This window comes from Flavobacterium oncorhynchi, assembly GCF_002217355.1.
Classification (GTDB): domain Bacteria; phylum Bacteroidota; class Bacteroidia; order Flavobacteriales; family Flavobacteriaceae; genus Flavobacterium; species Flavobacterium oncorhynchi.
The window spans coordinates 57672-115342 of record NZ_MUHA01000027.1 but is presented as its reverse complement, the minus strand read 5'-3'; the positions used below and the strand labels follow the sequence as shown (position 1 = coordinate 115342).

Here is a 57671-nt window from a genome sequence, read left to right as displayed (position 1 = left end):
CGTTAAAGTTATATTTATTGTAAACACCAGTTCTGTTCAGCAAACTAAACCAATCTGTGTTTACCCCGTTATAAGGCGTTAAAGCACTTCCAGGTGAAGTGTTTTTTATAAACTCATTGCGCAGTTCATTATACTGTTCGCCATTTAAATATTTAATTTGATTAATGGCTGACGAAATACCAAGCTGATTTGAGAATCCAAATTGTGTTTTTCCCTTTTTTCCTTTTTTAGTTGTAATTAAAATTACACCATTTGCACCATCAGCACCATAAATACCAACTGCTGCAGCATCTTTTAAAACCGAAATGCTTTCTATATTTTCTGGAGCAATCTTCATTAATGGGTTAGAAAAGGTTTCTGTCGCATCTCCATTTCCACTAAAAAAAGTACTATCTAAACCAAACTCTTCGCTCATAACAACACCATCAACAATAAAAAGAGGCTGTGTAGAAGTTCCAGTTCTGGCATTTGTAAAAGAAGGCAGAGTACCTTGTCCGCGGATATTAATTTTTACTGGACCTCCAACTCCTGTTGTATTTTCAACCAAAACTCCTGCAATTTGTCCTGTAATCATTTTATCAACAGATTCAGAAGCTTGTTCAACCGCAATATCTTTTGCATTCAACGTAGAAATACTTCCCACGATTTCCTCTTTTAACTTTGTTGTACCGTATGATGAGGTAATAATAACCGGATTCAGCTCATCAGTAGTTTCTTGAAGGTGAAAAACAAATTGCTTTTTGTTGTCCGCTTTTTGCGATTGCGTTTCCATACCCAAAAAGCCAACTTCAAGAACAAGATCATTGATATTATTTCCTTTTAACAGATAAACAAACTTTCCGTTAAAGTCAGTAATAGCTCCCATTCCCGTTCCTTTAATGCGTATAGTTGCACCCGGAAGCGGCAGTTTGTCTTTTGCATTATAAACCGTACCGCTTATAAATCTTTCTGTTTCCTGCGTATTTACAGTAACGTCAGGAACAGCATTCGTTAATAAAACCTGTTTTTTCTGAATGTAGAAAGAAATATTTTTATCCTTCAATAACAGTTTCAAAGTGGTTTCAAGAGACGCATTATTGACATCTAAATCGGCCAGCTGATCAGCATCTATTTTTCTGGCATTATAAATTATTCTAAAATCAGTCTGTTCTTCAATCGATTTGATAATTAGGCTTATAGGTTTGTTTTTTACATGTAACGTTATTAATTTATTTTGAGAAAATCCTTTAAATCCAGATATAAGTATGGCTAAGAAAAATAGAATTTTTCTTAAAACGGGTTGTATCGTAAATGTCATGTTTATTTATTTATCGAGGATTGGTAATGGTAATGGTTTTTTGTTCAATTGAATAATTAAAAGGCGTGTCACGTTTTAGAAGATCTAAAATGTTCTCGACACTCGATTCGCTGATTTTTATAGTACCAGTAAAATTCTGTCTGGCCAAATCAGAATTTTCATTGATAATTTCAACGTCATACGTACGTTGAATAATCTTTGCGATTGTAGAAAATGGGGTGTCTTTAAACGCTAATTCTCCTTTTGTCCAGGCTGAGTAAAAGGCAGGATCAACATTTTTTAAAGTAATTTTTTTTGCATTATGCTGCCAAGTAGCCATTTGGTTTGGCTTAAGTAAAACAACATTTGCAGGATTTGCAGTTTCAAACATTTCAATGCTCCCTTCTATCAAAGTACTGTTAACAGTTGGGTTTTCTGGATAAGCGCTGATATTAAATTTTGTACCAAGAACCTTAATATCAACCTGATTGGCGTTTACAATAAATGGATGCTCCTTATCTTTGGCAACATCAAAAAAAGCTTCACCAGTTAAATAAACATTTCTATTGCCGTTGATGCCAAACTGCTGTGGATAACGAAAAGTACTTCCCGCATTTAAATTCACAATTGTACCATCTGAAAGTTTAAGTTTGAATTGTTTTCCGTACGGAATCGTAAGTGTGTTGTAAACCACTTTTTCATCAGAAGTTTTACCAAAATAAATGATTTCGTTAGGAAATTTTCTGGCCACTAAATCTCCTTTATCATTTAAAAGTGTAGTTTGATTTTTCTCAGAAAAATATTCTAAACGGCCGTCGCCAAGTTCTAGAACAATCTCTTTTGAAGTTTTAGAAGTATTAGTTAATAATAAAAATGTAGTTCCTAATCCTAAAAGAACTAAAAATACTGCTGCATAATTTAAGTATTGCCTCAGTCTGTTTTTTGGTTTCATTTGAATTACAGAAACAGTATCAGCGAGGGTAACATTTGATAAGCCGGAAAGAACCCAAGCTTTTTTTGCTGCAATAAATTGTTTTTTGTTTTCGGCAGAAGCTTCAATCCATTCAAAAAGTGCCTGAACTTCTTGCTCTGAAGCTTCGTTAGAAAGGTATTTATTTATTATTTCTGATGTCATATTTAAATATTAAACTTCTGGTTATAGTAAGTACACCTCAGAAATAAAAAACCCTACCTTTTATTCTTAATTATTATAAATAAGGATAAAAATAAGGAATAAATAATCGGATAGTTTTGTTTTTAAAATCTTCAAAGCCTTTGTCATGTGGGCTTCAACAGCTTTTAAGGTAACTTGCATTTCTTCGGCTATTTCTGCATTTTTTTTATTCTCAAAGCGTTTTTTTATAAAAACTTCTCTGGTTTTAGGAGGAAGATCGTTGATCGATTCTTGAATTATATGTTCAAGTTCAGTCAATTCTAAAGTATCAAACTGAAGCGAATTTAAAACCTCAATATCCAGTTCTCTCTCTTTATAGTTCAACAAATCATTTTTAAACTTATCCTTTACCTTGTTATGACGAATTAAATTCAAACATTTAGATTTGGCGTAAGTAAACAAAAAAGCCTGAATCCCGTTGATAGAATCTACGCTTTCTCTATTTTGCCACAAATGAAGTAAAGCTTCTTGCGCAAGGTTTTCAGCTTCGTCTGAGTCGTAAATAAATTGAACACTAAAAGATTGAATTCGTCTGAAATATTTGTCGTAGAAAAATTTAAACGCAGTTTCATCACCTTCCTTAAAGGACAGGAATAGATTTAATTCGAAACTGGTATTATTGTTCATTAAGCGAAATTTACTTTGAAAAAGCAATATTAAGTAAATTTTGAAAAGTACTTCGATTTGCTAAGAAAGCGGCAAATATAAAAGTTTATTTATATTAATTCTAAATAAAATTCAAATAAAGGTTAATTCGAATGATTTTATTCAGAATAGGTTTATTGTTGTTTTTTAACCACAGGATTATTTAACCGCAAAGCACGCAAAGTTTTTTTAACTTAGGATGCTTAGTAAAAACGCAAAGTTCGCAAAGCTTTGTGTAAAACTTTGCGAACTTTGCGTAATTGTTTGCGCTCTTTGCGGTTAAATAACCTTACGTTTAAAATTTCGCCATCCAAAACCAATCAGCAATAAATTAAAAAGCAGTAAGGGTAAAAACGCTTTTACAAAACTAGTTTCAGAGTTATCATTAAAAGTTTCAACTTTAAAATTCTCCCATTTTTCCTGATTAACCGGAGCATTGTCGAATATTTTTGGATAGAAATACAAGCGCAGTTTTTCATGAAATTGTGTTGTTTCTTTTAAAAATAAAAGTTGATTTCGTAAATCTGATTTTGCAATTTCATTTAACTGAATTTGAGTATGAAGCGTTGGAATAAACTGTGCAATAAATTCGCCGGCATTATTGCGCTGCTGCAGTTTAGTTTGTAATTCTTTTGAATGAACAGCAGATTCATCGTCACCCATTTGCTGCATCGCATAATACCAAAGCCAGCTGAATTCCTTATCAGGCAAAGGATAATTTTTAAACTGCGGATAATGTTTGTAGAATTTATCCAATGTTTCCTGCTTGTCCATATCCCATTTTTCGTGGTAAGCGTTTCTCTGCGTAAGCGTTAATTCTAAAGCCTCAGGAACTTTGTATGTATTGATGATGTATGTATTAATTCCTGCAGGAAGAACTATAATCAAGAATAACCAAATCGTCAATAGAATGACCGCATTGAAGTTTGAGTTTTTTTGCAGCGAAACAATAAAAAAACAAACGGCAAACCAAAATAATAAGTATAAAACAGAAAGCCCATAAAATACAATAAGCGATTTGTCAATTGGGATTTGTAAAAAGATAACCGCTGCCAAAAGAATCAAAGTCAAAAGTCCGATTAAAATTAAAATTCGGACGTAGAATAGTTTCAAGATGTATAAAAAGGTATTTGGACTTTGTGTTGCCACAATTTTCCAAGTTCCAGATTCTTTTTCTTCAGAAATAATATTATATGAAAAAGCGATTATCAAAAGCGGAAATAAATACAAAAGCACAAAACTAAAATCGATATTTCCGGCTAAAAGATTGCTCGGATTATTAAGTTCTGAATCGTATTTCTGAGCTTCCAAACCACGAATGGTAACGCTTTGAATAGACGGATTTACATCGCGCTGTCCAATCGATAAACTGTTTATAGGCAGTGTTTTATTAACCAATGAAAACTTGATGTAGTAGAGCAGAAGTCCAATTTCGTCTTTATGAAAAGCGGCATTTCTCGCTATATGTTCCTTTTGGTAAATTGCCGCTTCAGTAATATTATTCTGTTGTTTTTCCTGAAACTGATGTCCAATTAAAAGACTAATAAAGCCAATTGCGAGTAAAAAAAGCAATCCAATTTTGGTGCCTTTCGAACGGATAAAATTTTTAAATAAGAGTACTAACATATTAAATGGCTTTTAGGTTTTTAGCAGCAATTCGGATCAAAACAAATAACAGAATTACCCATAAAAGAATAGAAATAACAGAGGCAATTTCGGTTTTTAAAACCTCCCAGATACTTTTAGGTTCATAATGAAATTCTTCAACATCAGCCCAATGTTCTTTGCCAATTGTTAAAGGTTTATCGTTAGGCTGCGGTTTTTTATTGCTGATGTATTTTATTTGTAAAGCATTCATTTTCTGCGCCATTTCGTAACGATATTTCTCGGCTTGTTTCTGAAAATCGATGTATGAATCATAATCTGTATTTGATAATCCCATCGATAAATTTTTCATTGCGATATAAGGATTTAGGAACGAAACAGCTTTAGAAAAACTATTTTGCTCAGCATAAATTTGTAGAAGATTTTCTAAATGTTTATCGTAAATATTTGAGCTGATTTTTTCGCCCTCAGTCATAATAAACCCAGAATAATTAAACGGAAGTTTTTGTACGGAATCGACTTTGTAAACTCTCAATAAAGAATCTTTTATAGCCTTGTAATGCACATCGTTTGGATTATGACTGTCGCCTTGTTTTAAAATATCTTTTTCGATATTGCTGTTAAACTGAATTTTTGAAGGTGCTTCATACAAATACGCTCCAATTGCCTGAGTTGTTCTTGGCAGAATAATGGTAAAAATTAACCAGATTCCAATTAAAGAAACCAACGCTTTTTTTGATGTTTGGCTTGAAGCCGAAATTAAAACAGCAGCAACACAAAAGAACATCAGGTAAATAAAATGGAATGCAATAAACAACAGCATTTTAATCGATTCATCTGTCGAAATGGAGAAGTTTTGAAGCAGTAACCAAATCAAAACCAAAACAATAATAGTTGGAACAAAAAGCAGCATAACGACGCTTGCAATGCCTAGGATTTTACCAAACAAAAGTTGTTTCCAACTGATTCCTTGACTTAAAAGGATTTTTAAAGTTCCGTTTTCCCTTTCGTACGCCACAGAATTAAAACCAATAAAAAAGATTAATAACGGAAGTAAAACCTGTAAAATCATCGCAATACTGATTTCGCCAAAACGAAGCATACTGTTTGAGAATCCCGCTTCAGAGAAATTAGCCGTATTTTGTTTGTGCGCTTCGAGGAAAATCGCATTTCCAAAAAACGGTTCCATTCCAAATTCGAAAACACTTAAAGACGTACTTTTTCGAAACGCAAAATTTCCGTAATGCGCCATTCTATGCGGATTTTTATCTGGATTTTTCAACCAGTCTTCACGGGATTCATGCTGATATTTTTCGCTGGTTTCGTTTTGACTTTTGTAATTGTCCCAGCCAGAAAATGCTGCAAAGAGGAGCAGAGCGCCGATAAAAAGTGTAATCACGTATATCGCTGAGTTTTTAAAAACAGAGTTCTTAAAATGTTTAGCAATAAGTATTTCGGTTTGTAATAATTTCATATTAATTAAAATTTACCTGTTGAGTGTAATGTTTAAACACATAGAACATGAAGTTTAGGTCTCAAAAGAATCGTTTTGCTTACACAATCTTGCCATTCCTCGTTCCTCGGAATGACAAACTTTGAGAACTATGTGTTAGAAACTAGTTTCTTTCAATTATCTTCTTTAGAAAGAAAATCTATGTTTCTATGTGTTTAAATGTTTTTCACTTCAACGAATTAAAATTTATAAGTTACAGTAAGGCTAGCATTTCTAGGACTTCCCGGAAACAAACGCAAATAATTCTGCGCACCAAGCCAATAGGTTTTGTTTAATAAATTGCCTGCATTTACAGCAATCTGTACATTACTTTTACTTGGTTTGTAAAACAAAGCAGCATCAAAAATGGTAAAATCAGGAAGTGTAAAGTCTCTTGTGAACCAAGGCACTTTGCTGCTTTGATATTGAACTCCAAAACCAATTCCGAGATCTTTTAAAACAGAGTCAGAAGCAAAGTTGTAACGTGTCCATAAATTGGCGCTGTTTTTTGGAGTATTTTGTTTTCTGGCACCAATTAATGCAGGATTATTGTCTTGAATAATTTCGGCATCGATATAACTATACGAAACATTAATCTGCCAGTCGGTCGTAATATATCCGGCAAGATCACACTCAAAACCACGGCTTCGTTCAGCACCTCTCGTTACCAATAAATCGGGGTTTGCAGGATCATTGGCATTCATTAAAATATTGCGCTGATTGATTTCGTAAATCGCAGCGTTGAAACTCATCGAATTATTTAAAAAAGTAGTTTTTATTCCCACTTCTTTCAAATCACTTTCAAGTGGATCAAATAAACTTCCGGCAGGCAAAGTCCCTGTTTGCGGCATTAAAGTGACCGTGTTCGACTGCGGCTGATAACCTTCAAGATAAGTTGTATAAACATTAATAGCATCGTTTACAGCATACGTGATTCCAACTCTTGGCAATAAAGCCGATTTTTTTACTTTTAATTCCTTGTTAGTGTCATAATTGGTAATATCTTCAAACCATTCATTTCGCAATCCCAATAAAAAAGTAAATTTTTCCCATTGTATTTGATCTTGAATATAAACCGCATTTGTAGTTGTTAAGGCTGATGGGAGAGCGGTTCTGACATTTAAAGTATAATCGTTAGGACTTGTGATTTTATAAGCAGGATTGCCCAAATTAAAATATTCAACATTTGGTTTAGGCATTACTACACCGTCAATGGTAACCGTTTGGTAATTTGCTGCATTTGCTGCGACAAAAGAACCTGCAATCGTTCCGTCTTTCAACAAATAACCTCTTGCCGCATTTTGTCCGCCGCCTTTGTTTTTATTCCAGCTGCTTAGATCGTAGCCTGCTAGTAGTTTATGATTTAATTTTCCGGTTTTTAAATTAAAATTAAAATAAGCACTTAAATTGTCAATATCCCAATTTTGCTGACGCTGCACAAACTGCATCATGGCGAGATTGGTAACAGGTTTATTGTTCATATCAACCGCAAAAGCATTTGTGGTTCTATGTTCCTGAAGATCTTCTGTCCAGGTTTGTTTCATGTAAACAGCATTAAAACCAATTTTCGAACTGAATTTATGAGCAAAATTGGTTGTCACGATCATTTCTTTCGATTTAAAAAAATCACTCGGTGCGCCAAGATTTAAGCTTATCGGAGTTTTATTCAGACTTGTTTTTCCTGCAACAGCGCCAAAAATAGGCTGACCTCTGTCTAAAATTCCTGTCATATTACTTAAAATCAATTCTGTATTAATAGCCGTTTTTTCGTTCGGGATATAACTGAAAGAAGGAGAGAATAAAAACGATTTGTTGTTAACTAAATCACGAAATGATTTTGCCTGCTGATAGGCGCCGTTTACACGATATAAAAGTGTTTTGGATTCGTTTAAAGGACCTGTAAAATCCAAAGTTCCTCTTAAAGTACTGAAACTTCCAACGCTCAAACTGACTTCTTTTCTGTCTATTGCCAATGGCTTTTTTGTTACTAAATTGATGCTTCCGCCTGGATCTACAGATGAAAATGTTGCACTCGAAGGCCCTTTTATAACTTCAACACGTTCGATATTACTCGTTAAAGGCTGTAAAAAGTAGTATTGACGTGTTCGCATTCCGTTAATAATCTGACCTTCTTCGTTCTGACTTATTCCTCGAATAGTATATTGATTGTAATAACTGGCAGGAATAACGCCGCTTGACATTTTTACTGCATCGGCTAGATAAAATGCAGCTTTATCCGCAATTAATTCTTTAGTTATTGTCGAAATAGACTGCGGAATATCTTTGTTTAAAGCAGCAATTTTTGTTGCAGCAAACGAGTAATCGCTGTTGTATTTTTTGGTCGAGCGGCCTACAATTTCCACCGTTTGCAACTCATTTCGTTTGATAGAATCCTTAGCGATTGTGTCTTTTGATCTCCTGTTAACCGTTTGAGATTGTATATAATGTGTGCCAATTATTAAAAATAAAAGGCTGAATAAATGTTTCATTTTTTTGCTTTAATGGAAATTCGATTTCCTTTTATACCGTTTGTAAATACAGATTTTCAAGTTCATTTGCAGAGATTTTGTCAGCTTCGATTACCGTAACTAGATTTCCCTGTTTCATGATTCCAATGTGCGAAGCCACTTCTCTGGCTCTGAAAATGTCGTGCGTTGCCATTAAGATAGCGGTTCCATCTGCAGAAAGTTCTTTTAAAATCTGTGAAAATTCATTAGAAGCCTTTGGGTCCAAACCGCTCGTAGGCTCATCTAACAAAAGCACTTTGGCTTTTTTTGCAATGGCAATAGCAATTCCAACTTTCTGGCGCATTCCTTTAGAATAACCTCCTAAATCTTTGTTGTGCGCCGTGGTTTGCAAACCCGCTTTTGTTAAAAAATAGGTCAGTTCTCCCGCAGAATATTTGAATCCAGCCAGAGACGAAAAGAATTTTAGATTTTCTAAACCGCTTAGATTAGGATATAACATAACCGTTTCAGGAATATAGGCTACGTGTTTTTTTGTTTCCTGCGTATTTTCTGTAACCGAAATATTATTGATTAGCAGTTCGCCGTCTGTAGGTTCAATAAACCCAAGAAAAAGATTGATTGTTGTCGTTTTTCCTGCACCGTTTTGACCTAAAAGGGCAAAAATTTCACCTTCTTTTATCGTTAGATTCAATTTGTTCAAAGCAATATTATCACCATATTTTTTGGTTAGATTCTCGGCTGTCAGCATAATTTTTTTATGTATTTGGATGGATTATTTTGATTTTTGATATAGAAACTTCGAGCTGATACAGTTTTGTAAAAGCTTGATTTTTACTTCTTAAAAAGAAATGTGAAGATTTGTTTACGAAAATTGATTATTCAGGCGTTTGAACTGATTTTAGAACAAAACAGCTCAAATAATGACATAATAATAAAACGCGATTTTGCTTATTTACAGTGAAATAGGCATGAGGCAATTTTAAAATTGTGACGAATAAAATTTTGTAAACTAAAGTAATGCGGGCGGTGCACGAAGGGCAAAAAGACTGCCTTTGAAAAATGTAGAAACAGTTTGAGAATAAACAAACTGATAAGATATTTCAGAAATTACTTTATGAAAAGATAAGGTCTGAAAAGTATTTGGAATAAATGTGCTAAACGCAAAATGACAAATAGAACAACTTGAGTCTACAGAATGACTGTGTGTTATCTCATTTTGACCAGCAGTATATTTGTGATCGCAGTGTTTCTCAGATAATTGTTTAAAAACGTGTTCGTAGGAGTGAATAGTCTGAAACAGCATTGTAAACAATACAGTTAAAGATATTATGAAATTGACAACTACTACTTTCTTTTTCATTTAGTGGTATTTCTGTACGCTATTTGTTAGTATCATTAGTAAAAACAAGTAACGCAACAGTGTTGCAAATATAGTATCTTATTTGTTTTAATAAAAGATTATGAGAATTATTTCAACTATTCTGCTTTATTTGGCAGGTTTGATTTAGTTGTTTTGGTTTGAAATTTATTGTTTTTGGTGTTTTTTTGAATTAGTATTACCATTTTTTGTTTCAAAAATATACGCTTATTATTCCTGTTAAAAGCATTAAGAAATGTTATATAATGCAGTTTTTGTTAGTCAGCCTGTTATATAATCCCTATTTTTACCTTACTAGGACATTTTTTAAGATTCATAAAATGCATTTTTTATGATTTACTTTTCATCTTAAATAGGTCAATTTCTGTTAACGAGTTTCATACTCAATAAAAAAAAACATATGAAAATAGGATTAATCGGATTCGGAAAAACTGGAAAATCAGTAGCTTCAATACTATTAGAAAATAAAGGATTCTCTTTGGAATGGGTTTTAAGACAAAGCAAAGTTTTAGAACACAGATCAGTTCCGGAGTTTTTAGGAATTGAATCAGAAGAACCTGGATTAATCTATTCTAGTTCTAATACTGGTGTTGAAGAACTGTTAGAAAAACATCCGGTAGATGTTATTATTGATTTTTCGTCAAGCGAAGGAATTTATACTTACGGAGAGTTTGCTGCCAATAAAAAAGTAAAAATCATTTCGGCAATCTCACATTATAAAGAGAAAGAATTAAAACTGCTAAAAAAACTAGCCATTAAAACCACTGTTTTTTGGTCGCCAAATATCACTTTAGGGGTAAATTATTTATTGTTTGCTGCCAAATTTTTAAAGAAAATTGCACCTTGGGTTGATATTGAAGTTAATGAAGAGCATTTTAAGAAAAAAGAAGGAACTTCAGGAACTGCGGTAAAAATCGCAGAAGCCTTGGATATTGAAAAAGAAAATATAAATTCAGTTAGAGCAGGAGGAATAGTGGGAAAACACGAAGTTATTTTTGGATTCCCTTTCCAAACCGTGCGGTTAATTCATGAATCTATTTCAAGGGAAGCCTTTGGAAATGGAGTTGTTTTTGTAGCCGAGAACTTAAAAGACAAGAAAAAAGGGCTTTATAATTTTGAAGATATTTTGACACCTTATTTCGCGGTTTAAAAGTTTTATTACTGCAAAGGAACTAAGACGCTAAGTTTTGTATTAAAATATTGATTAAGCAGATTATTTGTCATTTCGACTGAAAGGAGAAATCGCACACGTGAGTTAACAAAGATTGGCGATCGTTGTTACGGAATTCCTAGTGTGATTTCTCCTTTCAGTCGAAATGACATACTTTTTTTATCTATAATCGGGAGTTTGAAAAAGATTATACCAAAACTATTTCCTCAAAAGTACAGCCTTGCTGTATTCATAATTCATTTTTGCGATAGAAAGTACCGAGATTCCTTGCGGGCATTCGATTTCGCAAGCTCTTGTATCCGAGCAGTTTCCAAAACCTTCAGCATCCATTTCTTTCACCATATTTAATACTCTTTTTGAAGCTTCTATTTTTCCTTGAGGAAGCAAAGCCAAATGAGTTATTTTGGCTCCGACAAATAAAGCAGCACTTGCATTTACACAAGTAGCAACACAGGCACCGCAGCCAATACAGGCGGCGGCATCAAACGAAGCTTCGGCAGTTTCATAGGATATTGGTATACTGTTGGCTTCTGGGGCTTGGCCAGTTGAGGCTCCAATAAATCCGCCGGAAGTTATAATAGCATCAAAAGCACTTCGGTCGATTTTTAAATCTCGGAGCACCGGAAAAGCTTTTGCTCTAAAAGGTTCAATATAAATAGTTTCACCATCTTTAAAGCTTCGCATATGAAGCTGGCAGGTTGTTGTGTTTTTTAAAGGGCCGTGCGCACGCCCGTTAATCATGACACCGCACTGTCCGCATATACCTTCTCTGCAGTCGTGATCAAATTCGATAACACGTTCTTTTTTCTGAATAAGCGATTCGTTCAAAAGATCAAGCATTTCTAGAAAAGACATATGCTCAGAAACGCCGTCTATTTCATAATCTACGATTTCTCCTTTTGAGGAAGTATCAAACTGACGCCATATTTTTAAAAATAGTTTCATATGCTTTTAGTTTGTGGTTTATGGTTTGTGGTTTTTGCATGCAACATTCTGTTTTCAGTTGCATTTCCCATTTTACAATTCATCATTTATTTATAACTTCTTACTGCAAGCTCTACAGATTCAAACACAAGAGGTTCTTTATGCAATTTTTGCGGATGATCTTTTCCTTGATATTCCCAAGCCGAAACATAACAAAAATCATTGTCATTACGAACAGCTTCACCTTCGGAAGTTTGATACTCTTCTCTAAAATGAGCTCCGCAGGATTCTTCTCTCTGTAAAGCATCGTAACACATTAATTCGGCCAATTCTAAATAATCAGCTATACGTCCTGCCTTTTCTAATTCGCTGTTAAGTGTATCGTCGCCTGTAATTAACAGGTCTTTTTCGAAGGAAGTTTTTAATTTTTTGATTTCTCTAATCGCTTCTTCAAGGTTTTCTTTGGTTCTAGAAAGTCCGCATTTTTCATAAAGAAGCTTTCCGATAGTTTTATGAAAATAATCTGCACTGAGAGTGCCTTTACTATTTAAAAAATGATCTAACTGTGTTCTCACTGCTTTTTCAGCCTCTTCAAAAGCGGGATGATTGGTATCAAATTTAGGAGCATTAAGTTCTCCTGATAAATAATTCGGAATAGTATATGGCGCTATAAAATAACCATCGACGCAGGCTTGCAGCAATGAATTGGCACCCAATCTATTGGCGCCGTGATCAGAGAAATTAGCTTCACCTAAAGCAAATAATCCCGGAATCGTGGTCATTAATTCATAATCAACCCAAAGTCCGCCCATCGTAAAATGTGCTGCGGGAGAAATCAGCATTGGTTCTTTATAAGCATTGATTCCAGTGATTTTTTCGTACATCGCAAAAAGATTACTGTATTTTGCTTCTATACTTTTTTTCCCCTGCGCTTTTATGGCATCAGAAAAATCAAGATAAATAGCATTTTTCATTGGACCAACGCCATGTCCGGCATCAATTCTTTCTTTTGCTGCACGTGACGAAATATCTCTTGGAGCTAAATTTCCAAAAGAGGGATAGCGGCGTTCTAAATAATAATCTCTTTCTTCTTCGGGAATTGTATTTGGATTTCGATCATCTTTAGCCGTTTTAGGAACCCAGATGCGCCCGTCGTTACGCAACGATTCTGACATTAACGTAAGTTTGGATTGATTGGCGCCATGCTGGGGCAGAGAAGTAGGGTGAAACTGAATCCAGCTTACACCTGCCATATAAGCGCCTTTTTTATGCGCTCTCCAAATGGCAGAACTGTTGCAGCCCATTGCCAATGTTGAAAGATAATATACTTTTCCGTAACCTCCCGAAGCTAAAACTACAGCATCTGCATTGTGACGTTCTAATGCTCCTGTTTCAAGATTTCTAGCGATAATTCCTTTTGCTTTTCCGTCAATAATAACCAAGTCCAGCATTTCATGACGTGTGTATGTGGTTACTTTTCCTGTAGAAACTTGTCTCATTAAGGCTTGATAGGCACCCAATAAAAGCTGCTGCCCCGTTTGCCCGCGGGCATAAAAGGTTCTTGAAACTTGAACACCTCCAAAAGATCTGTTGTTTAAATAGCCGGCATATTCTCTCGCAAATGGTACGCCTTGTGCAACTGCATGATCTATTAATGCTGCAGAACATTCGGCTAAGCGATAAACATTTGCTTCGCGAGATCTAAAATCTCCGCCTTTGATAGTATCGTAGAACATTCTAAAAACGCTGTCGCCATCATTTTTGTAGTTTTTGGCAGCATTTACACCGCCTTGAGCAGCTACAGAATGTGCTCTTCTAGCGGAATCCTGAAAACAAAATGATTTAATATTATAGCCTTGTTCTGCTAATGAGGCAGCGCAGGAAGCGCCCGCAAGTCCAGTACCTACGACAATAATATTTAGTTTTTTTCGATTTGCAGGATTTACAAGCTTGGCTTTGGCTTTATAAGTACTCCATTTTTCGGGAAGAGGCCCGTGTGGTATTTTTGATTCCATCATTCTTTTACGGTTTAAAATAAATTCATGCAAAAGCTTAAACAAGAAACTCAATTATAAGAAAGTCTAATTTACTATAAAAATTTGATTTTTTGTAAATAAAAAACTATTTAAATTCAGTAAAAATGTTCGGTAAAATTTCACTTTATTTTATCTTACCAATTGATATTCAGATGTGAAATATTATAAAAACAAAACACAGCTCTTTAATTAAGCTGTGTTTTTGTTTGAAGTGGAATAGATAAGATTATTATTTGATAAGGTTTTCTACGTTTGGAATCTTCTCCAATGCTTTTGTATTTTCTTCTAGAAGCTTTGTGGCGGCTTCATTTATTTTGGCTGCCGGAATTGCTTTCCATTTCTCCAGGTCTTTTTCGTAGTCGTTTTGAAATAATAGTCTGGATAAATCTCTTATAACACAAAAAGCTGCGATAGAATGACCATTTTCACTGTCATAATTGCCATTATTGATAAAAAATTGCAATCTTTTATACAATCCATCGGGAGAATAAAGAGATAATTCAGTCAATTTTGCTCTGTATTCTAAATCAGCAGAACCAACTCCTTTTAATTTTGGAAACAATTTATAATCAGCAAAATGTCTTCCTTCGTGTCCAATGTAGCTAATTTTAAAGGTTTCAGATTTTAAATCATAAGCTTTCTTTACACAAAACAAAGCTTCCTTTGTTGCCCATCCTGCAGGATAATAACGACCTAAAGTAGCATATTCGCTCCAGCCCAAAGTAACAAAATCATCCATAAAATAGATTTTGACATCCGTTTCTTTTCCGTCATAATTGAGGTTGTAAACAGTATCTTTTTCCGTTTTCCAAACTAATAAATCGTACAAACCTCCCGTTTTACCAAATCCTGTGGTGTGATAACCTAAACTTGAAATGTATTTTTTTTGATACACATTGATACTGTCTTCATTAAAGGTTAGTTTTTCTGACGAAGGAAATTTTGTTTTAAGAAAATTGAAAACATTTTTCATAATCAGCGTGTCATTTTTCTTTTCCTTGTCTAAAAAAGACATTCTCCAGTAATCTCTGTATATTTTTAGTAATTGATCGATTTTTGATTTTCGGGTTTCAAGGAAATCGCTTTTGTCATTTTTAAATTTAAATCGGTTTTCAAAATCGGTTTTAAACTTTAAGTCTTTTTTTGATATTTTTTTGTTGGGACCGATTTCTAATAAAGATAAAGCCTGCTTAGGATTTCCATCTAATGCGAGTGAATAAATCTTAGTATAATCGAGCTTTAAACTATCGTTTTGTACAGTCTGAGAGTTTATATTGGAAAAAGAAACAAAAGTAAAGACGAGTAAGGTAACAAGTTTTAATGTTTTCATAATAAAAAGGTTAAGTAATATTAGTTTTGATTTAATAATAGCTTTTTATCTATAGAGACCTTTTTTTTAATTATGTTACAGTTTTAATTGTTTTTATAGGTAAACCGATTAGATTTTTTATGTAATGATTTGATTGTCATCTTGTAATGTGTTATTTTTCAATTATCATCGTAACGCCTTGTCCTCCTGCAGCGCAAATTGAAATTAATCCGCGTCCAGAGCCTTTTTCATTTAATAATTTTGCCATAACACCAATTATTCTTCCACCCGTTGCAGCAAAAGGATGCGCTGCTGCCAAACTGCTTCCTTTTATATTTAATTTTTCGCGATCGATTGCCCCGAGTGTTTTCTTTAAACCAATTTCGGCACTTAATTCAGGGCTTTCCCAAATTTTTAAGGTTGCTAAAACTTGAGCAGCAAAGGCTTCGTGAATTTCATAATAATCAAAATCTTGTAAGTTCAAATTTGCCTTTTCGAGCATTCTGCTTACTGCAAAAAGAGGTGCCAATAAAAGGTTTTGCTGATTTTTTGCATATTCAATTGCGGCAACTTCGGCAAATGTAATATAGGCTAGAATAGGTAGACCTTGCTCTTTTGCCCATTCTTCACTGGCAAGAAGAATACAGGAAGCACCGTCGGTAAGAGGAGTTGAGTTTCCAGCGGTTAGCGTTCCGTTTATTTTATCGAATGCCGGTTTTAATTTTGCAAGTTTTTCAAGGGAACTGTCTTTTCTCAGATTATTATCTTTTTCAAGTCCGTTAAAAGGCGTAATCATATCATCAAAAAAACCTTCGTCATAAGCTTTTGCCATATTTAAATGACTTTTAAGAGCAAATTGATCTTGTTCTTCTCTAGATATTTTATAGTATTTTGCTGTGATTTCAGTATGTCCGCCCATCGAAAGTCCCGTTTGGGATTCTTCATTTTTAGGTACTAATGGTGATAAATCCTTTGGACGAATTTTTAGAAATGCTTTTAATTTTCCTCCTAATGATTTTGCATTTCGGGCTTCTAATAAAATCTTTCGCAAATTTTCGCTTATTGCCATTGGTATATCACTTATAGAATCGACTCCGCCGGCAATTCCTGATTCTATTTGACCAAGTGCAATTTTATTAGCAATATAAATTGCGCTTTCAATTCCGGTATCACAGGCTTGTTGTAAATCGCAGGCAGGAGTTGCTGGATCTAAAGAAGTTTTCATTACACATTCCCGAATCAGATTATTATCATAAGTATGTTTTATTACTGCTCCGCCAGCGACTTCTCCAAGTAATTTTCCGTTTAGATGGTATTTATCAATAAGTCCGTTTAAGGAAGCAACCATCATATTTTGGTTTCCAACATTAGAATAAGCAGTATTTGCTCTTGCAAACGGAATTCGATTATAACCTACAATGGCAACTTTTCTGGGTGTTGTGGTATTGTTCATATCTAGAATTTTATTTCAATGAGATAAATTTTAAGAATAAAGATAGGCAGAGTTAATTGATATTTTGATTGCAGCGAAAAAAAAATGCCATTTAGACGTTGATAATCTAAGAGTTTTTTTTTAACTAATTTTATTTAGAATAATTAAAAATAACTTGCATAGAAAAATATTAGCAATTACTTTTGCCAAATAAAACTTAAAATTTTACTAAAATGATTATAAATACGATTAAGAAAGTTTGCTTTTTGATGCTTTTCTTGAGTTCATTAAACATGATAAGTCAGAACTTGGGAAAGGTAAGCGGTAAAGTTTCGCTAAGCGGAAAACAGCCTGCAGAAGGTATTTCTGTGGTTCTAAAAGGAACAAAATACACTTCGGTTACAAATGATAAGGGATTGTACGAGATTAAAAATGTTAAGCCGGGTTCCTATATTTTAAGTGTTCGAGCAGTTGGGATTCATGCAGTAGAAAATGAAATTGAGATTTATGCAAATCAGATAACAACTAAGAATTTTTCACTTTCAGAAAGCCAAGAAGATCTTGAGGAAGTTGTAATTACAAAAAACAAATACAAGCAGGACAAACCGTCTTTGTCATTACGTCTTCAAACACCGGTTTTAGAGATTCCGCAGAACATTCAAATTGTAAGTGCACAAACCTTAAAAGATCAGCAGATTGTGAGCATGAGCGACGGAGTAATTCGTAATGTGAGTGGTGCTGTTCGTATAGAGCATTGGGGCGATATGTATACTAATATTTCGATGCGCGGTTCGCAAATTCAGGCTTTTCGTAATGGCTTTAATGTAGTTTCTTCTTTTTGGGGACCATTAACAGAAGATATGAGTTTTGTAGATCATATAGAGTTTGTAAAAGGACCTGCAGGATTTATGCTTTCAAGCGGTGATCCAAGCGGACTTTATAATGTGGTGACTAAAAAGCCAACGGGAATTACAAAAGGTGAAGCGACTGTAATGGGAGGAAGCTACGATTTTTACAGAGCAAGTATTGACCTTGACGGGAAATTGGACAAAAAAGGGAAACTATTGTACCGTTTTAATGGTGCTGCACAGAAAAAGGGGTCACATCGTCCTTTCGAACATAATGATCGTTACGTAATTGCACCAGTTATTTCATACCAAATTGATGATAAAACAAAAATTACTGCTGAGTATAATTTTCAATATGCAAATATGACTGAAGTTGGTTCTTTTTATGTATTTGGACCTGAATCTGATGGATATGCGACATTGCCTGTAGGATTTACAATGACACAGCCTGGTTTACCAGATACTAATATTCAAGATCACAGCGGTTATTTGATGTTTGAGCATAAATTTGATGATAAATGGAAACTTACGGCGCAAACTTCTTATTTTAAGTATATTCAGCAAGGATATAGTTCTTGGCCGGGAGTTGTAGGACCGGGTAATGTAGATAGAAATTTTGATGGTGTTTCTGAAGGAACTCTTGCAAAAGGAGAGATTATTAGAAATGTTGGTATTTGGGATGCTGAAAGTAATATGTATTTAGGGCAGATATTTGTTAACGGAAAATTCAATACGGGTTCTGTATCGCATAAAGTATTAGGAGGAGTTGATTTGGGAAATAAAGATTATATGGCAGATTGGGGACAATCGCATGATCTTGATACTGTTGACAAGCCTTTTAATGTTTATAATCCAGATTACGGAACGCCTTCTAATGGTTTTCCAGAGTTTGATCATAAAACACCTTTAAGTCAAAGAGCAGGCGGACTTATGAGTTCTAAATATGCTGCTGGTTATATTCAAGATGAACTTGGTTTTTTTGAAAATAAATTAAGATTAACGCTTGCAGCAAGATATACTTGGCTGAGTCAATCAAGCTGGGGATCAACGCAAGAAGACAGTCATATAACACCTCGTGTAGGACTTAGTTATTCTATTACTGAGAATTTAGCAGTTTATGGTTTATATGATCAGGCTTTTACGCCGCAATCGGGTGTTATTAAAAGCGGAGAAAGTGTGAAACCGCTTACAGGAAATAATGTTGAATTTGGTATTAAAAAAGACTGGTTTGATGGTTCTTGGAGTACAACATTGGCAGCATACAGCATTTTAAAGAAAAACGAATTAACATCAGATCCTGCAAATACGCCAGGGCAGCAGTTTAGTCTTGTTTTAGGCGAAAAAAGAGCACAAGGTGTTGAGTTAGATTTGAGAGGAAAAATCTTTGACGGCCTTAACTTAATTGCAAATTATGCTTTCACAGAATCTGTTGTATTAGAGTCTAATGTTTCAACTATTAAAGAAGGTTCTATTGTTCCGGGTTATGCAAAACATACGGCAAATGCTTGGTTAAACTACAGCATTCAAAACGGAACATTTAAAGGTCTTGGAGCGTCTATAGGCGGAACTTACCTTGCGGGACGTTTAACTGATACTTGGAGTGTAGGACTTGAAAAACTTCCTAACTATTTTAAACTTGATGGAGGTTTATCTTATGATACTAGAAAGTTTAAAGTTACGGCAAACGTATTTAATATCTTAAACAAATACCTTTACAGTGGTTCGTACTATTCTTATCTATCAGCTTATTACTGGCAGACAGAACAGCCAATTAATGTGAGAGTTGGTGTAACGTATAAATTCTAAGTAAAACCTTAGAATTGTTATAAATGAAAAAAGCATCCGTCAGTTTTGGCGGATGCTTTTTTTGGGTTTATGGTTTATGGTTGTTTATTGTTACGGAAGTTAAACGGTTTTGATAATGCGAGATATAAAATAAAAAATCCTTTTAAGCTGTGATTCAGAGGACGCTGCGATAAAATAACTTTAGCCACGGATTAAGAGGTTTTTTAAATCTATATCAAAATAGCTTTCACGCAGATTTAAAGAGATTTAAGCAGATCTCCTCAGACTTCACTATTTTTAGGATCAAAAATAAATCTGCTTAATCTGCCAAATCTGCGTGAAAACAATCCTTTTACTCTTTTTATCCCGATAACTATTGGGATCGCAAAAAAAAACTATCCTTTATGTATTAAAGGAATTAGTTTTGTACCAATAAGTTCTATCGCATTCATTAACTGAGAATGTGTTAATCCAGCATTATCCATTTGAAAAGTAAATCTCGAAATTCCACCAAGTGCTTCGCTGTGGCGCAGGATTTTTTCGGCAGCTCTTTCAGGACTTCCTACAATTAAAACGCCGAGATCATCTATTAATCCATCGAATTTGTCTTTTGTTACGGGAGGCCAGCCGCGTTCACGACCTAACTTTGTCCAAAGTTCTGAATAGCCGGGATAATATTCGTCAATTGCTTTTTGCGTTGTATTCGAAACATAACCAGGAGAATGTAAACCTACTTTTAGTTCATGTGGTTTAAAACCTGCCGCTTTTCCAGCTTCGCGATACAAGTCTATTAATGGACGAAAACGATGTGTTTGTCCGCCAATTACAGCCGCCATCAAAGGCAATCCTAAACTACCCGCTCTCACAAATGATTCTGGAGTTCCGCCAACGCCCAGCCAAACTGGAAGTTTTTCCTGTAATGCTCTAGGATAAATTGGCAGATTATTTATTGCTGGACGAAATTTTCCGCTCCAGTTTATAAATTCATTATCTCTAATTTGTAAAAGCAAGTCAAGTTTTTCCTGAAAAAGAGCATCATAATCGTTAAGATTGTATCCAAAAAGCGGATAAGCTTCAATCGAAGATCCGCGGCCAACAACAATTTCAGCCCTTCCTTTAGAGATCAAATCAAGTGTCGCAAAACTTTGATACACACGCACAGGATCAGCAGCACTCAAAACAGAAACTGCACTTGCCAATCTGATGTTTTTTGTTCTCGCTGCAGCTGCACTTAAAATAACAACTGTAGCCGAGTCAAGAAACTCTTTTTTATGATGTTCTCCAATTCCGAAAACGTCCAATCCAACCTGATCTGCAAATTCAATTCTTTGCAGCAGTTGTTCCATTGCATCAACACTGCTTAAAGTGTTGTTGTCGCCATACATTGCCGAAGCAAAACTGTCAATTCCTATTTCTATCATAATAGTAAAGATATTAAATTTATTTTTTTCTCTTCTCAAAAAAAGAGATTTTAAGATTGTTGATATTAGTCAACTGTACCTGTAAAATAATTGTTTTTTGTATCTGTATCTAATCTGTTCAGCCCGCTAATTTTGCTTTGAAACTAAATAACTAGAGAAATGAAAACCACTAATACAGCCAAAATTCAGTTTAATGAAGTTAATGTATCATCATTGAAAGCTGTTGTTAATATGTACCAAAATAAAAGTGCTTTGAATAGTAATTCTAAAGATAAATCATTGTGTTTAATAAATAATTTGGGGCTTCCTTTAAGTGTTGCTTCTTTTGAAAATCGAGTTATTGGTTATGCTTTTGTTACTATTAATAATGCAGAAGAGCCTGAAATTAATTCGTATTGGGAGAAAGAATTTTACAGCATTGAAGCAGAACAAAATTTGAAGCTTCATGCAGAAACAATTTTTAATTTAACATTTAAAGATGCTGAAAAGCGTTCGGCTAAAATTCAAAATGCAGCCGATAAATTATCCAATTGGTTAAGCGTTTGTAATTAATTTTAAACGGTTACAGATTTAATTTTTATATTTTTACAGGATACAGATTAAGAGGTAAAAGATGGCAAAAGAAGTTTTATATCTAAAAATTGCAAATATAATTGAAGAGCAGATATTCTCTGAAACTTTAAAAATTGGAGATAAACTTCCATCAATTCGTGCTTTACAAAAGTTATACGATGTAAGTTTAAATACGATAAAACAGGCATTTTTAGAATTAGAAAGTAAATCGCTGATAGAATCTCGGCCAAAATCTGGATTTTACATTAGTAAGACATCAAATAGAAAGCTGGCAATACCTTCAATGAATAAGCTTAAGCTGTCTGAAAAGCAAGTTGCTCCAGAAGATTTGATTACAAAGGTTTTTGATACGCTGAAGGATAAAAGTATCAGCCGATTTTCGTTAGGAGTTCCAGATGAAAGTCTGCTTCCCATTGCAAAGCTGAACAAAGGACTTTTGAAAGCAGCACGTAATTGGGCTGAAAGCGGTACAAGTTATGAGCCCGTTCAGGGAAATGCAAACTTGAGACGAAATGTAGCAAAATGGTCATTTATATTAGATGGAAAATTAGCTGAAGATGATTTTGTAATTACTTCCGGCGCCATGAATGCTATCTATAATTGTTTAATGGCTGTTGCCAAAAGAGGAGATACTATTGCGATTGAAAGTCCTGTTTATTTTGGAATTATTCAAGTTGCCCAAACATTGGGACTTAATATTATTGAATTGCCGACTCATCCTGTTACTGGGATCGATTTAGAAGCGTTGAAAAAAGTAATTCATAAAATCGATGTGTGTTGTTTTGTGACCAATTTCAGTAATCCGCTTGGAAGTTTGATGCCGGATGAAAGTAAAATCGAATTGGTAAAAATGCTCACTCATCATAATATTCCTCTTATAGAAGACGATTTGTATGGGAATCTTTTCTTTGGAAGATCAAGACCAAAACCGTGTAAATATTATGATGAAGCTGGTATAGTAATGTGGTGCGGTTCTGTTTCTAAAACTTTGGCTCCAGGATATAGAGTAGGATGGGTTGTTCCAGGTAAATTTAAGGATCAGATAATCAGAGAAAAATTAGTACAGACTATTTGTCAGCCTTCATTGTATCAAGAAGTAGTTGCTGATTTTTTAGAGCATGGAAGATACGATCATCATTTAAGAAATTTTAGAAACACATTATATACTAATTCGCTTCATTTTCAGCGAACTATTGAGGATCATTTTCCAGAAAATACAAAGATTTCACAACCGCAAGGAGGTTCATTTCTTTGGCTAGAATTAGACAAAAGCATTGATACAGCAGTACTTTTTGATACCGCTGTAAAACAAAAAATAGGTTTTGCACCGGGTAGAATTTTTACACAGCACGATCAATACAACAATTGCATGAGGCTTAATTTTGCTGTAGAATGGAATGAAAAAACCGAATTTGACTTAAAACGATTAGGTCAGTTAATAAAAAATACGATTTAAGTTTTTGATTCCAAGTGTACGTTTAAAGGATTTCAAATTAATGCGAAAATCCAAAAGAAATACTGGTTATAATGATCAGAATAACGATTAGCGTAATCACGACATATAAATAATCTTTTTCAAGGAAGAATGAAAATAAAGAGAATATAACCCTTAGAACTGGTGTTAAGAAGAGCAAAATGATTCCAAAATAGATTAAATATTCCCCATTACCTTGAAGTACTCCGTGATAAACAGTCGAAATTACTTCAAAGATATTGCGGTCATTTTCTTTAAAAACGGAATAATTTTCAATGTCACTTCCGTGATGCATTAAATAAACAATACCTCCAATAAAAGCTACTGATAGAGAAATCCAAACGCCGTAACGCAGTAAATTACCAATAATGGTTTGAAAATCTTTTTCTCCAAATTTTTCGTGCTGCATAACTTTAGATTTTTCCATTAAGTCCATTATATATCATATTAATTGCGAGAACAAAGATCAAGCACGCAAAAAAGATTCGTAGTTTTTTAGGGTTTGTTCTAACCAAAATTTTAGCACCCGCCATAGCACCAAACAATACACCAATTACAACCGGCATACATATTCCGGGTTCGATATATCCTTTTTGAATATAAATTACGGAACTCGCCATTGCTGTAACGCCCATCATAAAATTGCTTGTTGTAGTCGAAACCTTAAACGGAATACGCATAATATTATCCATTGCAATTACTTTGAAAGCGCCAGAACCTATTCCGAGTAAACCAGACATCATTCCGGCAAGTCCCATCATGCTGAAACCTCCAATAACATTTTTTGTTCCGTAATGAACAACTTCTCCGTTATGAGTAGGATAAGTTCCTTCTAGTTTTAGTTTTTTAGCCAAAGGACTTGATTCTAAAACAATATGCTCTTCTTTTTTTCTAAGAGAATTTATTGCCGAAAAAATCAATGTAAGTCCAAATAAAACAGCAATGAAAGAAGTAGGAGCAATTGCCGAAAGTAAAGCACCGCCAACGGCACCAATAGTGGTTGCAATTTCAAGAAAAATCCCAAGACGCATATTTGTAATTCCTTCTTTTACATAAGCCGCCGCAGAGCCGGAAGAAGTTGCAATTACCGAAACTAAAGCTGCTCCAATTGCATAATGTATATCAACACCAAGTATAATAGTCAATAAAGGAATAATAATTATACCACCGCCCAATCCTGACAACGAACCAATGAAACCAGCCATAAAAGCGCCAAGAAGCATAATCAGGGTAAATGTAAGTACTGTCATTAAGATATGTTTTGTTTGTGGCTAATTTACGAATACATATCAGTTCCTGAAAAAATAAGGGGCTTAAAAATGGCTTAAAAAGGTTTTTAGTTTATGGTTGGTGGTTTATAGTTTGTAGTTCATGAGCATAAAAAAAGAGTTTGCATAGCAAACTCTTTTTTATTCATAACCATTAGCAATCAAATCCTATTATCAACCGCAAAAGTGGTCTTAGCAATTGTAGAAAGCAGTAAAGCCGCTGCCGCACTGGTAAAAACAGAATAATCAAATGGCGCTTTTATTGAAACAGAACCAGCCATTGCGAGCGCAAAAAGAAGCATTAAAACAGCGGTGCCAAAAGCTGCAATTCTAGTTTTAAACCCACTGAGTAATAATACGGCAAGCAGAATTTCAAAAAATGTGGCTGCTGCGCCTAATATTTCTGCAGTAGATTTACTGGCCCACGTGTTAAGAGACTGTGTATAGATGACAAAATTTTCCCAGTTTCCCCACGCAACTGCGTTAGATCCTGGTGCGCCCCAAAGTCCAAATCGATCTGCTACTGCCGAAAGCATTGTAATTCCTAAAACTATTCTTAATACTAATCCTGCATCTGCTGTCGATACGTTTCTCATCTATTTTTATTTTAGTTAATTTGAAGATGTTCCAAATTCTTTTTTACCAAAGTTTTATGTCCAACGGGTTTAAAACCAAGTTTTAAATATAACTTTTTGGCATTTGGATTATCTTCTTCTACAAGTAAACCTAAAGTCTCTTTATTTTTATGAACGTATTTATCAATCAAAAATTGCAGAATTGCAGAACCAATTCCTTTTCCCTGATGTTTCGGATTTATGCCTAAAGAGTCAATATAATATTCACCAGCCTGCGTTTCATCTTCGGGATCAAAATCGGGATTATAATTGTTTCTCACATATTCGATTATCGGATTGCGCAATTTTTGCAAATCGGCACCATCATAAAGATTAACTGCACCAATAATTTCATTATCAGCTTCGGCTACATAACAATTTTGATACGAATATTGATTGTTTTCTGTTTCGACAAAATGCTGCAGAAATTCAAGTGCGCTGTTATAGTCGTCTTTGCAGATAAATTTATAAATAATGTCTTCCATTGCAAGTAACAAAATTGGCGCAATGTATTTAGAATCGGAGATAACAGCTTTTCTGATAATCATAATAGAGTATTTTACTTTTTACAAATTTACAATTATAATATTCAGAGCGTATGATGATTTTATATTTACAATGCTGAATTTGTACCGTTATAGTATTAAAATATACCATATTTAAACTTTAATCTCCTCGTATCTTTGTTAGAGTAAACCAGTTGAGGTAAATGTTAAAACAGAAATAACGAAATAAAAAAGTATAAAAATGAAAGCAATAGGATTTAAAACATCATTGGCTATCGCGGAAAAAGACAGTTTTATCGAATTTGAAACGTCAAAACCAGTTCCTGCTCCCCATGATTTATTAGTAAAAATAGATGCCATTTCAGTAAATCCGGTAGATTTTAAAGTTCGCCAGAGCAGTGCTAAAGATACCGTTTTAGAAAATCCGAAGATTATTGGCTGGGATGCTGTGGGAATTGTAGAAGCTGTCGGCGAAAATGTTACGCTGTTTAAAAAAGGAGACGAAGTTTATTATGCGGGTGATATTACAAAACAAGGAAGCAATGCGGAATATCAAATTATTGATGAACGAATTACCGGCAGAAAGCCAAAATCGTTAAGTATCGAAGAAGCTGCCGTAATACCGTTGACAGGTTTAACAGCTTGGGAAATTTTATTCGATCGAATCCGAATAAATCCGGAGAAAGATAAAGGAAAATCAATTTTAATAATCGGAGGTGCCGGAGGAGTTGGGTCGATTGCAATTCAACTTGCTAAAAAAATCGCTGGTTTAACTGTAATTGCAACAGCTTCACGTTCAGAAACGATAGATTGGTGCAAAAAACAAGGAGCTGATTTTGTAGTTGATCATAAAAATTTAATTGCATCTGTTAAAGAAGCTGGTTTTGAAAATGTAGATTTTATTTTAGACTTTGTCGATACAAACTTGTACTGGGATTTAATGGTTGAATTGATAAAACCTCAAGGACATATTGCTTCAATTACAGGAAGCAGTGATCCTGTGGCGTTGAATAAATTAAAAAATAAAAGTGTATCGTTTTCTTGGGAGTTAATGTATACACGTTCGATGTTTCAAACAGAAGATATGATCGAACAGCATAATATTTTGAATAAAATAGCCGATTTGTTAGATGAAGGTGTTTTGAAAACTACTTTAAATGAAACATTAATAGGTCTTACAGCAGATAATCTAAAAAAGGCGCACCAGCTTTTAGAGTCAGGAAAAGCGATTGGAAAAATCGCAATAAAACTCTAAGTTTTTCTTTAAAAGAATTCAAAAGTCCAATTCAACTCGATTGGACTTTTTTTTGTAAATTGGTGAAATTCTATAAGTTAAAATGTAAATCCTATAAAATTTAATATTCTTAATTTTAGATATTTGTTCGTATTAACCCAAATTAACTAATAACTGCTATGAAAAAATTTAAAGACATTTTTGTTCTTTCAACTGCTTTTTTGATGTTTAGCTGTTCAAGTAATGATAAAGCAAAGAATGATGGAGGAACAAAAACGGATCCTGTAGAAAAAGAAAAGCCAAATTCTAATTATAAACCTGCATTTGTAGGGCAAACCCGAGTAAATGGCGTGACTACCAATACTGCGTTTCAGGCTAGTGTTCTTACATCAGAATTAACAAATCCGTGGGGAGTAAAAAGTCTGCCAGACGGACGTCTTTTGGTTACTCAAAAAACAGGAACAATGCGTATTGTTACTCCTGCAGGAGTTGTAAGCGCTCCTATTACTGGTCTGCCAGCAGTAAATGCTTCAGGACAAGGCGGTTTATTAGGGTTGTGTTTGGATCCTGATTTTGCTTCAAACCAAATGATTTACTGGGTTTTCTCTGAAGCGGTTTCGGGCGGAAATATATCTTCGGTGGCAAAGGGAAAATTATCCAATGATGAGAAAACGATCGAAAATGCGACAATAATTTATCGTTCAAGTCCAGCAAACGCTAGTAATTTGCATTATGGAGGACGAATTCTTTTTGATCAAACAGGAAATCTTATTGTGAGTACAGGAGAACGCTCGGTTTTAGAAACCAGACCTTTGGCACAATCTCTAACAGCGAGTTTAGGAAAAGTAATCAGAATCACCAAAGACGGGAAAGCAGCAACTGGAAATTCAACTTTTGCGGGAGCAGGAGCATTGCCTGAATTGTTTACTTACGGACATAGAAATCCACAGGGACTGGCTGTACATCCAATTACAAAAGAAATTTGGTTGAGCGAACACGGACCGCGAGGCGGTGATGAAATCAATCGACTTCAGGCCGGGTTAAATTATGGCTGGCCGATAATTACGTACGGAATAGAATATAGTGGAGAACCAATTGGTACAGGAATTCAACAAAAAGAAGGAATGGAACAGCCTGTTTACTATTGGGATCCTGTAGTATCGCCAAGTGGAATTACTTTTTACGCGGGAAATCGTATACCAGAATGGGAAAACAATTTGTTTGTTGGCTGTTTAAGCGGTATGCATATCGTTCGCCTTGTTATTAAAGACAATAAAGTTGCAGGAGAAGAGAGACTTCTTGCCAGCGAAAATCAGCGTTTTAGAGATATTACGCAAGGCAGTGATGGTGCTTTGTATGCTGTGACAGATCAAGGAAGGCTTTATAAAATTGATAAAAAGTAACACTTACAGATTTGGATAAATAAGTTATAATGGCGCGATAAGGCGCCATTATTTATTTTGAGAATGATTGTTTGTGCTTTGGTTAGTTTTTTTTGCGTTTACACAGTAAAAAAGGCCTTTGTAACAATCAGCATAATTAGAGTAAGAAAGTAAAGAGCTGTTGCAGCGGCAGCAAAAATGATATGGGCAAAAAACAGCTGAATATAGTACTCTCTAAATCCGATGGAGGGATGATAATGAGTGATTTTAAAAATAAGCATCCAGCTGATTATACCAATTATACCACTGATAACTCCAAGTATAAGAGCACTTAGTGCTGAAACTGCTAAAATATCTTCTGCCCAAATGATATGATAAGCGCCTACAAATAGAAAGCCAATTACAAAATGAAGAAACCATCCCAAATTATTTTTAGACTCAGTTGTAATGTCAATATTCATTTTGACTAGTACCGAGCTTAGAAGTACAGGGTCTCGGTATAATTTTCTGTAATTTTTGGACATAAAGTAACTGAACCACGTCATTGCTGATGTCGCAGCTCCCGAAATTAAAACCAGTTGTATGAAAATGTATAAATCCATAATCTTCGGTTTATAGTTCAAAAAATGCTCTTTTCAAAGTTAAATCGATAATTGCTGGAAAGCTTATATTATTGAACTTTGTAATTATATAATTATCAGCATAAAATCGATGCTAGCTGATGTTTTTGTTTTTAAAGTATTGATTTTTAGTGGTTAAGTTGTTTTTGGGTTATGAAAAAACAATCCAATTAGTTATCTTTATAAAGTTTAGAATTGTTTGAATTTCATAAGTAAATGTTTCTTTTCTGTTATTTTTAAAGAGAGAGGGTTTTTAATTTTACACTATAATTTAATATATAAAGTATGAACACAATTAACGCAAAAGCATTTGGAACCATTGCAGCCGATGCATCATTAGAAGAAATGACAATCGCGCGCAGAGAAGTTTTGGCAAAAGACATCGAAATAGAAATTTTGTATTGTGGTGTCTGTCATTCAGATTTACATACTGCAAGAAACGATTGGGGAGGAACACAATATCCAGCTGTTCCTGGTCATGAAATTGTGGGAAGAGTAACTAAGGTAGGAAGCGAAGTAACAAAACTTAAAGTCGGCGATTTAGCAGGAGTAGGGTGTTTGGTCGATTCATGTCATACTTGTGATAGTTGTAAAAATGACCTTGAGCAGTATTGCTTAAATGGTTTTACAGGAACTTACAATGGACGAGATATTCATTTAGGCGGACATACTTATGGAGGTTATTCTCAAAAAGTAGTTGTTGATGAACATTTTGTTTTAAAAGTGCCTGCAAACTTAAATTTAGCGGCAGTTGCACCATTACTTTGTGCAGGAATTACAACTTGGTCACCATTAAAACACTGGAATGTTGGCAAAGGAAGCAAAGTCGCGGTAGTTGGTTTGGGCGGACTTGGACATATGGCTATTAAACTGGCGAAAGGTCTTGGTGCCGAAGTTACCTTGTTTTCAAGAACTCCGGATAAAGAAAAGGACGCTTTAGAACTGGGTGCAGATGCTGTAGTAATTTCAACAGATAATAATCAGATGAATGCAGTAAGCGGAAAGTTTGATTTAATTATTGATACTGTTCCTTATGTTCATGATGTAAATCCTTATGTTGCTACGTTAAGTATCAGCGGAACTTTAGTTTTAGTGGGGTATTTAGGAGGTTTAGAACCTATTTTAAATACTGTGCCAATGATTTTAGGCAGAAAATCTGTTGCAGGTTCTGTAATTGGCGGAATTGCCGAAACACAAGAGATGTTAGATTTTTGTGGAAAACACAATATCGTTTCGGAAATTGAAATTATTAAAATGCAGGAAATTAACGAAGCTTACGAAAGAATGCTGAAAAGCGATGTAAGATACCGTTTTGTAATTGATATGGCTTCTTTGAAGTAATAGATTAAGATTTTGGAAAAAAGAAAATCCCAAGTATCAATAAGATGATACTTGGGATTTTTTATTTTCAGTTAAAAAAGCAGTTTTTTAATTATCGAAAAAATATACGATTAGCATCTTTACAGGCTTTTTACTTTTATTGATTGGCACGTGTTTCAATCTTCCATCAAAAAATAACGAATCGCCTTCTTTTAAAGTGTAGGTTTCATTTGCTATCAAATAATCAACTTCGCCGGATATAATGTATTTATATTCAAAAGCATCAGTACTTACCTGATCTCTGTAACTATTAGGTTCAAGAGTCAAGAAAACAATATCAATAGTAGAATTTTTTATGGTGCGGGTTAAAAAACGCTCGTACGAAAAACCATTTGATCCTTCCTTTTGAAACAGGTCGTATTCGTCTTTTCTTTTTATAAGCACCATTTCATCTTCCTGAGTCATATCCTTAAAGAATTCGCTCAAGTTAATCTGCAGAGCAGAAACGACGCTGAGTAAAACTGTTAATGAAGGAATGCTTCTTCCGTTCTCAATCTGAGAAATCATGCCTTTGCTTACGTCACTTAAATCTGCAAGTTCCTGTACAGTAAAGCCTTTTTCGATTCGGTATTGTTTTATTCTCTTACTGATTTCAAGTAAAATAGCTCCTTCCATGTTTAGTATTTGTATACAAAAGTTTATTTATAATAAACATTACTTCATAATTTGTTTACATATAGTAAACATTTGTATAGTAATATTGCACTGTAAAAATAGACAAAAATATGGAATTAATTGTATTTGATATGGCTGGCACAACAGTCCATGATGAAAATAAAGTTGGCTTAACATTGCAAACCGTTTTAAAGGAATTTGGTTATGATTTTTCTCTTGATCAGATTAATGTAGTAATGGGTTATGAAAAACCAGCAGCGATTTCGATTTTATTAGAAGAGAAAAGACCTGAGTTAATAAATAAAATCCATCAAGTTTTTGCAGCAAAAATGATTGCTTTTTATGAGCAGAGCAACGATGTAAAAGCAACTTCAAATGCTCATGAAACGATTCAGTATTTAAGAAAAAATGGGATAAAAGTAGCTTTCGATACAGGATTTTCTCGTCCGATTGCCGATGCTATTTTCGAAAAACTAAACTGGAAACAAGGCATTGATTTCGATTTCAGTATTACTTCTGATGAGGTTGAGCATGGACGTCCTTATCCAGATATGATTTTTAGGGCTATGGAACACTTTAATATCGCAGACGCTTCATTAGTTGGAAAAGTCGGCGATACAATGTCGGATTTGCAGCAAGGCGAAAATGCAAAATGCGGATTAGTAGTCGGCGTGACTACTGGAGCATACAGCCGAGAAGAATTAGAGCATCACTTCTACCATTATATTATTGACGATTTATCAGAATTAAAAAACAAACTTTAATTAATAAACTCATGAAGGCTTTACTGTACATTGCAGCTGCATTATTCTTAACAACTTCGTATGCACAAGAAGTTAAAGGTAAAATCAGCAGTGAATCCGGACCTTTACATCCGGCTTCGATTTTAGTTATAGAGCAATCTAGAACTATAGACACAGACCAAAATGGTAATTTCTCTTTTAAACTTAAAGCAGGGCAATATCATTTAGAAATTTCAAGTGAAAACTATACTTCAAAAAAAATTGCAGTAAACGTTTCAACAAAAAATATTGATTTAGGAACTATTGTTCTCGCTGGTAGAGAAGAAAAACTGGATGAAGTAGTTTTAGAATATTATAGCAGCGGAGAAAGAAAAGCGATGGATATGCGCCAAAGTTCAAATGCTATTATGGATGTTGTTAGTGCAGATGCAATGGGTAAAATGCCAGATATTAGTGCAGCTGAGGCTGTACAAAGAATTCCGGGCGTGAGTATAGACAGAGATCAGGGAGAAGGAAGATACGTAACCGTAAGAGGAACGCCGTCGCAATGGAGTTCGGCAACAATTAATGGGGATCGAATGCCATCTGCAAAAACCTCAGGAGATTTGCTTGGTAATCGTACGGTGCCAATGGATTTATTGCCAACAGAATTTCTGGAATATATTCAGGTTGTAAAAGCAATTACACCAGAATATGAAGGAGATGCTATTGGAGGAACGATTAATTACATCCCGAAGTTTTCTCCTAAAAAAGAAACTTTTCGTGCGACTGTTGCCATTCCTGTTAATCTTCGTGCAGACGATAAAGTGGGGTATAATAGCACGGTATTATACGGTAATCGATTTTTTAAAAAGAAATTCGGCTTTCTAGCCATGACCAATTATAATCGACGTACTTATTCTACAGATGATTATGAGGTTGTTTATGGTAATGCATTACACAATGTAAATACGCTGGATGTTAGAAATTATCAGGGAGTGAGAACTAATACCGGATTTAATGTTGCAACAGATTTTCGTTTTAACAGCCGAAACAAAATTTACGCTCGTGGTTACTACAGTCAATTTCTAGACGAAGAGCAAAACAGAAAAACAATGCACTACTTTAATAAAACGACAAGTAATGCTGTATTGCGTTGGAGTACTGTAGATTATTTGTTTAAAAATTACGGAGGTGAATTTGGATACGAAAGTAAAATATCAGACAAGTTGAAGATGAATGCCAAAGTTGCTGCTTATACTTCATGGGCAGGTTATAATGGCCCTTCATCGGCAACAAAAAATGACAGAGGTTATTATTATGGAAACTGGATACAAACTGTAAAATATGATAATTTGGTAAAAGTCGACGGTACAAATTATAAGTTTTTGCAAGGCGACGGACCAGCGGGTTACGTGGGTGATCCATCCAACAATATTCAGCCGCACTTTTCGGCGCCATATGATCCAGAAAAATATTATTTAGACAGATATGTAACTTCAATTCGTAATGTTGAAGAGAAAGATCAAGTAGCTGCCGCCGATTTTAATTATACTGCGAAAGAAAATTTGAAAATTAAGTTTGGAGGAAAATTTAGAAACAAAACCAGTACATACGACTACCGTTACATTACTTGGATTTATGATACAAAAGCGCCAAAAGCCTATTTAAATCAATGGGAAAGAGAAGCATTTCCAAGTAATAATTGGTTTCCTGAATTGAATAATAATTATGATAATTTAAAATTCAATTATCCAACAGAAAATTCTTTTATTGACCCAATGGGAAATCCTGCGATTGCCAAGAACTTAAAGTATAACTATCAGGATGTAACTAACTCAAGTTATGCAACAGGTAATTATGATGCTACCGAAAAAGTTTGGGCAGGTTACGGATCTGCAGAATGGAATATTAACGACGATTTTCGTTTTGTGGGTGGAATTCGATATGAAAACACAGCTGTAGATGCAAAAAGCTACGAGTTTAATGATAAAACCAAAGTAGTTACACCAATATACGGAAGTAAAAATTACGGTGCATTTTTACCAATGGTACATCTGATTTACAAACCATCAAAGAAATTGGATTTAAGAGCGGCAGTTACCAGAACTTTTGCCCGTCCGGCTTTTAACGAATTGAGCCCGAGTAATAGAGTGAATCCCGATAATCATACGGTTGTAGAAGGAAACATCGATTTAAAACCAACATTTTCATGGAATTATGATGTAGTAGGTTCTTATTATTTAAACAAAAACGATTACATAACAGGAAGTGTTTTTTATAAAGATCTTAAAGATTTAATTTATACATCGACAACTGATGAAATAAGAACTGTTGGCGGAGCCGAAGATTTGTATAAAGTTTCAAGACCTTTAAATTCTGACAATGCATTCTTGTACGGAATAGAAGTAGGTTTCAATAAGAAATTTAAAGAATTACCTGGATTTCTAAGCAATTTTAGTCTAAAAGCCAATTATACTTTTACAAAATCCGAAACCACATTATCAGATCGAGGCGACGAAAAAATAGGTTTAATGAATCAATCGCCAAACATTTTTAATGCATCGCTTATATACGAATACAAAGGTTTTGCAGCACGATTGGCAGCCAATTATCGTGAAGCCTTTTTAGTAGAAATCCGCGATAACAAAGGAGCTGACAGATATCAGGACAAAGATTTTCATTTAGATATGAACCTTTCTTATACAACACCTAAGAATATTACATTCTTCATCGATCTTAACAACCTTAACAATCAAGAGTTACGTTATTATCATGGTGTAGTTTCAAGACCGGAGCAGGTGGAGTATTACGGCATTCGCGGTAAAATTGGAGCAAGCTATAGATTTTAATAATTTCTAAACATAAAGGTAACATTCAAGTAGTACTATTGTGTTTTTTATAAAGATAAGATGAACAGAAGAGGTTTTGTAAAAAGGTCAATGCTCGGAATGATTCCGCTGTTGTTTCCTGTAAAAGTATTTTCATTATTTGCCCAAAATAACAATGCGCATTTTATGCATGGAGTGGCTTCTGGAGATCCTACAGACGATGCGGTAATACTATGGACACGTATTACAACAGAATTTTCAGGAATTTGCAATGTCGAATGGCAGATTGCAAATGATGAAGCTTTTAAAAACATAGTAAATAAAGGTTTCGTAACAACATCACAAGACCGCGATTATACGGTTAAGATTGATGCAACTAATCTAGAAAGTAATCAGGTTTACTTTTACAGGTTTATTTACAACGAAACGACTTCTGATATTGGAGTTTGTAAAACATTGCCTGATTCGCTTTTAAAACCGCTTCAAATAGCAGTTGTAAGCTGCAACAATTACGAAGACGGTTATTTTACCTCATTCCGCCATATTGCAGATAATAAAGCCATTGATTATGTATTTCATTTAGGCGATTATATCTATGAATACGGAACAGGACAATATGCGAATAAAGCTTTTCTTGAAGAAAGCAATCGTTTAAACGACCCGCTTCATGAACTTATTTCATTAGCAGATTATAGAAAAAGATATGCTCTTTATCGTAAAGATAAAGAGCTTCAAAAAGCGCATCGCACAAAATCCTTTATCTGTATTTGGGACGATCACGAATTGGCTAATAATGCGTACTTCGGCGGAGCAAAAAATCACCAGAGCAACGAAGGAAATTGGACTGACAGAAGCGCCGCTGCTGTACAGGCTTATTTTGAATGGATGCCTGTAAGAGCTAAATCGACAAGCGAAATGATTCGTTCGATTAAAATAGGAAAAGAGGCTAATTTCTTTTTCTTGGAAGAACGATTAGACGGCAGAGACAAACAGTTATTAAGCAGCGACCCAGAAAAATTTAATTCGCAGCGAAAAATGATTTCCAAAAAACAGTTTGATCATTTGTCAGATGAATTGAAAAATAGTGATGCAAGATGGAATTTCCTCGTAAATCAGGTCATGTTTACAGGTTATAAAAGCAAAAAAATAGAAACGGTAAAAGAGGAGGATTGGTGGACTGGTTATCCTTATCAAAGAGAACAGCTGATTGAAGTTTTTGAGAGCTTGAAAAACCCGCCGATTATTTTAACAGGAGATCATCATCAAAGTCATGTTTTAGAATTAAACGCGCCAGATTCGGCTAATAATAAACGTATTGCTTGGGAGTTTTTAACGCCGTCGATAACTTCTAAAAATGATGACCGCTTAACCAGCGAGCAAATTGCCAAAAAAAGCAAACTCTTATACAAGCTTAATCCGCATATGATTTACAATGATATTGCAGCTCACGGCTATTTTATTTTGAAAGTGAGTAAAAAGCAAATCAACATCAGTTATAAATTCAATTCCGATATACTGCTGCGAGATGGTGGTGAAAGGCAAGGTCCTGATTTTACAATTGATAACTTAAACAACTTAAAGAAAAATGTGTAGTTCATGTATTATGCTGTTTAATGAAAAAAACGGCAGTATTCTTCCCGAATATACGGCTTTGCCAGCATTGCAGGCAGGCGAGATTTTAGTAAAAAACAAATACACGACTTTGTGCGGCAGCGACCTGCATACTTTTACAGGAAGACGAAAAGAACCGTCGCCAATAGTTTTAGGACATGAGATCGTAGGAGAAATTTTGGAACTATCGCAAAGCGAGCCTTTTTATGATTTAAATGGAAATATCTTAAAAGAGGGCGATCTTATTACCTGGACCATTTTTGCTGCAACAGATTCAGATGAGTTTGTAAGAGATAAAATGCCTCAAAAATCTGCTGGTTTATTTAAATACGGACACGTTCAGTTTAAGGAAAACGAGAAGTTTAACGGTGGATTGGGTACGCATTGTGTATTGAAAAAGGGAACAGGGATTTTGAAACTGCCTTCGTCTATAGATGAAAAATTTGCACCAATTATTAATTGCGCCGGAGCTACAGCAATGGCAGCTTATCGATTAATTAGTCAAATTGAGAGCAAAAATGTTCTAATTCTAGGTGCAGGAGTTTTAGGTTTAATTGCTGCAGCTATTGCAAAACAGAAAAAAGCATCGTCGGTTACGGTCATTGATATTGATGACAGGCGATTAGAGAAAAGTAAATCTTTTGGTGCCGATTATATTTATAACAGCACAAATCCAATTGAAGAACTTACTCAAATAACGTCAGGATTTTATAAAAAAGGCTTTGATGTTATTATCGATATGAGCGGTTCTATTGAAGCTATAAAAACAGGTTTGCAGTTTAGCGCAGTAGGAGCAGAACACATTTGGATAGGCGCCGTAACTCCAACAGAAAGTATTGAAGTTAATGCTGAGGTAGTGATTCGTAAATTGTTAAGCATAAAAGGAATGCATAATTATAATTATGAAGATTTTATTAATGCCGTTTCATTTTTTGAAGATCATTTTTCAGATTATCCTTTTGTTACTTTCATCGAAAAAGAATTTCCATTACAAGAAACCCTAGAAGCATTTCAATATGCAATTAAACATAAACCATACAGGGTTTTAATAACAATTTAATGATTAGTAGAATTTCAAAAAAATACCAAATGCTTTTTATCACCATGTTTTGTTACCTGTTTTTTTATACAGGTAGACATAACTTTGGCTGGGCAACAAAAGCAATGCGTGAAGATTTAGGAATTTCATATACTTTTATTGGCTGGATAAGTTTTGCTATGCTGATTGGTTATTCGCTAGGACAGTTTATCAACGGGAATCTTGCCGATCGTTTTAATCCAAAATACTTAGTACCAATAGGAGCTTACTTGTCTATTGCCTGCAACTTAGGAATTAGTTTTACCCATTCGCCTTATATCATTTTAGTTTTATGGTTCTTAAACGGCTATTTTCAATCGATGGCTTGGGCTCCTGGGGGAAAAATAATTGCCAATTGGTTTAAAACTGAAGAGCAGAACAAAGCCTTTGGTTTATATACCATGGCGGCGGGATTTTCATCGGCAGTGACTTTTGGTATTTCAATTTACATTACCTCGCTTCATTTAGACTGGAGAATGTTGTTTAGATTGCCGGTTTTATTACTATTTGTATCGGCTACCGTATTTTTAGTTTTTATAAAAGCATCGCCGGTTCCTGTAGAAAGAAAATCAAAAGGTTTCGATTTTGCAGCAATAAAAAAGAGCTACAGTGAAGTTTTGGGACATAAAAAGTTTAGATTAGTCTGCCTGTCATTTGGGTTGGAAAGTATGGCGCGCTACGGATTAATATTTTGGGTTCCTGTGCATTTTTTAGGTGATAACTGGAAAGAAGATCCTTCGTTAATCTGGGTTACCTTTTTGCTTCCGTTAGGTATGGCTTTTGGTGCTTTTAGTTTTGGACAGCTGTCAACAACGCTTTTTAAAAGCAATTACAAATCTATATTTATGGGAATGCTGGTTTGCTGCGGGCTTTCATTTCTATTGTTCTTTATGCATAATGCAAATCTAGTTGTGATAGGATTTCTTTTGATTGCCTGCGGTTTTTTTGTTTACGGACCTCAAGCTAACTTTTGGGCTTTATGTCCGCAGATAATGGGGCGGGAGCGAACAGGAACTGCAATTGGAACCATGAATATGTGCGGTTATCTTTTTGCAGCTTTAGGAGAGCCATTACTTGGGTATATTATTGAAAAAACAGGAAATACGAAGTTTTTATTCTTAGTCATTTCTATAATATGTTTATTGTCAGCCTCAATAATGTATTTGATTAAAGAAGAGCGATAAAAGCTATTTTTCATAAAATAAAAACACCTCTAAAGCCTAAAGTTTTAGAGGTGTTTTTGATTGTAATTGAATTGTTTAAAATGCTTTGCGCATAATTTTTAAACACATAGAAATATAGTTTTATACTTCAATAAAAGGCGTTTCACTTAATTTAAATGCACATAGCGCGCCTATGTGAGAGAAACGTGTGTTTTTTTGTCTCCTTGTTATAGATAAAAATAGAGTCTATGTTTCTATGTGTTTAATACGTATTCAACAAGGGCAGAGGAGAATTTTACTTTTGCTCCGCAATTGTTGATTTATTAAGCTTAACAACTCGAATTGTTTTATTTGTATTATCAGATAAAAAGATGCGATCATTAAGCAGTACAGTACTTACAATAGTGCCAAAAGGATTTTGTCCCATAATATCAGAAGCATTTACTCTTGGTTTGTATTCTCTATTGTTAAACTCATCTTTTGGATAAAGACGTAAATAAGAGGTGTTTCCTGCGTTTTCTGATGTTATCGCCCAATCTTTACTAAATACTACCGCAATTGGTTTTGCGTCTTCAAAAGGAGCTTTTACGGGTTCTAATGGAGTGGTTATTGAAGCTGCAGCATTGGCACGAATTCCGGCAATGTTATAATATAAATAGCTTTTAGCATCTCTTCCTGCAACTACCAAATTTCCATCGGTTACATCCATAGAATACACTTGATCGAAACCGCTTAAAGTATTAAGTTTAGCAAAAGGTTTTAAATTCCAGTCACTGGTTTCGGTAATTTGTGAAGCTTCAAAAACTTTAATAGATTTTTCTTTTTCCTTTACAAATACCAATCCGTCCTTTGCAACAACGCCAAAAACGTGTACAAAAGTCTGCCACCATTGTCCGTTTCCAACCGTGTTAATTCCAAGAGTAGTGCTTTCGTCAAGAACAAAAAGTCTCGATTCTACACTTCCAACATAAATTCGTCCATTATCAATAGAAACAGATGTTAAATTAACAAACGGAATTGTTGTGCTTCCTTTTGTGTAGTTTGCAATTGTTTTAATATGTGCTAAAGTCACGGCATTAAAAACCTCTAAAACATTGCCATTGCAAACATATAATTTCTCTTTTGAAATCGTAATTCCTTTAGGATCAAGTGTTCCGGCTCCGTCGCCAATTTGTTTAGCTGTAATAGAAGCTTCGTTTGTAGGGTAGTAATAGTCGTAATTTGTTGGTTCAGGACCATCAGAATCTTTGCTGCAACTGGTAATAAAACAAAGCAGCAGTATTAAAAAAGGTAGTTTATTCATGTTGATTTTGCGGGTTAGTTCCATTTTCCTTCTCCTTTATATTTTAGTAAAAATGGGTTTTTAGGATTGATCTTAAATTCTGGTTTTTTATATTTACCCGTTAGGTAGCTTGTTTTGCTGTATCCTTTTAGGACTTCAGGATCTGTAAAAGGAAGATCGTTTAAGTAAATCAAGTATTTGTAAAAATCAGTAAGCATTTCCTGTTGACCGCCGCCTTCACCGCTGTTTGCTAAGTTACTGCTGTGTCCCCAGCCAATATGATGCGAGTATTCGTGTGACCAAACCGACATTTCACCTAACCAGTGTCCTGTAACATAACCAGATTCCCATTGAGAAGCCAATGCACCGCCGCCTAAAGCTGCTGCACCGCCAACCATTGCCATATTAACCGTTCTGCCATCAAGGTAATTCCAGTACGTTTTTTCTATTTCCTCTTTAGTTAAATAGTCGTAAGTCCCGTCCTTATCTTCAGCATTACCATGCCAATTAAGTGCGCCATTTATTGCGGTTCCTGCTGTAGCTGCCTGTTCTTGTTTGTATTTGTTGAAATTTGTAAAAGTGCTGTAATACAAAGGATGACTTAAAGCATAAGAATAATTGATGATCATAGTTATGGCTTCTTTTGCTAAAACTGGATTCATTGGTAAAAACTTACCAAGTTCATTGGTATGATATGCAGCGCTAAATTGTACTAAGTGTGTAGACTTGATTTTTTTAAATTTCTGAAATAAAGGATCGGTAGATTCTACAGAAAACTCGATTGCTCCCGAAGAAAATCCTTCGATTTTATCGATCGTTACTGTTTTGCCGTTTTCAAGTTCGTAGTCGTGTTTTCCTGCAGTTAACGGAATTTGATGGAAAGATCTGTGAAAAGCGGGTACTTTTGAAAAATTGTAAAGAACAAAGCGTTTTTCGTAGTTAGGTAATTTAGCATATATTTTCACATCAGTCAATCCAACTGGTGAATACAGTGATACCTGAACAGAATCTTTGCCTTTTTGAATTACTTGCAAAGGCTCATTTACTCTAAACCAGCGGTCTTTATTGTCGTACATTTTTGAAGAGTTTTCAGCGTCTTCAAACATTGTAAAGGCACGATTTCCTGCTGGTAATGTTGCAGCGTCAATACTAGGTAGATAATTTGGCTTGTAATTTTCGCCGTCTTCCTTGTCACTGCACGCAAAAGTGATACTTGCCAGAACGGCAAGTACTGGAAAAAAATAATACGTTTTTTTCATTAGTAGGGTTTTGATTAAACTTGGGGTTTGTTTTTAATTTTTTAATATTAAAGCGCAAATTTCGTTTAAAAAACGATATTTTTAGTAAGAAATTTTTAATTTTTTAAGATTTATCTGTAAAATACTCAGAAACAGTAAAAAAAGCAAAGCCTAATGCTGTAAACAAAAGGCTTTGCTGAAGAAAGCTCCAGAGGAGCTGAATATTTATAGCATAATTTAGTTCCGTGCATAAAAAGCTCCAGAGGAGCGGCATATTTTTTTTAAAAATATATATTCCGCTCCGCTGGAGCATTTTTTATAAAATAGTGTAAGTTCAACGAACGAATGTTAATTTTATGATGTTAATTACGATCTAATTTTCGTTAGATGGTTTTCCAATTGTTGCTAGTATACCGCCGTCTACATAAACAATATGACCGTTTACAAAATCACTTGCTTTTGAGCTTAAAAAGATTGCTGCACCTTGTAAATCGTCTGGATCTCCCCAACGTCCTGCTGGAGTTCTTCCCATAATAAACTCATTAAAAGGATGTCCGTTTACTCGAATTGGAGCCGTTTGGCTTGTTGCAAAATAACCAGGACCAATTCCGTTTGTTTGAATGTTGAATTTAGCCCATTCCGTAGCCATGTTTTTAGTCAGCATTTTTAATCCGCCTTTTGCCGATGCGTAAGCACTTACAGAATCTCGGCCAAGTTCACTCATCATTGAACACATATTAATGATTTTTCCGCCTCCGCGTGTAATCATTCCTTTAGCAACATTTTTAGAAACAATAAAAGGACCTGTTAAATCAACCTTTACCACAGCTTCAAAATCTGCAACTTCCATTTCGATAATTGGCGTTCTTTTGATAATTCCGGCATTGTTTATTAAAATATCGATAGGACCTACTTCAGACTCTATTTTATTAATTGCTTCGATTACTGCATTTTCATCAGTAACATCAAATAAGTAACCGTAAGCCTCAATTCCTTCCGATTTGTATTCGGCAATTGCATTGTTTACAGCTTCTTGCGACGAATGGTCGTTTACTACAATTTTTGCACCTGCATGTCCAAGTCCTTTAGCCATTGCCATTCCTAATCCGTGAACACCACCTGTAATTAATGCTGTTTTTCCTGTTAAATCAAATAAATTAATTGACATTCTTTTTTTTGTTTATAGTTAATAGTAATTCTGTTTTAGTTCTTTTTTACTGTTACAATCAGTGGGTTGTTTACTTTTTGATGAAAAGTATTCAAGTAGTCAAACCATTGTTTTGCAGTTGTAATTTTACCTGCTTTGTCCCAAGCTGCCCCAGTATAATACACAATCGGTTCGTTGTTTTTGACAGTTGTTTGTGTTAGTATTTGTTCTTTGCTGCTCCACATTGCTGTTGTTGGAGTTGTTAAAATTGAACCTACAGCTGTTGTGCCGTCTTTTTCGAAAGTGGGTTCCCAATATCCCATAATACCTTGTTGTTCATTTAAAGCAATAACGCCTGCTTTTTCTCTTTTTATGATTCCTATAACAACGGGAATTGGTTTATTGTCATTGAATGTGTAGATGTTTTCGATTCGGTTAAGCTGCGAACCTGCATCAAGCGAGATAGTTTTTACGGCGCTCATTTTTATGCCGCCAGCGTTCCATTCGTCATATTTTAGTTGAAAAGTGGAGCGTAAAGGGCCGTTGTCTAAAACTTTCCATTGGTGATAATTGCCTGAGTAACGAATAGTGTCTTTGATAAACGGAGCCATATTTCCGGCACCCAATGTAAAACCTACATGATAATAATCTAAGCCGTCACCATGATCGATATGGTAATCATCGCGTTTGTAGCGGTCATTTAATACTAGCTTGTTCGTTCGTTTTACCCAAACATCAAAACCATAAGCGTCACCTTCTGTTTTTTCTAAAGCTTTTCCGTAAGCGCGAAATGCAATTTTATCATTTTCCCAAGCAAAATCATCTTTGCGTTCAGGAACGTAGCGAGCATATGTTTTTGCTGCAAAAATCTCGGGTTTCCCTTTTTGAATAGAAAGATTTAGTGTTGATTTTGCTTTAACATTTACTTGCAGTAATAAATTTTGAACAGCAGCAGAACCTTTGTATTCCAATTGAAAAGGAATTTGCTTTTTTGTACTGGGATTAATTACAGTAAAGTTTGCCGTATCGATTTGCGGATAGGAGGAAAGTATGTCTTGCCATTTTATACAAACCACAGTTTCTGTTTGATCTACAGTCAAATTGTTCTTGATAGTAATACTTGCTTTTGTCTGCCCAATAGAAGTAATGGGTAAAATAAAAAAAAGTATAAAAAAGGATTTTATTATTTTCATAAAATTTTAATTAATAGTTTGTTATGTTGCTTTGTTTGAAGTTATTGTTTGTATTTCTTTTGTTTCTGTTTTGATTTAAAAAAGGCATAAAAAGAACTTGTCGATCAAAAATGAAATCATTTTGCCGAGGTCGTAGTTTTCGAAATTATTGAGTTTGCCTTTGTATAAGGACTTTGTTTTTACAGCTGTTTAATTAAACAGGCGGAGGATTGTAAAAGGTGTTTTTTGTTTGCATTAGTTAGTTTGTATTGTTGTTTCGTTATTCTTTTGGCTGCTCTAGTTTGGCTAAATATTCACTTGGCATACAGCCATAATGCTGCTTAAATGCGGTTGAAAAATAAGATGGAGAGTTAAAACCGCACATATAGGTGATTTGAGCAATGGTGTATCGCTTACTCTGCATTAATTCTACCGCTTTTTTAAATCGGATTCTTTTTATAAAATCCATTGCCGATTCGCCTGTAATAGCTTTGAGTTTTAAATAGAGATTAGAACGGCTCATACCAATTTGTCGGCTGAAATGATCTACTGAAAACTCAGAATCGGCCAAATGATCTTCGACAATTTGTATGGCTTGTTTCAGAAAATCTTCGTCAAGCGTATTAAAAGCAATGTTTTCGGGAACCATTTCTTTCCCTACAGCATAATATTCCTTTAAACGTTTACGCGAGCGCAGCAGATTTGTAATTTTCGCTGCCAATATTGGAGTCGAAAAAGGTTTTGTAATATAATCATCAGCGCCCATTTCTATACCTTTTAACTGTTGGCTGGTTTCGGTTCTGGCGGTTAAAAGCACTAATGGAATGTGCGAAGTATTGATGTTTTGTTTAACACGTTTACAAAAATGCAATCCGTCAAGTTCTGGCATCATTACATCGCTTATGATAATATCAAATTGGTGAATTTCTAAAAGTTCAAGTGCCATTTGACCATTGTAAGCAACTGTTACATCATAAATTTTACCAAAGTAATCCTGCAGATAATCTATAATCTCTTTATTGTCATCAACTAAAAGCAGTTTTATTGGCTGATCTCTTTCTGCTAATTCGTTTTCTTCTTCTAGAATATTTTCGTTATCAAGTTCATTATCGGTAACAATATCTAACTCGTACAATGAATCTTCGATATGTTGATCGTTTTTATACACTTGATCTGAAACAGGAATTGTTACTTTAAAAACACTTCCAACTTCTTTAGTACTTTCGGCAGAAATTTCTCCGTGATGCAGTTCGACTAAACGTTTTGTAAAAGCCAAACCAACACCAGAGCCCAAATTCATTTCACGATTGTTTACCTGATAAAAGCGATCGAATACTTTTGATAAATCGTCTTCACTAATTCCAACCCCCGTGTCAGCGACTTTTATTTCTACAGTTTCATTTTTCTTTACTAATTCCAACGTGATGCTTTGACCCGTTTTGGTGTATTTGAAAGCATTGGATAATAGATTGAACAGAATCTTTTCCATAGCATCTTTATCAAAATAAAATAAAAGCTGTTCTTCGTTTGTATGAAAGGCAAAATGAATGTCGTTTTTTTCTGAAAGCGGTTTAAATGACTCATAAATTTCACGAGTAAAACGAACAATGTCGCCTTTGCCTACTTTAAGTTGTCGCGTTCCCATTTCGGTTTTTCTAAACTCAAAAAGCTGGTCGACTAAGTTGTATAGTCTTTTTGCATTAATAAACATTAGTTCGTGTTTCTTTTTAGATATTTTGTCCGCAAAAGGAGTTTTTAATAATTCCTCTAAAGGAGCCAGAATCAATGTTAACGGCGTTCTTAATTCATGTGAAACATTAGTAAAGAAATCCATTTTTACTTGGTTGATATAACTTACTCTTTCTTTGTCAATTCGTTCTAATTTTAACTGTTGTTCAGCTTGAATTCTTTCTTTAATAATTTTAAAACCAATGTAAACAGCAATACCAATAATGGTTAATAAAAGCAGCGAAAACCAAAGCGTTTTATACCAAGGTGCAAGAATATCAATTGTTAGACTTCTTACTGCGCTCATTTCGCCATTTGGACCAACAGCTTTGATTTGAAAGTTGTATTTTCCTGCTGGTAAATTGCTGTAGCTCACTTTTAGCTGATCTGTGCGCTGCCAGTCTTTATCGATACCGTCGAGTTTATAGTAGTAATAAGTTCTATTAGATGAAATGTAATTGAATGTGTTGAAAAAGATACTGAACTGCTTGTATTCAGAGCCAATTTCGAGTTCTTTTACCTGATCGATGTGTTGTTCTAAAATATTGGTTTCATCATTTACCGCAACCGTTTTGTTTAAAACCTCAAGTGTTGTAAAACTTAGTTTTAAAGGCAGTGGTTTTTGCTTAATCATAGCAGGATAGAAGTACGAAATACCTTTGATACCGCCAAAAAGTAACATACCGTCTTGTGCTTTACAAAACGAATATTCGTTAAATTGTTTGTTTTGCAGTCCGTCACTTTCGTCAAAATTTTGAACAGAACGGCTGTCTGGGTTAAATTTGATCAGGCCGTGATTGGTAGAAATCCATAAATTGCCATCATCATCAGGAACAATCCCGTAAATGGTTTCTTCAAAAAAGTCTTTTCGAGCTTTGAAGCTTATAAAAGATTCTTGATTTTCGTCATACAAACGCAAGCCCTCTCTAGTGCCAATCCAAATTCGGTGTTTTTGATCTTCAGTAATACAATTGACAATATCTTCACTTAGTTTTCCGTGCCCCACATTTCCAAACAAAAGAGCATCAGGATAAAACAGCGTAACTCCGTTTGTAGTTCCTATCCAAATACGATTTTTACTGTCTTCAAACAAAAAAGTAACAGCGTCTGATGTTAAACGTTTTCCTGCTTTGTCTAAATGAATGTGAGTAAAAGTTTTGGTTTCGGGATGAAATTGGTCTAAACCAGTCCTTGTACCCACCCAAATACGACCTTTAGAATCTTTCAGCAAAGCGTACACTAAATCTCCTGCAATACTATTGGGATTCTTTTCGTCATGGCGAAATCGTTGTGCTGTTCCTGATTTTGGATTAAGAAGATTCATTCCTCCGTTATGAGTACCAACAAGTACATTGCCGTTATCATCAAAAGCAATGGCTTTAATATTATTAGAACTTATACTGTTTGGATTGTTTTCACTATTTGAGTAATAACTGATCGTACCAGCGTTTTTGTTCCAATAGTTTATTCCTTTGTCATTGGTACCTATCCAAAAATTTCCTTTAGCATCTTGTTTGATTACGCCAATAACTTCATCGTTTAAAGATGGCTTAGCCGAGTTTTGGCTTAAAATATTAAACTTTATATCGTTTTTATGATAGTAATTAATACCGCCATAGTAGGTTCCAAGCCAGATTCCGTTTTGCTTATCCTTTAAAAAACAGCGTACCGAATTTTGAGCAATGGTGTACGGCTGTGAAATTTGATGATAATAATTTGTAAAAGAATTAGCGGCTTGATTATAAATAGAGAGACCTCTAAAAGTACCAAACCAAATATTACCTTCTGTATCTTTACCCACACAACGAATATTATTATCAGCAATACTATTTGATGATGAACTATGCGTAAGCGCAGAAGTCTGGCGGTTTTGACCGTTATACAAAATCACTCCATAACCTTCTGTTGCAATCCATAAGTTCTTGTTATCTACAAAAACACTATTGATGTAAGGTTTGTTAATTCCTAAATTCAGTTTTTTTAATTGATGTGTTTTTGGGTTCAATTGAAAAAGACCAACATCGGTGCCTATAAGAAGCTGCTGCTGCCAAAAACTGATGTAAGCAATCTCTTTTATTTCGTGAGAAGAGGCTTTAAATTTAATATTGGTGAATTTTTCGTCTTTTGGCGATAGAACAAAAATCTCTCCTGTAATTGATGCTGCCCAAATTCGGTGTTCGCTGTCTTCTGTAATAGAGGAGATATACCATTCGCCCAAACTTTTTGGAAACTGGTAATTGGTAAAGTTATCAGTATCATAATTATAAACACTTAAACCTTGATTTCCGCCTATCCATAATCGGCCTTTATGATCTGTAAACAAACTTCGAATGAAATAAGATTGTAAACTATTTTTAGTGTTTTTTATTGGTCGATACACTTTAAAACCTTTACTGTCATAACGATTTAATCCGTCTTGTGTTCCTATCCAAATGAAACCTAAAGTATCTTGCTGGATAGCAAAAACAGAACTTTGCGACAAGCCTTTATCAACCGAAATAGTTCGGAAATAGCGATCTTGTACCTGCGCATAACTTTTCACTGAGAAAAGAGTTATGTAGAAAAACGTAAAAAGGAGAATCGTTTTCTTCATAAAGGTTTGAATTTTAATTGTTTTGTTTGTGTTTATTTTCTTTAAAATAAAAGTCATTGATTAAAAGAATCAAAAAATCTGTTGAATCTGCGTGAAAAAAATTGAACACATAGAAACATAGATTTTATACTTTAAATCAGAGTGTTTTTTAGAAAATGGCATTTTTCCGCATAGCCCTCTGTGTTTAATAGGTTATTGATAATTTAACTTTAAATTTAAACAAAAAGAAAACACTTTATTCTTTTAATTTTTATCGTATTTGGCAGCATCTGGCAATTCGTCAACAACTTCTTGTTTGTTTACTTTAGAATTGTAAATTTCTAGTAATACAGAACTTCCTGCAATTTTTGGAGTATATTTTTTTCCTTCAAACTCTAAAGATTGATTACCAAAACTAAATGCCGATTTTGCGGTTTTACCAATTACTTGTAATGCTGCCGCTTTTTTACCGTCTAACTGCGCTAGAATTTCCCAATCTCCCACTTGTAAATGCTTTAAATCATTGAAGTTTGATAAGGTTTTAATGACTTCTGTTTTACCTTCTTTGATTTGAATGATAGTCAAAAATCTAAATTTTTGTTTAGGTTCTGAGGTAATTCCAGCATGCCATTGATCTTTAAAATCTTTAATTTTACCTTCATCATCGGTAACTTTATTCCAGTTTACAGCAGCTTCAAAAAACTGATTGTGTACTGCCATTTTTAATGGACTTTCGGCATATACATTAGCCGTAACATTTCCTAAATCAGTTTTTACGACAAATTGCTGCTGATTTGATTTTTCTGCATTCTGACCTTCAATAGTATAATAGGGACAATGAAATTGTGTTGTCCATTTAACTGGGTTTTTAGCTTCCAGTTCGTCGTATAAAACAATGTATCCGCCTTCTAATTGCAGCATGTGTCTTCTGTACAATGTTACTCCAGATTCTCCGTAGCCGTTTTCTTTGCTTGGTACAACTTTAATTTGTTCGAATCTGTTCAGCCAGAATTCGCTTTTAATCTCGCCGTAAGCATTGCTGGCGTCTCCTAAAGCATATTGAATGCGTTTTCCTGAGATCGCTCTCGGAATCCATCCGTAACCTTCTTCGCCGATTTTTTGGTTTAAACTGTCGGCCAAAATGGTGTTGTACGCTTTTGTAGATCTATAATGTAAAAGATTGTGTTTGTCACTGAAATTGCTGTAATAACCCGTTCCGCCAAAGATTACTTTTCCTTTATAGTTAATGGTAAATGCATTTTGCGAAGCGTGTCCATGTCCCGAAGAACCAAACGGACTGCTGAATAAATAACTGCTTAAAGTTTTATCGGCGTTGGCTAAATCTTCATGCATAGCAACAACTCCCACGTCTCCAAATTTGCGTGTTTTTGGTAAATCTGAAGGAGATGAAACAGGTAATTTTCGGTTTGGTTTAAAGTTTAAAAGACGGAAAAGCAGGAAATCATCTGTACCGTGATAATAGGATGGATATTCTTTTTTTATTCCGTCAACATACCAGTTTAAATATGGATTATCAATTTTATAAGTCAGCGCATCAGCAAACCAAGCTTCACCTTTTACAATGTAAGGAATATTCTCCCACATATCGCCAATTGCGGTACTTGCCGATTTATTAGGATGTGTGTAAAGCATATAATAAGGCAGATTCTGCATCCAAGGTAATTTGAAATAATCGACACCACTAAAATCGCCAAACATTTGCGACAGGTAAATAATGGATTTAAAGTTAACTCTAAAATAGCCGTTCCCTTCATGCCAGCCGCCGTCTGTTGTGCCAAGAACTGGAAAACGTGCTGACCATACTTCATACAAATAGGTAAGCCATTCTTTTGCTTCGGGCACATCGTTTATTACCGAAACAGTTGCAATAGCAAGATTTCGCATAGTAATCTGCCAGACGTGATTGTCACTTACGTGCAATTCAAAACGATTTGGTAAATGATCGTAAACTCTTTTAGATCGAAGTTTAATGATGTTTTTAAAAAGCTCTTTTTCATCTGGTGATAAGAAATCATATCCTGCATCATAAAACCAGCCTAAAGCTTCAAGTACTGCACCGCTCGTAAAATCATCGCCTGTTGCAAGTCCGTCAGGATTCATATTAGCAATGTTTATGGCTCTGCGTTTGGCGTCTAAAATGAAACGTTTGTCTTCAGTAAGTTGATAAGCAATACACAAATTACGAACTGGAGTACCAACGGCATCTCCAAAACCATGATACATTCGCTCGATAATGATCTTTTTTTCTAATGGATTTTTACCGGTTGTATCAATTACACGTTGTGGTTTCTCGGTTGGGAGAGGAGCAAGCATTAATTTTTCCGCGTATGCGATAAACTTTTTAGCCTCAGGATTATCAAGATTGTTTTTGTAAAAATCCTCGCCAATTGTGCGCATATCCCACAAAACGGGATGTGCTCCTTCATTTCGTTTTAAAACTTCGTTTACAGGCGGTGAAACTTTTTGGTTTGCATATTTGGAATCGATAACGAAATCATAAGTTGGAGACCACGTCCATTGATTGCTCTTTTTTAAAGCATAAGCATATTTCCAATACCATTTTCCAGATTTTAAAGCCTGATGCAAAGGATAAACTGCCCAACGCTGTTCGTTACTCGCAATTAAATCTTTAGTAAAGTTTTTATCACTTGCCAGCATTACTTTGTATCGAACGTTGCCAATATTTGGATCTTCTGGAATTGCGCTGCCGCTTTCCATTGGTTTCACCATTTCTTTACCGTTTGTTCCAGGCCAAAGCAGGGCAGGAGCATTTGTAGGCACCGTTATTCCGTTTACAGGATATGGCCATTCGCGCACTCTTGAATGTAATTTTTCGGCAGTGAGTTTAATTTCTGCAGGTTGCTGCGCAGATAATTTACCACTTAGAATTAGTAAGATCGAAATACTTATATTTTTTATCATGGTACTCATTACTTAGTTTTAGAATCATATTTTGCAACATCTGGTAATTCATCGATTACTTCTTGCAGCATTGGTTTGTTATTGATAGTTTCAACAAGCATTGAGCTTCCGCTGGTTTGATGTTGATACGTTTTTTTTCCTAGTTTAATAGAAGAAGCACCGTAATTAAAGGCCGAATTTAATTTTTCATTTTTAATATTCAACATTGGAGCTTCATCATTGTTTAATTGTGCAGATAATTCCCAGCTGCCAAAATTTAGCTGAATGTTTCCATTTTTTAGTGCGACAGGTTTTATGACTTCTGCAGCTTTACCATCGATTTTTATGACGGTCAGAAAACGCATTTTTTTACTTGGCGTTGAAGTTATTCCTGCATGCCACTGATTTTTATATTCGAAAACTTTCCCGTCTGCTCCCGTTACTTTGTTCCAGTTTACGGCTGCTTCGGCAAATTTATCATGCACTTGCATTTTAAGATCAGTATTAGCAAAAACGCTTGTATTGACTAAACCTACATCTGTTTTTACGGTAAAATTCTGCTGTTTGCTGCTGGCTGTTTCTTTTGATTCGATTGTATAATAAGGTACTTGAAATTGAGTAGTCCATTTTACAGGCTTTTCAGCTTCGAGTTCGTCATAAATTACAATATAACCATCTTCTAACTGTAGATAATGTCTGCGATAAAGTGTAATATTTCGTTCTCCGTATCCATTTGCTTCATTTGGTACGACATTAATTTTTTGAAAACGATCCAGCCAAAATTCATTTGTAATAGGACCGTAAGCTTTTGTGGCATCGCCCAACACATATTGAATGTGTTTTCCTGTAATAAAACGTGGTGTCCAGCCATAGCCGTTTTCGCCAATTTTCTGTCCCAAACTATCTGCCAAAATAGTCGAATAGGCTCTTGAAGTTCGATAATCTAAAAGGTTATGACGATCACTAAAATTACTGTAATAGCCAGTGCTTCCAAAAATAGTTTTGCCTTTATAATTAATTGTAAATGCATTTTGTGAAGCATGACCGTGACCAGAAGAACCTATAGGACAGCTAAAGAAATAACTACTTAAATTTTTTGAAGAATCAGATAAATTTTCATGCATAGCAGCTATACCTACGTCTTTAAACCAACGTGATTTCGGAAGCTCATTAAATGACGATTCAGGCAGATTTCGTTCTGATTTATAGTTTATTAATCGATAAAGCAATAAATCATCTGTTCCTGTAAAGTAGCTAGGATAATCCTTTTTAATTGCTGCTACATAAGTATTAAGAAAAGGGTTGTTTATTCTATACGTAAGAGCATCAGCAAATGAAGCGTCTATCTTAGCAATATTAGGTTCTTTTTCCCACATGTCACCCATAGCCATACATGAGGCTGCCGATGGATGTGTGTAGAGCAGGAAATATGGAAGGTTTTGCATCCAAGGCAGTTGAAAATAATCTACACCGCTTAAATCACCTAATAATTGAGATAAATAAATAAATGATCTAAAGTTTACTTTAAAATAGCCGCTGCCTTCATGCCATCCGCCGTCATTATTACTTAAAATAGGGAATCGGGCAGACCAGACTTCATAAATATAAGTCAGCCATTTATTAGCTTCGGGTACTTCGTCGATAGTGGCTACGGCGCCTATTGCCAAATTTCGTAATGTAATCTGCCAAATGTGATTGTCGTTAATATTGATTTCAAAGCGATTAGGAAGATGACGATAAATTCGCTCACCGCGTAATTTGATGACAGATTTTAAGAATGTTTTTTCGTCAGAGCTTAGAAATTCATATCCAGCATCGTAAAACCATGCAACGGCTTCTAATATTGCTCCTCCCGTAAAATCATCGCGAGTAGCTAAACCATCTGGGTTCATATTGGCAATATTCAATGCTCTGCGTTTAGCATCCAAAATGAATCTTTTGTCTTTTGTAAGCTGATAAGCAATACAAAGATTACGAACAGGATTACCTACCATATCTCCAAAACCGTGATACATGGCTTCAATATTGATTTTTTTCTGAAGTTCAGACTTACCAGTTGTATCAATGTAACGTCTTGGTTTTTCTTCGGGAAGAGGCTCCAGCATTAACTTTTCAGCATAAGCGATAAATTTTTTAGCTTCAGGATTAGATAGGTTTTTTAAGTAAAAATCGTTACCTATTTTATTCATATTCCAAAGTCTCGGATGCTGTCCGCTGACACGCTGTAAAACCGTGGCGGCTGTAGGTGAAACTGGATTGTTTACAGCTGCTGGATTAACGATAAAATCATATGAAGGCGACCAAACCCAGTTTTGGGAGCTTTTCTGACGATAACCATATTTCCAATACCATTTTCCAGATTTCAGTGGTTGATGCAGCGGATACATTGCCCATTCTTGCTCTTCACTGCTGATTAAATTTTGCTTAAAATCAGGATCTGAAGCCAACATTACTTTGTAAACTACATGGTGAATTTTTGGATCGATTGTAAAATCATCTCCAATATCTCCTTGCAGCATAATTTTTTTCTCGCCATTTGTTCCCGGCCATAGCAATGCAGGAGCGTTTGTATTGATAGTTACTCCATTAGCAGGATAAGCCCATTCTCTAAATCTGCCGTGCAGTGTTTCGGCTGTTAATTTAATTGTCGCCGGCTGTTGGCCATATATTTGAAATGTGATTACAAAAAGTAATAACATAAATGTTTTTTTATGCAACATAATCTTGTTTTTGGTTTATAACCCAGATTGAAAAGTGTCTCCGTTTTCTTTGCACCATTGTTTTAAATAACGGCGCATTTCATTCAGCTGTTTTTTATAGGCTGAATTAACGGCTAGATTTGTAATTTCTCCTGGATCATTGGTTAGATTGAATAGTTGTTCTTTTAAATCGCCTTTATTGTAAACGATATACTTAAAATCTTTAGAAATTACAGCGCGTCCGCTGATGCCTAAAAGATCTTCGTTATCGGCAAAATCGGTTTCAATAACCAAAGTATCGCGCAGGTTTTGCGTTGGATTGGCTATTTTTTTGCTAAGATCGATTCCTTTTAAATAATTGGGTTTTTGTACTCCGGTAAATCCACAGATAGTTGGGATAATATCAATTCCGTTACAAACCAGCATTTCATCAGTTCGTGGTGACCATTGACCTATTTTCGAAATAATGAAAGGTACTTTTGCTGATTCTTCATATAATATTTGTTTTTGATTCCAGCTGTGGCCGGCATAACCATCACCATGATCCGCTGTAAAAACGATTATGGTATTTTTTTCGATATTGTATTTTTTCAAAGAAGCGAGAACCATTTCGATATAAACATCTACTTTTTCTACCAAGCGGTTATAAGCCCAGCGGTATTGACGCCATTGATCTTCTGTCCAGTTTACACTTGGATAGGTTCCTGGATTTACCTTTTGCTGTTCGCGCACAATTTTAGGTTCATGATCTGGAATTTTCCAGTTAAGCGGTAAGGGCGGACATTGCGCTGCGGGTGGAGCTTTTTCTAGAACATTCATTTTTAAATCTTCATGGCGCGCCCACTCACAAATGTCATGCGGATTTAGAAAAGAAGCAACAAGTAAAAAAGGTTTGTCTTTGTTTTCTTTTATAAAGCGAGCACAGAACGATGGGGTTGCTGCATCATTATAATCTTGAAAATTAGTATTTTCAATATATTCAAAACCATGCTGACTTTTCTTTGCAGTTGGTACAGGCAGATGCCATTTCCCTACATAACCTGTTTTATATCCTCCGTTTTGGAAAATTTTTCCCATCATAAGTAACTCTTCCGGCCATTGTCCGTCTTTTTCGGGAGCATTTCCAATGAAACCATTTTCAAAAGGCATTTTTCCACTCATAATTGAACTGCGTGATGGTGAACACAAAGGCTGTGCACAATATGCTCTGGTAAAACGGACACCGTTTTGTGCTAGTTTATCCATTGCAGGGGTATGTAAATCTTTGTTACCTGCAATACTCATAGCATCAGCAGTCTGTTGATCGGTCATTATAATTAGAATATTAGGACGATCACTGGTTTGAGCCTTACTCACAAACGGGGCAGCGATCAAGCCTGCTAGAGATAATAGTACTATTGTTTTTTTAAATAACATATTGGTCTGGTTTATTTAATAGCTAGCTGTCTTTTTATAGGACTTAGAGTCTTTGAAAGTACAAAACGAATTTAGGGATCATTGATTTAAGATAGTTTTGATTTTGTACAAAATGCTATTAATTTTAATTAAAATTCAATGCCTGTGCGGTATTTCATACTGATTTTGCACTTTAGTTTTGTTCGCTTTTGAAAATATTCTTTAGTTTGGTGGTTTTATTGTTAATTATAGGTTTTGCGCTGTACGCCAAAAATAAAATATACCCAAGTGTTAAAAATAGAAAAGACATGGCATAACGAAGTCCGATACAATCACCAAGAGTGCCAATAATAAGAGGCACCAGTGCACCTCCAAAAATTCCAGAACACAAAATTCCTGAAAATGAACCATGATGTTTATGTGTAGAATTGAGTGCCAGCGAAAATACAATTGAAAACATAACTGAAATGGTAAAACCTAAAGTGATAAATGCTGCAACCGCTATTTCGGTATTGCCATACAATGCCGCAATTAAGACGATCATGGAGGAAATACTGGCTGTTTTTAAAACTATTTTTGAGTCCCATAGTTTTAAAACGACAAGTCCAAGTAAACAACCGAAAGTCATGGCTCCCCAAAACCAAGCTACTGCACTTGCACCTTTAGTCGCAGGATCAATACCATGATAGCTTCTTAAAAATTCAGACATCCAGTTGGCTAATGATTGTTCGGTTCCGACATAGGCGACAATTCCTAAAAAGAAAAGCCAGATTTCTCGTTTTTTCAGCAATTCTAAATATACTTGAGAAGTTCCTGTTTTTTCATCATCGTTGCGTTTTACAATTGGTATTTTCAGGAATACTATTACCAGAATAATTACGATAAAAATTAGGGTAAACAGCCAGTATAAGATTGTCCAGTTTAAATGATTTTGAACAAGATTGTTAAAAACAAAGTCTAGAAAAGCATTGTTTTGATGTAAGAGATAGGTAAAAACAAACGGACTGATAAAAGAGGCTAATCCAAATGTAAGCTGTGCCATAACAGAGTAAAAAGCAAAGTTTTCTTCGCCGCCTGCTGTGCGCATTAATGGGTTAATAATAACTTGAAGCATCGCCATTCCTAATCCAATTACAAATAAAGAACCTAGTGCAGTGCTGTAAAGAGGATTTATGGCAAAGGCTGCTGAACCTGTTAAGTTTAAAGAAAAGGCTAGAAGCATTGCTTTTTTTTCGCCCATTTTTTCGATTAGTATTCCAGCGGGAATAGACATAATTCCATAAGCTAAAAAGAATGAGAATGGTAAAAAAGCGGCCATTGTAAGGCTGAGTTTGTATGTTTGAATGATTATGGGCATTAATGGGCCTAAAATATTGGTTACAAAAGAGATTACGAACCAAATAACCAGAATCATTACAACCAGAAAATTATTTCGTTTCATAGTGCTCCATTTTAAGTTTCTGAAAAACATTTGCAGTGCAGCCCAATATGCCTGCTTGATTTCCTAATTTGGCAGCAACAATTTGGGTATGAATTGAGGCAGCTGGAATTGACAAGGTTTTTGTTCGGTATCTTAATTCGTCGATATAAAAGGTACCCGCTTCACTGATTCCGCCGCCTATAATTACTTTTTGCGGACTGCAGATATTTATAAAACTAGCTATGCCAGCGGCTAAAGAATCAAAATGACGTTCCATAGCGCGAACGGCATATTCTTCGCCATTTAGGTATTTTTCGACAATATATCTGCCGTCAACTTCTTCAGAAGGAAATTGGTTTTGCGATTTATAATCGTCAATTAAAGCAGTTACAGATGCATAAGCTTCTAAACAGCCGCGTCCGCCGCAAGTGCAGGCTAAACCATTTTGCTGTATTATGATATGACCTAGTTCACCACCGCGATTGTTGAAACCGCCGTAAAGTTTTTTATCAATCATAATGGCTCCGCCAATACCTGTGCCTACTGTTAGAAAAACAGCATCAGTACAATCTTTTGCCGCACCATAGGTTAATTCGCCTAGACCCATTAAGTTAGCATCGTTATCAATAACGATTGTATGACCGGTTAGTTCTTTTAAAATAATACCTAATGGTAATTCTTCGAAACCGGGTAAATTATCCGCACCGCCAATGATTACGTTATTTTCGACGAGACCAGGAAAACCAATACCCACGCCGGCAATTGGCTTTTTTAATTGTAAGGTGCATTGGTTGATTGCGTCTGCGATTAGTTGTATAATTTCTTCTTGGGTGCGGGCATTCTGTAAGGGAACTAAAAAGGACAGTAGAATTTTGCCTTCTTCATTAACAAGACCGCATTTAAGTGAGGTTCCGCCAATATCGATTCCAACTGCGTAAGATGATGACAGTTCAGAATTATGTAAGTTTATCATAATTGTAATTTTAATTACCTCTTGAAGTGTTTATTTTAGCTTCGAAGGATAAATTTGAATGGAATGTTTAGGTAACATTAAATGAAAAATTGAGGTTTTCAATTTAGACAAAACAATTAATGCAGAACGAGGTCCTGCATTAATGTTTTAAAAAGATATTTTTTCTGAGGGGAAAATGAAGTGTAAATATTCAAGAACCGCCCGTTTAATATTTAGGATTTTGTCGTGTAATGTTCTTATTTACATCAGTTTCATTCTGAGGATAAGGATAAAGTTCATGCTTTCCTGCTACAAAGTTTCCTACTGAAGGATAGAAATAGTTTGAGCGAATAAGTTTCACAGCATTAGCAGTTTCAGTTATTTTATCTCCTAAGATTCCCCATCTAATCAAATCGGCTCTTCTCATTCCTTCAAAAGAAAGTTCCCAAGCTCTTTCTTGCTGAAGGGCTTTAAGAAAACTAGTTTTATCAAGACCTGTTGGCAAATTCATCTCCGCTGTTGTTGGTTTTGGCAAAATTCTAGCTGTTGCCGTTGCGCCTGAACCTTTTCCATCGACACTTGTAATTGTAACAGTTGGCACAGAAGTATAACCGTCTCCAGTACGAAGCATTGCAATTGTATTGATGGCACCGCTTGCCAAAGTTACAACAGCTGCAGAAGCATCAGAACCGCCGCCGCCTGTAATTTGGATTACTACATTTGCCGCAGAACTATATCCAGTACCTTTTGTTTTTAAGTCAACAGCAATACGGCTTCCTTGTACGTCGGCACCAAAACCTCTTCTGCGAACTTGATTAATGGCATCGTAAGCAATGGCATTTGGACCTTCATTTAATTCGTTTTCTACTTCGGCACGCATTAAAAGCAAATCAGAATAGCGCATAATAACCCAGTTAATGTGGCTGTATGCTTTTTCTTGGATTGAATTGGTTTGAAATTCACGGCTCCATTTTCCAACTGTCCAGCTCTCGTCTTGTCTTGTAGTTAAAAGCGCTACTTTATTTCCAACAGCATTTAGTGTGTACATGGCAATCGAGAAATCTCTTCTTTGATCTGCTGCATTAAATCCGTTGTAAAAAGGTTTTGGA

At 35.0% G+C, this 57671-nt stretch carries 42 protein-coding genes (2 of these 42 cut by a window edge); 12 read left to right on the top strand and 30 right to left on the bottom strand.

Annotation, left to right across the window (positions count from 1 at the left end; translation table 11 throughout):
* The 8 genes from B0A75_RS17500 to B0A75_RS17465 all read right to left on the bottom strand — a co-directional run.
* A protein-coding gene (locus B0A75_RS17500; protein WP_089055554.1) for a SusC/RagA family TonB-linked outer membrane protein crosses the window boundary here: on the bottom strand, positions 1-1297 show its start. It extends 2057 nt beyond the left edge of the window; the window shows 1297 of its 3354 coding nt (coding positions 1-1297); its start codon is at positions 1295-1297; its stop codon lies off the left edge, out of view.
* A gap of 10 nt (positions 1298-1307) precedes the next feature.
* On the bottom strand, positions 1308-2411 hold the full coding sequence (locus tag B0A75_RS17495) for a FecR family protein (RefSeq protein ID WP_089055553.1): 1104 nt from the start codon (positions 2409-2411) through the stop codon (positions 1308-1310).
* 66 nt (positions 2412-2477) lie between these two features.
* The gene (locus B0A75_RS17490; RefSeq protein ID WP_089055552.1) at positions 2478-3077 is read right to left on the bottom strand and encodes an RNA polymerase sigma-70 factor; all 600 of its coding nucleotides are present in this window, start codon (positions 3075-3077) and stop codon (positions 2478-2480) included.
* A gap of 297 nt (positions 3078-3374) precedes the next feature.
* Positions 3375-4721: a DUF3526 domain-containing protein gene (locus B0A75_RS17485; RefSeq protein ID WP_089055551.1), complete on the bottom strand. Its 1347-nt coding sequence runs from the start codon at positions 4719-4721 to the stop codon at positions 3375-3377.
* Position 4722: 1 nt separating this feature from the next.
* Complete coding sequence (locus B0A75_RS17480; RefSeq protein WP_089055550.1) at positions 4723-6174, bottom strand: ABC transporter permease; 1452 nt, start codon at positions 6172-6174, stop codon at positions 4723-4725.
* Positions 6175-6392: 218 nt separating this feature from the next.
* Positions 6393-8681 (bottom strand): TonB-dependent siderophore receptor, encoded by a 2289-nt coding sequence (locus B0A75_RS17475; protein WP_089055549.1) that lies wholly within the window; start codon positions 8679-8681, stop codon positions 6393-6395.
* Positions 8682-8712: 31 nt separating this feature from the next.
* Positions 8713-9408 carry an ABC transporter ATP-binding protein gene (locus B0A75_RS17470; protein ID WP_089055548.1) on the bottom strand — a complete coding sequence of 232 codons (696 nt, stop codon included), beginning with the start codon at positions 9406-9408 and terminating at the stop codon, positions 8713-8715.
* Between the two features lie 261 nt (positions 9409-9669).
* On the bottom strand, positions 9670-10020 hold the full coding sequence (locus B0A75_RS17465) for a hypothetical protein (protein ID WP_089055547.1): 351 nt from the start codon (positions 10018-10020) through the stop codon (positions 9670-9672).
* Between the two features lie 418 nt (positions 10021-10438).
* Between B0A75_RS17465 and B0A75_RS17460 the strand changes: the two genes are divergently transcribed.
* Entirely contained in the window at positions 10439-11188 is a 750-nt protein-coding gene (locus B0A75_RS17460) for a 4-hydroxy-tetrahydrodipicolinate reductase (protein WP_089055546.1), read from the top strand.
* Between the two features lie 219 nt (positions 11189-11407).
* Here the strand turns inward: B0A75_RS17460 and B0A75_RS17455 are convergent, their stop codons facing one another.
* The 4 genes from B0A75_RS17455 to B0A75_RS17440 form a co-directional block, all read right to left on the bottom strand.
* Entirely contained in the window at positions 11408-12154 is a 747-nt protein-coding gene (locus B0A75_RS17455; RefSeq protein ID WP_089055545.1) for a succinate dehydrogenase/fumarate reductase iron-sulfur subunit, read from the bottom strand.
* Between the two features lie 86 nt (positions 12155-12240).
* Positions 12241-14151 carry a fumarate reductase/succinate dehydrogenase flavoprotein subunit gene (locus B0A75_RS17450; RefSeq protein WP_089055544.1) on the bottom strand — a complete coding sequence of 637 codons (1911 nt, stop codon included), beginning with the start codon at positions 14149-14151 and terminating at the stop codon, positions 12241-12243.
* A 247-nt stretch (positions 14152-14398) separates the two neighbouring features.
* On the bottom strand, positions 14399-15499 hold the full coding sequence (locus B0A75_RS17445; RefSeq protein ID WP_089055543.1) for a hypothetical protein: 1101 nt from the start codon (positions 15497-15499) through the stop codon (positions 14399-14401).
* A 151-nt stretch (positions 15500-15650) separates the two neighbouring features.
* The gene (locus B0A75_RS17440; RefSeq protein WP_089055542.1) at positions 15651-16931 is read right to left on the bottom strand and encodes an acetyl-CoA C-acetyltransferase; all 1281 of its coding nucleotides are present in this window, start codon (positions 16929-16931) and stop codon (positions 15651-15653) included.
* Positions 16932-17143: 212 nt separating this feature from the next.
* Here B0A75_RS17440 and B0A75_RS17435 point away from each other — a divergent pair, with 212 nt between their 5' ends.
* The gene (locus B0A75_RS17435; RefSeq protein ID WP_089055541.1) at positions 17144-19564 is read left to right on the top strand and encodes a TonB-dependent receptor; all 2421 of its coding nucleotides are present in this window, start codon (positions 17144-17146) and stop codon (positions 19562-19564) included.
* A gap of 374 nt (positions 19565-19938) precedes the next feature.
* On the opposite strand, the gene B0A75_RS17430 is transcribed toward B0A75_RS17435, so the two are convergent.
* Positions 19939-20961, bottom strand: coding sequence for an LLM class flavin-dependent oxidoreductase (locus B0A75_RS17430; RefSeq protein ID WP_089055605.1), 1023 nt, complete (start codon positions 20959-20961; stop codon positions 19939-19941).
* A 162-nt stretch (positions 20962-21123) separates the two neighbouring features.
* On the opposite strand from B0A75_RS17430, the gene B0A75_RS17425 reads away from it, so the two are divergent.
* Together B0A75_RS17425 and B0A75_RS17420 are read left to right on the top strand one after the other, a co-directional pair.
* Entirely contained in the window at positions 21124-21516 is a 393-nt protein-coding gene (locus tag B0A75_RS17425; protein ID WP_089055540.1) for a hypothetical protein, read from the top strand.
* A gap of 61 nt (positions 21517-21577) precedes the next feature.
* Positions 21578-22993, top strand: coding sequence for an aminotransferase-like domain-containing protein (locus tag B0A75_RS17420; protein ID WP_089055539.1), 1416 nt, complete (start codon positions 21578-21580; stop codon positions 22991-22993).
* A 37-nt stretch (positions 22994-23030) separates the two neighbouring features.
* Here the strand turns inward: B0A75_RS17420 and B0A75_RS17415 are convergent, their stop codons facing one another.
* The 4 genes from B0A75_RS17415 to B0A75_RS17400 form a co-directional block, all read right to left on the bottom strand.
* Positions 23031-23438: a DUF1634 domain-containing protein gene (locus B0A75_RS17415; RefSeq protein ID WP_089055538.1), complete on the bottom strand. Its 408-nt coding sequence runs from the start codon at positions 23436-23438 to the stop codon at positions 23031-23033.
* Positions 23425-24261 (bottom strand): sulfite exporter TauE/SafE family protein, encoded by an 837-nt coding sequence (locus B0A75_RS17410; protein WP_089055537.1) that lies wholly within the window; start codon positions 24259-24261, stop codon positions 23425-23427. Before B0A75_RS17410 ends, B0A75_RS17415 begins: the two co-directional genes overlap by 14 nt.
* Positions 24262-24440: 179 nt before the next feature.
* Positions 24441-24875, bottom strand: a complete 435-nt coding sequence (locus tag B0A75_RS17405) for a DoxX family membrane protein (protein ID WP_089055536.1) — start codon at positions 24873-24875, stop codon at positions 24441-24443.
* An 11-nt stretch (positions 24876-24886) separates the two neighbouring features.
* A complete protein-coding gene (locus tag B0A75_RS17400; protein ID WP_089055535.1) occupies positions 24887-25441 on the bottom strand; it encodes a GNAT family N-acetyltransferase in 555 nt (184 codons plus the stop codon).
* A gap of 199 nt (positions 25442-25640) precedes the next feature.
* On the opposite strand from B0A75_RS17400, the gene B0A75_RS17395 reads away from it, so the two are divergent.
* Both B0A75_RS17395 and B0A75_RS17390 read left to right on the top strand, forming a co-directional pair.
* Positions 25641-26654 (top strand): zinc-binding alcohol dehydrogenase family protein, encoded by a 1014-nt coding sequence (locus B0A75_RS17395; protein ID WP_089055534.1) that lies wholly within the window; start codon positions 25641-25643, stop codon positions 26652-26654.
* 158 nt (positions 26655-26812) lie between these two features.
* Positions 26813-28036, top strand: coding sequence for a PQQ-dependent sugar dehydrogenase (locus B0A75_RS17390; RefSeq protein WP_089055533.1), 1224 nt, complete (start codon positions 26813-26815; stop codon positions 28034-28036).
* Between the two features lie 98 nt (positions 28037-28134).
* Here B0A75_RS17390 and B0A75_RS17385 read toward each other — a convergent pair whose 3' ends face one another.
* Complete coding sequence (locus B0A75_RS17385) at positions 28135-28617, bottom strand: hypothetical protein (protein ID WP_089055532.1); 483 nt, start codon at positions 28615-28617, stop codon at positions 28135-28137.
* Between the two features lie 303 nt (positions 28618-28920).
* On the opposite strand from B0A75_RS17385, the gene B0A75_RS17380 reads away from it, so the two are divergent.
* Positions 28921-29976 carry an NAD(P)-dependent alcohol dehydrogenase gene (locus B0A75_RS17380; RefSeq protein ID WP_089055531.1) on the top strand — a complete coding sequence of 352 codons (1056 nt, stop codon included), beginning with the start codon at positions 28921-28923 and terminating at the stop codon, positions 29974-29976.
* Positions 29977-30063: 87 nt separating this feature from the next.
* On the opposite strand, the gene B0A75_RS17375 is transcribed toward B0A75_RS17380, so the two are convergent.
* On the bottom strand, positions 30064-30630 hold the full coding sequence (locus B0A75_RS17375; protein WP_089055530.1) for a helix-turn-helix domain-containing protein: 567 nt from the start codon (positions 30628-30630) through the stop codon (positions 30064-30066).
* Between the two features lie 110 nt (positions 30631-30740).
* On the opposite strand from B0A75_RS17375, the gene B0A75_RS17370 reads away from it, so the two are divergent.
* From B0A75_RS17370 to B0A75_RS17350, 5 genes are read left to right on the top strand one after another with little or no spacing between them, the layout of a single operon-like run.
* Entirely contained in the window at positions 30741-31394 is a 654-nt protein-coding gene (locus B0A75_RS17370) for an HAD hydrolase-like protein (RefSeq protein WP_089055529.1), read from the top strand.
* Between the two features lie 11 nt (positions 31395-31405).
* Positions 31406-34204, top strand: coding sequence for a TonB-dependent receptor (locus B0A75_RS17365; protein ID WP_089055528.1), 2799 nt, complete (start codon positions 31406-31408; stop codon positions 34202-34204).
* A 60-nt stretch (positions 34205-34264) separates the two neighbouring features.
* Positions 34265-35776, top strand: a complete 1512-nt coding sequence (locus B0A75_RS17360) for an alkaline phosphatase D family protein (protein ID WP_089055527.1) — start codon at positions 34265-34267, stop codon at positions 35774-35776.
* Complete coding sequence (locus B0A75_RS17355) at positions 35769-36854, top strand: zinc-binding dehydrogenase (protein ID WP_089055526.1); 1086 nt, start codon at positions 35769-35771, stop codon at positions 36852-36854. Before B0A75_RS17360 ends, B0A75_RS17355 begins: the two co-directional genes overlap by 8 nt.
* A 29-nt stretch (positions 36855-36883) precedes the next feature.
* A complete protein-coding gene (locus B0A75_RS17350; protein WP_089055604.1) occupies positions 36884-38056 on the top strand; it encodes an MFS transporter in 1173 nt (390 codons plus the stop codon).
* Between the two features lie 274 nt (positions 38057-38330).
* Here the strand turns inward: B0A75_RS17350 and B0A75_RS17345 are convergent, their stop codons facing one another.
* The 11 genes from B0A75_RS17345 to B0A75_RS17295 all read right to left on the bottom strand — a co-directional run.
* Positions 38331-39338, bottom strand: coding sequence for a hypothetical protein (locus tag B0A75_RS17345; RefSeq protein WP_244284416.1), 1008 nt, complete (start codon positions 39336-39338; stop codon positions 38331-38333).
* A 14-nt stretch (positions 39339-39352) separates the two neighbouring features.
* On the bottom strand, positions 39353-40576 hold the full coding sequence (locus tag B0A75_RS17340; RefSeq protein WP_089055524.1) for a hypothetical protein: 1224 nt from the start codon (positions 40574-40576) through the stop codon (positions 39353-39355).
* A gap of 352 nt (positions 40577-40928) precedes the next feature.
* Positions 40929-41723 carry a gluconate 5-dehydrogenase gene (locus B0A75_RS17335; protein WP_089055523.1) on the bottom strand — a complete coding sequence of 265 codons (795 nt, stop codon included), beginning with the start codon at positions 41721-41723 and terminating at the stop codon, positions 40929-40931.
* Positions 41724-41758: 35 nt separating this feature from the next.
* Positions 41759-42895, bottom strand: coding sequence for a DUF4861 family protein (locus B0A75_RS17330; RefSeq protein ID WP_244284415.1), 1137 nt, complete (start codon positions 42893-42895; stop codon positions 41759-41761).
* 259 nt (positions 42896-43154) lie between these two features.
* A complete protein-coding gene (locus B0A75_RS17325) occupies positions 43155-47195 on the bottom strand; it encodes a hybrid sensor histidine kinase/response regulator transcription factor (protein WP_089055602.1) in 4041 nt (1346 codons plus the stop codon).
* A 243-nt stretch (positions 47196-47438) separates the two neighbouring features.
* Positions 47439-50126, bottom strand: coding sequence for a DUF4962 domain-containing protein (locus B0A75_RS17320; RefSeq protein ID WP_244284414.1), 2688 nt, complete (start codon positions 50124-50126; stop codon positions 47439-47441).
* Positions 50126-52795 (bottom strand): DUF4962 domain-containing protein, encoded by a 2670-nt coding sequence (locus tag B0A75_RS17315; RefSeq protein WP_089055600.1) that lies wholly within the window; start codon positions 52793-52795, stop codon positions 50126-50128. The genes B0A75_RS17320 and B0A75_RS17315 overlap by 1 nt, the downstream gene beginning before the upstream one ends.
* A gap of 36 nt (positions 52796-52831) precedes the next feature.
* Positions 52832-54211 (bottom strand): sulfatase family protein, encoded by a 1380-nt coding sequence (locus B0A75_RS17310; RefSeq protein WP_089055522.1) that lies wholly within the window; start codon positions 54209-54211, stop codon positions 52832-52834.
* A gap of 172 nt (positions 54212-54383) precedes the next feature.
* Positions 54384-55631 carry an MFS transporter gene (locus tag B0A75_RS17305; RefSeq protein WP_089055521.1) on the bottom strand — a complete coding sequence of 416 codons (1248 nt, stop codon included), beginning with the start codon at positions 55629-55631 and terminating at the stop codon, positions 54384-54386.
* A complete protein-coding gene (locus B0A75_RS17300) occupies positions 55618-56583 on the bottom strand; it encodes an ROK family protein (RefSeq protein WP_089055520.1) in 966 nt (321 codons plus the stop codon). Before B0A75_RS17300 ends, B0A75_RS17305 begins: the two co-directional genes overlap by 14 nt.
* Before the next feature lie 205 nt (positions 56584-56788).
* Positions 56789-57671, bottom strand: the 3' portion of a protein-coding gene (locus B0A75_RS17295) for a RagB/SusD family nutrient uptake outer membrane protein (RefSeq protein WP_089055519.1). It continues 1004 nt past the right edge of the window; 883 of the gene's 1887 nt are visible here — the last part of the coding sequence; its start codon lies beyond the right edge, outside the window; the stop codon is at positions 56789-56791.

What these genes read in the sequence shown, in the direction of transcription:
- B0A75_RS17495 (WP_089055553.1), bottom strand. Translation starts at nt 2,411, where the DNA reads ATGACATCAGAAATAATAAATAAATACCTTTCTAACGAAGCTTCAGAG.
- B0A75_RS17490 (WP_089055552.1), bottom strand. Translation starts at nt 3,077, where the DNA reads ATGAACAATAATACCAGTTTCGAATTAAATCTATTCCTGTCCTTTAAG.
- B0A75_RS17485 (WP_089055551.1), bottom strand. Translation starts at nt 4,721, where the DNA reads ATGTTAGTACTCTTATTTAAAAATTTTATCCGTTCGAAAGGCACCAAA.
- B0A75_RS17480 (WP_089055550.1), bottom strand. Translation starts at nt 6,174, where the DNA reads ATGAAATTATTACAAACCGAAATACTTATTGCTAAACATTTTAAGAAC.
- B0A75_RS17475 (WP_089055549.1), bottom strand. Translation starts at nt 8,681, where the DNA reads ATGAAACATTTATTCAGCCTTTTATTTTTAATAATTGGCACACATTAT.
- B0A75_RS17470 (WP_089055548.1), bottom strand. Translation starts at nt 9,408, where the DNA reads ATGCTGACAGCCGAGAATCTAACCAAAAAATATGGTGATAATATTGCT.
- B0A75_RS17465 (WP_089055547.1), bottom strand. Translation starts at nt 10,020, where the DNA reads ATGAAAAAGAAAGTAGTAGTTGTCAATTTCATAATATCTTTAACTGTA.
- B0A75_RS17460 (WP_089055546.1), top strand. Translation starts at nt 10,439, where the DNA reads ATGAAAATAGGATTAATCGGATTCGGAAAAACTGGAAAATCAGTAGCT.
- B0A75_RS17455 (WP_089055545.1), bottom strand. Translation starts at nt 12,154, where the DNA reads ATGAAACTATTTTTAAAAATATGGCGTCAGTTTGATACTTCCTCAAAA.
- B0A75_RS17450 (WP_089055544.1), bottom strand. Translation starts at nt 14,151, where the DNA reads ATGATGGAATCAAAAATACCACACGGGCCTCTTCCCGAAAAATGGAGT.
- B0A75_RS17445 (WP_089055543.1), bottom strand. Translation starts at nt 15,499, where the DNA reads ATGAAAACATTAAAACTTGTTACCTTACTCGTCTTTACTTTTGTTTCT.
- B0A75_RS17440 (WP_089055542.1), bottom strand. Translation starts at nt 16,931, where the DNA reads ATGAACAATACCACAACACCCAGAAAAGTTGCCATTGTAGGTTATAAT.
- B0A75_RS17435 (WP_089055541.1), top strand. Translation starts at nt 17,144, where the DNA reads ATGATTATAAATACGATTAAGAAAGTTTGCTTTTTGATGCTTTTCTTG.
- B0A75_RS17425 (WP_089055540.1), top strand. Translation starts at nt 21,124, where the DNA reads ATGAAAACCACTAATACAGCCAAAATTCAGTTTAATGAAGTTAATGTA.
- B0A75_RS17420 (WP_089055539.1), top strand. Translation starts at nt 21,578, where the DNA reads ATGGCAAAAGAAGTTTTATATCTAAAAATTGCAAATATAATTGAAGAG.
- B0A75_RS17415 (WP_089055538.1), bottom strand. Translation starts at nt 23,438, where the DNA reads ATGGAAAAATCTAAAGTTATGCAGCACGAAAAATTTGGAGAAAAAGAT.
- B0A75_RS17410 (WP_089055537.1), bottom strand. Translation starts at nt 24,261, where the DNA reads ATGACAGTACTTACATTTACCCTGATTATGCTTCTTGGCGCTTTTATG.
- B0A75_RS17405 (WP_089055536.1), bottom strand. Translation starts at nt 24,875, where the DNA reads ATGAGAAACGTATCGACAGCAGATGCAGGATTAGTATTAAGAATAGTT.
- B0A75_RS17400 (WP_089055535.1), bottom strand. Translation starts at nt 25,441, where the DNA reads ATGATTATCAGAAAAGCTGTTATCTCCGATTCTAAATACATTGCGCCA.
- B0A75_RS17395 (WP_089055534.1), top strand. Translation starts at nt 25,641, where the DNA reads ATGAAAGCAATAGGATTTAAAACATCATTGGCTATCGCGGAAAAAGAC.
- B0A75_RS17390 (WP_089055533.1), top strand. Translation starts at nt 26,813, where the DNA reads ATGAAAAAATTTAAAGACATTTTTGTTCTTTCAACTGCTTTTTTGATG.
- B0A75_RS17385 (WP_089055532.1), bottom strand. Translation starts at nt 28,617, where the DNA reads ATGGATTTATACATTTTCATACAACTGGTTTTAATTTCGGGAGCTGCG.
- B0A75_RS17380 (WP_089055531.1), top strand. Translation starts at nt 28,921, where the DNA reads ATGAACACAATTAACGCAAAAGCATTTGGAACCATTGCAGCCGATGCA.
- B0A75_RS17375 (WP_089055530.1), bottom strand. Translation starts at nt 30,630, where the DNA reads ATGGAAGGAGCTATTTTACTTGAAATCAGTAAGAGAATAAAACAATAC.
- B0A75_RS17370 (WP_089055529.1), top strand. Translation starts at nt 30,741, where the DNA reads ATGGAATTAATTGTATTTGATATGGCTGGCACAACAGTCCATGATGAA.
- B0A75_RS17365 (WP_089055528.1), top strand. Translation starts at nt 31,406, where the DNA reads ATGAAGGCTTTACTGTACATTGCAGCTGCATTATTCTTAACAACTTCG.
- B0A75_RS17360 (WP_089055527.1), top strand. Translation starts at nt 34,265, where the DNA reads ATGAACAGAAGAGGTTTTGTAAAAAGGTCAATGCTCGGAATGATTCCG.
- B0A75_RS17355 (WP_089055526.1), top strand. Translation starts at nt 35,769, where the DNA reads ATGTGTAGTTCATGTATTATGCTGTTTAATGAAAAAAACGGCAGTATT.
- B0A75_RS17350 (WP_089055604.1), top strand. Translation starts at nt 36,884, where the DNA reads ATGCTTTTTATCACCATGTTTTGTTACCTGTTTTTTTATACAGGTAGA.
- B0A75_RS17345 (WP_244284416.1), bottom strand. Translation starts at nt 39,338, where the DNA reads ATGAATAAACTACCTTTTTTAATACTGCTGCTTTGTTTTATTACCAGT.
- B0A75_RS17340 (WP_089055524.1), bottom strand. Translation starts at nt 40,576, where the DNA reads ATGAAAAAAACGTATTATTTTTTTCCAGTACTTGCCGTTCTGGCAAGT.
- B0A75_RS17335 (WP_089055523.1), bottom strand. Translation starts at nt 41,723, where the DNA reads ATGTCAATTAATTTATTTGATTTAACAGGAAAAACAGCATTAATTACA.
- B0A75_RS17330 (WP_244284415.1), bottom strand. Translation starts at nt 42,895, where the DNA reads ATGAAAATAATAAAATCCTTTTTTATACTTTTTTTTATTTTACCCATT.
- B0A75_RS17325 (WP_089055602.1), bottom strand. Translation starts at nt 47,195, where the DNA reads ATGAAGAAAACGATTCTCCTTTTTACGTTTTTCTACATAACTCTTTTC.
- B0A75_RS17320 (WP_244284414.1), bottom strand. Translation starts at nt 50,126, where the DNA reads ATGAGTACCATGATAAAAAATATAAGTATTTCGATCTTACTAATTCTA.
- B0A75_RS17315 (WP_089055600.1), bottom strand. Translation starts at nt 52,795, where the DNA reads ATGTTATTACTTTTTGTAATCACATTTCAAATATATGGCCAACAGCCG.
- B0A75_RS17310 (WP_089055522.1), bottom strand. Translation starts at nt 54,211, where the DNA reads ATGTTATTTAAAAAAACAATAGTACTATTATCTCTAGCAGGCTTGATC.
- B0A75_RS17305 (WP_089055521.1), bottom strand. Translation starts at nt 55,631, where the DNA reads ATGAAACGAAATAATTTTCTGGTTGTAATGATTCTGGTTATTTGGTTC.
- B0A75_RS17300 (WP_089055520.1), bottom strand. Translation starts at nt 56,583, where the DNA reads ATGATAAACTTACATAATTCTGAACTGTCATCATCTTACGCAGTTGGA.